Consider the following 57671-nt stretch of genomic DNA (forward strand, 5'->3'; position numbering starts at 1 on the left):
GCCGGGCGGCCACTGAACAGATTGGTCAGTGCCGTCTGCTGGCCTTGGGGTGAGTGAAGGGCGGCTCGATGCAGCACCGAGGTGGTCGCTTCATGGCAGCAGAGAAAGGCGGTGCCCATCTGCACGGCACTCGCCCCCATTGCCAACGCGTTGGCGCTCCCCTTGCCATCGACGATACCGCCAGCGGCAATCACCGGCAGATCGGTCACCGCGAGGATCTGCGCCAGCAGGGTCAAGGTGCTCTGCTGCAAGGCGAGATCATCGGAGAGGAAATGACCGCGATGACCGCCCGCCTCCAATCCCTGGGCGATGATAGCATCGGCACCGTGGTGAGCGAGCCATACGGCCTCCGCCACCGTGGTGGCACTGGCAAATACCTTGGCCCCCGCAGCCTTCACTTGGACAAGCAGCTCGGGCGCGGGCAAGCCGAAGTGAAAGCTGACCACCGCCGGTCTGAACTCGGCCACCATGGCGGCATGATCCTCATTGAAAGGTGCACGGCTTGGCGCCGTCGTAACAGCTGGGGGCTGTACGCCGAACTCGGCGTAGTAGGGAGCAAACCGCTGCTGCCAGCGGGCCAGTGCAACGGGATCCTGTTCCCGTTGCCGATGGCAGAAGAAGTTGATGTTAAATGGCCCAAGACCACTTTGGGCAAGACGCCCCAGTTCGTTGCGTAGCTCCGCTGATGTGAGCATGGCGGCAGGCAAGGAGCCCAAGCCGCCCGCACGGGTCACGGCCAGCGCCAGCTCGCTACCCTGCACACCGGCCATCGGTGCCTGAATAATGGGATAACGCATCCCCAGCTCGGCAAACAGGCTCATCCGTTCACCCCGAGCAGCATTGCCCGCTCTTGCGGGCCAAACCGGTTGTTGCCATCCATCTGTCAGACTCCTTTCCGATAACCGTGGTTAAACATCAGGCCCGCAAGGGGCCTGATGAAGAGAGTGAAGGCTTAACGCACGCTGCGCAGCAGGAAATCCGGCTGACCGCAGGAGCGGCGCTCGCGCTTTTGCATCTCGGCGGAGCAGGTGACCGCATCTGTCCCCTCTTTATTGACGCAGATATAGATCTCCCGCAGGAAGCGGCCACCATCGGCGCAGGCTACCGTGATGTTGTCGGGGGCCAGCCACTGGTTGGCGCTCGCCAGATCGGCCTTGAGCTGGAAACTGGTTTTGCGCAGCGGCTCTTCCGGGGATTGATAAGCCGCCGGGATCTTCACCTTCTGGCGCAAATCGCTCGCCAGCTGATGGAAGGCCTGCTGGCTCAAGCCGGAGCAGGTGCCATGTTTCTCCCACTCATGGCGATAGAGAAAGCGGCTGGGGTAGAGGTCGGCAAACTCGCTCTCCATCTCGGGATCGAGCCGTTCGCGGGTACAGTTGCTGGGATAACCGCGATCGTACTGGGGCCAGAGACCGTGCAGCACAAAGCCCAGCTTGCGGGAACACTGGTCCCGATCCGCCGGTTTGACGGCGCAGTGCTCGGGCGACCAGGAGAGCGCAATGGCGTAATAGTCAAACTCCCCCGCCTCCCCTTTGGCCTGCACGGCCGAGGAGAGCAACAAACCACCCGCCAACAGGGCAATCATCTTCTTCATCTTTATATGTCCACCTTACGCGACTCGGGATGACAGCCATGCTCCCATATTCTGGCTGCGGGAAACAGCCATGCTGAGACGCCGCGCGACAAGGGTCAGACCAGTCAGGGGTTTCACCAGAGGGCGAGCAGGGGTAAGCTGACCGACCGGTAGGCTCCTCGTCCACCACCAGATAATCCCTCTTGGCAACCACAGGATGTAACATGATCCGCAAGAATCCCTCCGGCCATCTGCCTGTCATCGACGAATCCGCCTATATCGACAAGACCGCCATCATCTGCGGCAAGGTGATCATCAAAGAGAATGTCTTTGTCGGCCCCTATGCGGTGATCCGCGCCGACGAAGTGGATGCCAACGGCGAGATGGAACCCATCGTCATCGGCGCCAACTCCAATATTCAGGATGGCGTGGTGATCCACTCCAAATCCGGTGCCGCCGTCACCATCGGCGAGTACACCTCCATCGCCCACCGCTCCATCGTCCACGGGCCATGTGAAGTGGGGAACCGGGTCTTTATCGGCTTCAACAGCGTGCTGTTCAACTGCCATATCGGTGACGGTGCCGTGGTGCGTCACAACTCGGTGATTGATGGCTGCGATCTGCCGCCGGAGTTCTACGTCCCCTCCACCACCCGCATCAACCAGCAGAGCGATCTGACCCATATCCCGCGGGTTTCGGTAGATGCCGCCGAGTTCTCCGAGGACGTGGCCCACACCAATATCGATCTGGTCAAAGGTTACAAGGCGCTCTCCAACGAGTTCTGATCCCTCTGTATTCCCAGAGAACAAAACGGGCGCCGAGGCGCCCGTTTTTCATCTGACTATCTATGAAGGCTAGATGGCCCTGACGCAGGTGGCGGCATGGGCCTCGTCCGCCAGATCCCACAACAGGTCGCCGGAGCTCAGGTCGAGCAGCGGCAGCTCACCATCATCATTGGCAGTCGCATCGCTGCTCCAGTAGCGGTTGTAGAGCGGCCATCCCTGCTGCTGAAGCAACTGATCCGTCGCGCCATCCTTGTTGTAGGCGGCAAACAGCACCTCCAGCTCGGCCCGGGTCGGCAGACGCCAGTCATCATGACCGCGCGCCACCAGCTGCTGGCAGTAATCCCGCGCCCGCGCCTGACTCATGGTCACATACTCCAGCGGGAAGGGATTGTAGTCACCATCGCTGTCACTGCTCACACCGTCATAGGAGATGGACAGACGATCCGCCTCGTCCCTGGTCAACTGGCAGACAAAGGCCAGCTTGCCCGCCACCAGCTCGGGTTGACGACAGCCCCGGGCAAAATCGGGCTGGGCATCGACCACCTGCACCGTCACGGTCAACGTGTGACGAGCCGTGGTCGCCACCAATCGTGCCGTACCGACCGCCACACCACGCACCTCGCCCTGCGGACTCACGGTGGCGAACTCCGGCTGTTCGCTGCGCCACTCAACAGGCCCATCGAGCGGGCCGAGAGAGCCATCGCTCAGTTGCCACTGCAGTTGGAGAGGAAGCGTCCGCCCCACTTCCAGCTGAGGCTGGGCAGGCAGCACGGCCAAGCCGGTGATCACGGCTCCCACCGGAGCCGGGTCATCCACCTCACTCACCCCCAGCTCGGCAACCGTGGCTGGGGTGCGGCGCGGCTCGGCCGAGGCACTGCGCAAAAACTCGCCGATGGCATCCAGCTCGTCATTGCTGAGGCCAAGGGCATGCAGGTGATCGGAGGCTTTGGGGAAGAAGGGATCATATTGATCCGCACCGGTCGGGAAGCCGACCCCGCTGCTCCACTTGGTCACGCCAAAGTTGTACATGGCCACCACCCCCTGCACCGAGCTGCCGATACGCTGGGCCAGGATCGGGAAGATGCCGTTGTGCATATAGGGACCGGTAAAGGCGACGTCCCGCAAGCTGGGGGTCTTGAAGCGACCGATATCTGCCTTGTTGCGGGTCTGCAGGAAGCGCCCGCGATCTTCCAGCTTGCCACGACCGTAATAGGTGAGCCCCACACTCTCGAACCCGTGCTGACTCAACAGCGGGCCGGAGTGGCAGTTCATGCAGCGGCCATCGGTGCGGTAGAGGTGCATCCCCCACAGCGCCTTGTCACTGAGTGCCTGACTATCCCCTTTGACGAAGCGCTCAAAATCGCTGTCTCGGCTGATGATGGTGCGTTCGAAGGTGGCGATCGCCTTGGCGATCCGCTCCAGCGTGATCCCCTGATCGCCAAAAGCGGTGGCAAAAGCAGCCTGATAGTCGGGGCTGGCCTGCAAGCGAGCCAGCAGCTCGTCATGACTCAGCGCCATTTCGATGGGGTTCTGGATCGGGTGAAGTGACTGCTCCTCCAGCGTGGCGACCCGCCCGTCCCAGAACTGGGTCGAGCTGAAGGCACTGTTGAGGATGGAAGGAGCGTTGCGATTGCCCTTCTGGCCCAGATGACCGACCGAGACGCTCAGGCCGTCGCTCCACCCCTTTTGCGGATCGTGGCAACTGGCACAGCTGATATCCCGCCCCTTGGAGAGCTGTTTGTCGAAAAAGAGCTGCTGACCCAGCACCACCTTGGCCCGGCTATAGGGGTTGTCGGCCGGGAAGGGAACCGCCGGCAGCGGCCCCAGCTCCTGCCATTCCACCCCTTCATCCACCCGGGCGGCAGGCCATTGGGCTGGCGCGCCGCTGTATTGAGCGCGCAGGGCCGCCATGTCTGGCTTGCTGCTGTCGCGCACCACAGAGGGACGCACCGGATAGGGTGCCAGCGCATACCAGAGCAGACTCCCCTCTCCCTCATCCAGCCAGGTTCGGGTCGCAAGTTGATAGAGACGGGGTTGACCCGCACCATCCTGCAGCCAGATCTGGGCGGGCAGGCCAACAGCAAAGGTATTGGGATAGCGCCATGCCGACTTGTCACTGCTCAGCACCCGTTCGAACTCGGTGAGGGTCGGCAGGCGCCAGTCGCTGCGGCCGCAAGCTGTCAGCCCCGCAGCCAGTTGTGGCTGGCTGGCAACCTTCAACGCACTGGTGTCACTGCCATACAGCCAGTACTGGCTACCCTTGACCCCGCTGACCGTGCGCACATCGTGCAGGCACTGCCAGGGGCCACGCACCACCAGCAGCCCCTGCTCATCGAGGCGCAGCAGATCTGCCGTCTCCGGCTCGTCCGGCTGGCTCGGATTGGCTGGATAGAGGTGGGTACGGGCAGACTGGATCTGGGCGCTGTTGCTGCGCTGATACCAGCTGCGCGCCTGCTTGTCATCGCGCAGGGCCAGCAGCATCTGCCAGCTGTCGGCATAGTCGAGCACGGCACCCGGCTGGCGCTGGGCCAGCAGGAAGGCAGCGTAATCCTCAATGACCGCCTGTTGCTGCACGCGGACCTCCTCTGCCCTGCCCCACTCGGCCTGACTGAGGGAACCATCCCCGCTCTGATCCGCCAGCAGGAAGAGCGCCGTCTCCTCCTCGTTCAATCCCAGCCGCGGCACGCTGTTGCGGCGTGCCAGCGTGATCCCGGCCGAGAGATCCGCCACCCGCACCGATACCGCGCGCAGCAGATAGCCCTCGTTGCTACCGAGCAGCTCCAGCGGCTGATCCAGTTGCAGACCTGCTGGCAAGGTGATGCTGACAGGTTGGCCCGGTTCGATGGCCTGCTGCACGCGGATCCCGGTGGCGACCTGTCTCACCTCAAGCTGTGCTCCCGCCCCCAGTCGATCGGCCACATTGACCTCAATGGTCAGAGGAACCCGGGTATGAGTTTCCGGCGGCACTATTGGCGGCGTGATGGGCGGTTCGGTCGGCTTGACGACCGGCGGGGTCACCTCGGGTGAGGGGGCCACAGACGTATTGCTGTGATTGTCATTGCATGCGGTCAGAGCCAGAAGGCTGAGCAGTAAAAGGCTGGTTTTCATTCGGTATGGTTGGGTGGTCAGACAAGTGCGCGATTATCCAACCAAATACCAATCATTATCAATTGCATTCAATTAATATGCTTTTTGACAACAACTCCTTATCAGCAACGCCTTACCACCCAATGAGAGAGGGCAGCCTCTTTGGCTGCCCTCTCTTGCTTCAAACCCGCTTGTCGAAAGCCCGACAATCTTCAGTAGCACTTCTTCAGGCTGATATGCCAGTTGGCGCCGGATTGCACCTGATGCTTGGCGGCGAAGCTGTCCATGTTCAGCGCCACCGACACCTGCAGCAGGCTGTTGAGGTAGACCAGCGGCTGACCTTCCGGCACATCGCCGAAGCTGCTGACGTAAGGGGCCTTGCCGTCATATTTGACCACATCCCCTTCGCGGATCTTGATGCAAGCGTTATCCCCCTTGTTGATCCCCGCTTTGGTCAGCAGGGCATCGTCGATATTGGTCCAGACGTTGCCGTACTGCACATCGAGGATCGGGATGGTGCCCTTGAGGGTGCCATCTTTCTCGGCGACCGCAGGCTGATAGGGGATCTTCACCACCTCGGCGGGCAGCAGCGGGCCGACCTGCTCATAGCTGATGGCGCCGGAGGCGAGCCGTGCGCCGGTATAGGCGTACACATCGCGGCCATGGAAGGTGTAGGACTTCTCGGAACCCTTGAGGCGGTTGAGTTTCTCGTCAATCTGGCGCACCGCCTCGATGCCGAAGTGCTCGGCCACCAGGGTCAACGTGCCGTTGTCCGGAGTCACGATGTAGTGGCCGATCCTGGTCTTGAGCACCACTGACTTGCGCTCGGTGCCGACACCGGGATCCACCACGCTGACAAACACAGTGCCCTTGGGCCAATACTGCAGGGTCTGGTAGAGGCGGTAGGAGGCTTCCCAAATGTTGTAAGCCGGGATTTCGTGGGTCAGGTCATAGAGCGGCAGGGTGCGATCCACCCCGAAGGCGACCCCTTTCATGGCCGACACGGCGCCATCTTTGAGGCCAAAGTCGGTCTGGATCACCAGCGCTTCGTTGGCAGCGGCGATGCCGCTTGCCAGCATGAGGGCGAGCGCTATGGCGCGGGGAGCGGTACGAATATCCATATCTGAACTCCTGAATCATCTGAGGATAACGAAACGGCGACAGCCATTTAGACATCTAGACTGCCACCAATGGATTTTTTTGCAAGGGATTTGCAACAAAGTGAGGGACGACTCGCAGAAATTGTGCTCGCCAAACGTCGGCGGCGGGGGTATCAAAGGCAGAACAGAAAAACGTTTACAATACAGGAGCTCAGCACCATGACACAACCCGTACCGGAGATGATGACCCTGCTGCTGGAGATTGGTGAACAGAGCAGTCAGCTCTGGCTGAGCCAGCCAGATGCGGCCCCGTCACACTACCCGCTGGCCTTTGGCACCCACGCCATCCAGCCCGGACCGTTTCGCAATGCGCCACCCACCCCGCTAGAACTGGAGCGGGCCATCATGGTGGTGGAAGATGAGCTGATGCGCATCGCCCCGCAGATCCCGCCCGGCTTGCAGCTGACCCTGCGCAGCCAGCCATCACTGGCCGAAGCGCTGGGGGACAACCAGCTCGACCGGGATCTGGTGGAGCAAGCCTTTGGCCAGCTGGCCGCGATGGCGGAAGGGGATCCCCTCGCCGCCAGCTTGCTGCCACGCGACGAGCACTTTGCCGCCGTGCTGCTGATCGTCAGGGAGTGGCTGCACCATCTGGCCAGCGAGAGCGTGCTGATCGTGGAGTAGGGATAAATAAGTGGTGAGGGCTTCAGCTTCTGGCAAGGTTTGTCGGTGGATCCTGTCGGGATTTCCTTCGCGTATACTTTGCCCGTATGGCGCCCGCGCCCCTATCGGTACTCTAACCAGACACCTATGACCTTATTTTCAGGTAACCTCCCAGCCTTGCGCTGGCCATCGGCGTGTGCTCGCCAGTTTATCGTCAAAGTGGCCGGATTGGCCCTGCTCGCCCTGACCGGGCTGGGCATTGTCTTCTACTACACCTATCTCACTATCCAGCACGACATGGATCTCATCACCGCCAGACAGAAGAACGTGTTCGAGGTCTTCTACCAGCGAGCCAAGATCCTCAAGGTGGAGAACATCACCAGCTATCTGGCACAACACCATCTGCTCGATCAGCCCCCCCCCCCCGAATAGCGTCGGCAGCGACTATCTCTACGGGTATGACCTCAAAAGCAAATACCGCTTTGCCGATATTCCGCTGCAATACCCGGCAGCCAATATCCTCAACACCTTCCGCTATGCCCTCTCCTATCCGGAGGTGATCAACATCTACACCATCTGGAATGACTACCGGCTGATCGGCATGGTGGCCGACAACAATGTGCTGCCCACCAGACTGGCGCCGATCAAGGTGGATCTGATGACACTGCCCGCCTGGTATCACTACTTCGGTTGCGCCAGCTTTGCCCCCGGACGACCCTTGTGCAGCGCCGATGAAGCCTTTGTCTCCGATATCGAAATCGACAGCTTCAGCATGCGCAACACCATAGTGATGTACTTCCCCTTCATTCATCAGTCGGGGCGCGGCGGTTACAAATACGGGCTGCTCGGTATCGATATCGCCGTCGATGAAGCATTTAACGATGTGCTGCGCCCCTTCGACACCATCAACCCGACCCGCACCAACATATCGTTTGAAGCCGCCGAGCCCTGCCGCCCGAGGCATCTCTGCCTGAGCAAACCCTTTATGCGCACCAAGGCGGGGGATGATCTCTATCTGAAGTGGTCCTACAGCTGGTTCGATTTCGTCAAGCTGGCCCTGCAAAGTGCAGCCTTCAAGGTCTATCTCATCGTGCTGTTGCTGGGCATGGTGGCCTGGAAGCAGATCTACCTGCGGCTGCGCGCCCTGGCGCACACCGACCACCTGACCCGACTGCCACGCAGGGATGTGCTCTGCCAGAGTCTGCTCCACGAGCACGACTACCTGATGATCCTCGATATCGACAACTTCAAATCGATCAACGACACCTATGGCCATGGCGTCGGGGATCTGGCACTGGTCGCCTTTGCCCGCCATCTCAGAAGCAATATCCGCAAGGTGGACAGCGCCATCCGTTGGGGCGGCGAGGAGTTTATCGTGCTGTTCAAGGGGATGGAGGATGACGAGATGATGATCCACTCCGCTGGCCGCCTGCTGGATCGCCCATTGGGGATCCCCGAGCTGCCCACCCCCATCACCTTCTCCGCCGGGGTGATCCGCATTCGCGACTACCTCACCGTCACCGAGGCAGTGCATCTCGCCGATGAGCTGCTCTATCACGTCAAACAGCACGGCAAACACAACATCGCCTGCTACGAGGGCAAAAAGATCCGGCTGATCCGCCCGTTGCCGGACGACGCAGAGGCATAGCCGCCTTCTGCCGCTCCCCCTGCTTCTGTTACCATCGCGGCCACGATCACTCATTGCATCGTGGCCGCAGGCCGCGATAACCCCGACTGGTGCCTTCTATGTCCATTGCCTCCTTTGCCGAACTGGCCCTCTCCCCCCGTCTGCAGCAGACCCTGACCGAACTGGGCTATGCCGCCCCCACCCCCATTCAGGCTCGCGCCATCCCGGTCATTCTGGCGGGGCGGGATCTGATGGCGGGGGCCCAGACCGGCACCGGCAAGACCGCCGCCTTTGTGCTGCCGCTGCTGGAGCAGTTGCTGGCACAGCCGCAAATGGCGTCCCCGCGCCCGATCCGCGCACTGGTGCTGGTGCCGACCCGCGAGCTGGCGGTGCAGGTTGCCGAGAGTGTCGCGCGCTACGGGCAGAGCACCGGTCTCACCAGCACGCAAGTCTACGGCGGGGTGAGTATCGCGGCGCAGGTAGAGGCGCTTCAAGCCGGGGTGGATATCCTGATCGCCACCCCGGGCCGTCTGCTCGACCATCTGCGTCAGGGGGCATTGAGCCTGGATAGCCTGTGCCATCTGGTGTTTGACGAGGCGGATCGCATGCTCGACATGGGCTTTATGGACGAGATCAAGGCGCTGCTCAAACAGATCCCGGCGGATCGCCAGACCCTGCTCTTCTCCGCCACCTGCGACGACAACCTGTTTGCCCTCTGCAAGGTGCTGCTGCGCGACCCCGAGCTGATTGAGGTGGCGCCGCGCAACACCACGGCGGCCGAGGTGGAGCAGCGGGTCTACACGGTGGACAGCGATCGCAAGCTGGCGCTGGTCGAACACATGCTGAAAGTGAAAGGCTGGGCACCGGCGCTTATCTTCAGCCGCACCCGTCAGGGGGCTGACAAGCTGGCTCAGCAGCTTGGCAAGGCTGACATCAATGCGCTCGCCTTCCACGGCGATCTGTCGCAGAGCGCGCGTGAAAAAGTGCTGCTGGAGTTTCGCGCTGGCACCCTGCAGGCGCTGGTTGCCACCGACGTGGCGGCCCGCGGCCTCGATATCAGCGATCTCAACTACGTGATTAACCTCGAGTTCCCGTTTGTGGCGGAGGATTACGTCCACCGTATCGGTCGCACCGGCCGCGCCGGCAACAAGGGGCTCGCCATTACCCTGTTCAGCCCGGAAGATGCCCCCCTGCTGGAGAAGGTGGAAGCGGTACTCGACACCCGCTTGCCCCAGCAGTGGTTTCCGGGCTTTGAGCCGGATCTCACCCGCTTCGAGCCCGAGCCGCGCCGCAACAGCAAGGCGGCCCAGAAGCAGCGCGCCAGAAAGCAGGCCCTCGCTGGCAACAAGGGTGGCAAGGGCAAACGCTAAGCCGCCCTGCGCCGCCAATAAAAAACGCCCGCATGGGCGTTTTTTGTTATCTGACAGGTGTCTGCTCTTGGCGCGTGCACCCTAACGGGTCGCCAGCACCAGTGGCAGGGATCGCAAGATCTGCCGCTCCGCCAGGGTCGAGAGGATAAACATCACCATATAGCCGAGGCCCAGCGCCACGATAATCGCCACCACGTTGGCGGTGAACTCGGCCACCAGATAGTAGGCGGCGACCAGCGCCACTATGCCCGCCAGCCGGATCAGCAAACTCTGGGTAAAGTGACCGTGAGCCTTGATATAGGCGAGCTGATAGCCGTTGAGCATCATAAAGATAAAGAAGATGGAGAAGTGGAACAGCACCGGCACCGCCCCCACGTAGTCGGCGGGGAAGAACAACAACACCAGCGGCTTGCCCGCCAGCAACATCAAGCCAAAGAACGCCAGGCTGACGATGGCGGAGAGACGGAAGATCCAGCGGCGAATAAGCCTTATCTGGCGGTGATCGCCATTGCGCAGATTGACCGCCAGCTCAGGCAGCACAAAGCGGTAGATGGGGAAGACGAACAAGGTGGTCATATAGGTGAAGATGGGGCGCACCACCACCTGGAAATCCCCCAGCTCGTCGATGCTGAAGTGACGGATGGTGAGCAGCACAGTGATGTAAATCATCAGAATGCTGGCCCCCGCCTCCAGCGAGGCGGTAAAGCTCTTCTTCACATAGCTCACCATCTCGGGGCCGAGCGCCACCTTGGCGAGCGGCCTGGTGGCGATGGCCCGGCGCCGCGAAACATACATATAACCGGCGATGGCGAGCGACGAGAAAGTCAGCCCGTAGAAGAGCGAAGGGAGCGCATCCATCCCCAGCCCGAAATAACAGGCCATAAACAGCAGGCCATTGGCCAGCGGCTCCAGCCAGGTGACCCGGTTGGAGAGCGCATACATCCGGTACATGGCCACCAGATTGGTGAAGTAGACCTTGAGCCCCAGCCCGAAGATGACCCCCACCAGTTGCAGATACTCCACCCGGATATGGAGCCCGTGCTTGATATAGGGGATCACCGCCCCCCAGGTGAGCAGCACGATGCCGATAAGGAAGTAGCGAAAGATATTGATGATGTCCCGATCGTTTTTGGTCTGGGAGTAACTCACCACCATGGAAGAGCGAAAACCTGTCATCAGGATAAAGGAGAGGGAGATCAAATCGACCACGCTGTTGAACAGCGCCAGCTCCCCCTTGGCGACCCACTGCGCCAGCCACACCTTGAAGGCGAAGCCAATAACGATGCTGACCAGCGAGGCCCACATCCCGGTGATAAAGGCCTGCTTGAGGCGCGCGAGAGAGGCGTATTGCATAACGAAGATGGATAACTTTCAGGGAAAAGAGAGAGGGCCATCTTATGAAAGCCCACCCGCATTGAACAGCCTTAATCCAGCGCATTCACAGCCACCAAAAAAACCGCAAACGCAAAACGCCCGCTTATTTCCTGAAAGCGGGCGTTTTGTGGTGTGCCGTTATGGCTGCTGATTGCAGCGATGGCACGGCTTGCTGCCAGTCTGTCGCGCAACCCTTATGACTGCGGCGCCGCCTTGATCAGCTCCTCGTAGTGATCAATCAGCTCGGGGCCGTGCAGCGGCGAGTCGTGCCCACCGACCACCGTCTTGATCGGCAGCTTCATCGCTTTGAGCCGCTCGATGGTCTGCGGATAGACCTTCACATTGGCAAAGCTCAGGTTGCCCAGCTTCTCCTTGAGGATGCAGTTGCCATAGAGCACCTGCTGGTCGGGGAAGTAGACAAAGATGCCGTCCGGCGTGTGGGCCGGGCCCGCGAAGAAGGCGCGCACCTTGCCCTCTTGCAGCGTGAAGTCGCCATCGTGCACCACGTTCGGCAGTACCAGCGGCAGATCCGGATACTCCGGCAGCCCCTTGCGGGTAAAGGCGACAATCTCGGCCCAATCGCTCTTCATCAGATCCCGGGTCTGGCGCGTCGCCACCACCTTGGCCCCGATGGACTTCCAGTAGGCGTTACCGCCCGCCCGATCGGTGTGGTAGTTGGTGTTGATCACCTCCAGCACCGGCTTGCTGCTGACCCGTTTAATGAGCTTGTGCAGCTCGCGGGCGGTATCCGGCGTCCAGGTCGCCCCCACCACTGTCACCCCCTTGGCCCCGAAATAGACCATGGAGTTCTCTTTGACGTAGTAGTTGTCCTCCACCACATACACCGGGCCGCTCACCTGCTTGAGCTCGATCCCCGCCGCCCGCACGCTACCACCCCAGAAACTCGCCATCAGCACCACGGCCCCGGCCAATGTGCACTTTATCCAACCTTTCATCATCTTGCTCCCTCGAACCAACCGCCCCCTCGCCACCCCTGTGGCAAGCCGGGCCTTTTAAGCAGTGAGCAGAAGATACGGGGGATTTGTGAGGGGAAAATGAGGTTGTGTGAAGTCTGGGTGAAGTCCGGTGGTATTCAGAAAAATCAGGGGGAATCGGCAGCGAGCCACGACCAATATGGCGATTGGCTGTGCGGGGAGTGAAGAGAAGTGAAGGCTCAAAACGAAACGACAACGCAGATAGCGGCCCCTCACCCTAACCCTCTCCCGAGGGAGAGGGGATGGCCTGTGCCAATTCCAAACCCCCACCCGAACCTCGTACGTAAAGCACAATCAGCGGAGCCTATTTGCTCCCTTCTCCCCTTGCGGGAGAAGGGCTGGGGATGAGGGGGAGGTAACAATACGCCCCATCATGTAGGGACGATTAGCGCAGCGTAATCGTCCGCATACCGCCGAGCATCGAGTCATAGCAAAGCCAACAGGAAACTCTGAATATCACCTGCTTATCGGCCACGACCTGTTCGCGATCGTCCGAATACGCTTCGCTATTCGAACCTACGAAACCCTATAACTGATGCAAATACCACTTACTTAATTGATCTGTATCTAATTTATTGCCAATTAACCTTTCTCACAGTAGACAAATAAGTATGATATCCATTTGATTACTACGCGGCGATTATAACTTTACATTTATTTGCCAATAAATAAGGATTGAACATGAGCACGGCAAGCATCAATGATTTTAAACTCCTAAATATAAAATGCAGCAAATATTATGAACTATTTAGAAAATCAAATAATTTATTTTCTGAACCACCTACTGATAAATTGAAAGAAAGATTTGGCTTTTATCTCTATATGCTAGAGAACTTATGCAATGACAAAGATATAGATAAATTAAGCGACTATATAACAGACACTGAATATAACTATTTCCTAACTGGTGAACGATTTGATGACTATGGTGTGGATGCCATATACATAGATGAAGAAAATAAGGAAATCTCACTTCTAAACTTTAAGTTTAGAGAAAAGTTCAATGCCGACAAAATGCAAAGTCAGAATGATGCATTTATATCCACGAAATTAGTGAATTGCATTCTCACTGATAGTTCTGAAGAGCTAGAGGGAAAGACAAAAGACTTTGTTAGAACAATCATCTCACATCTTAATGGTAAAGAGGTGTGGAAGCTCTCATTATATATGATAAGTAATGAAGCAGTCTCGATCGATGTAAATGAAATATCGATAAAACAGTTGAAAGATATCTATGACATGGAGGTAATTCCTTTATGCCTTCCAGATATCAAGAATATGATGTCGATAAGACCGGCACCTATTGCTGCAGAAATGATCATTGATCAAGACGCATTGATGTCATATTCAGAAAGTTCAATATCTACATCTAAGTCATACATCGTAAGAATGTGCGCTTCTGACATTATTAGAATTACATCAAAGAATGCGGTTATAAGACTTAACTACAATTTAGAAGATCTTAATCTACTGGCCAGAGAAAAACTGGAATACGGTGTTCTATTTGATAACGTCCGAGGATTTGTTCAACGGTCTAAGTATAATGCAGCAATAGCAAAAACACTTAAAGACGAGCCTTCTAAGTTCTTTATGTACAACAATGGAATGACCATAGTTGCTAGAACTATAAAAGCCGAAGAAGTAAATGGTGGAAAAAAGGTTAGAATAAGTATAGATGACTTCCAAGTATTGAATGGAGGGCAAACATTAAGAACCCTTCATAACTTTAATGCATTGGATGAACGAAATATTACTGATTATCTTTCTCGAAGTGAGGTTCTAGTCAGAATATTCAATGCTTCAGATAGCGAATCAGTCAATAAGATCGCAGAGTATACCAATAGCCAAAACTCAATATCAAATATAGACCTTAAATCACTTAGCACGCTGCAAATACAAATAGAACAGCTGCTTGAGGAACATGACATAATATATTCAAGGAAAAATGGCGACACTGGTATGGACCAAAATAAAAACTACCAGTACAAAATTAGCATGGAATTGTTTGGGCAAATTTTATTTGCAATTCAAGGGCATCCAGACAAATCATCCAACCAAAAGCAACATATTTTTGGAAAGTATTATGATGATGTTTTCTCCGATAAAAAATTTAACATTTCAGAAGCACCAAATATAATTAGAAACTATTTTTCTGTAAAATCAGAATATAACTCAGCCAATAACAGCATACAAAAAATTGAACAAAAAGTTTTTTATGTAATGTACATGAAGGCATTTCGCCCAGATATGCAATATTCAGACTGCATTAGATTATTAGAAGATGCACTGCTCAGTTTTGAGACTGATAATACCATGACAGACTCAAGAAAATTGATTCATGCCAGATTTAAAGAGCATTTAAACGCTCAATTAGATATCTGATAATAATGCTCTATAACGTTTACCTGAGCAGATGCTTTTGGTAAATCATGGATAAAAAAACCACCCGCATAACGGGTGGTTTTTTCATTATCTTCGGATAAACCAGAGATTTAACTCACCACACAAATCAAGCCAACGGCGGTGTCCGCGGCGGTACCATACGCTTGCTGCCGGTGGACTCGAAGGCCGAGGCAAAGCGCAGCAGGTTGTTATCGTCATAGGCGCGACCGGCGAAGGTCAAGCCCACCGGCATGCCGATATCGGCCATCACCCCCATGGGGACGGTAACGGTCGGCACGCCGAGGTGGCGGATAGCGAGGTTGCCGTTGGCAACCCAGATGCCGTTGCTCCAGGCGATATCGGCGGAGGCCGGATTCACATCCGCATCAGCCGGGGCGACGTCGGCGACGGTGGGGAACAGCACGGCGTCGAGCTTGAGCCCGTCCATCCAGTCTTCCAGATCCAGCTTGCGGGTCTTCTCCAGACCACGCAGGCCGTCCGGCACTGTGGCGATCTCGTCCCAGGATTTCAGGCCGCGCTTGGCCATATTGACGTACTCGTCCATGCCCGCCGCCAGATCGCCCTCGCGGTTCGGCAGGGTGCCCGGATCGTGGGGGAAGATCTTCGGCCCATCGACATCCTCAAGCTTGTTCAACTTGGGATCGCCGTTGGCGCGCAGGAAGTCGTCGAACGCCCAGCCGGAGAGCTCCCACAGTTCGTCGTTGAGAAACTCCGGACTCACGATACCGCGATTGAACACGGTCGGCGTACCGGGTCTGTCCCCTTCGCAGTTGGAGACCAACGGGAAGTCCACTTCGATGACCTCCGCACCAGCGGCTTCCAGCGCCTTGCGTGCATCTTCCCAGAGGGCGATCACGGTCTCGCGGGTATGGATGCGCTGACCGGTCGGGCCGCCGATACCGGGGTTTTCGCTGGTGCCGGCCAGTTCATCCTTGTTGATAAACATGCGCGGCACGCCGAGGCGCTTGCCCTTGAGGGCATCGGCCTTGGCAGCCAGCTCCAGATAGGAAGCCGGACGCACTTCGGAGGCCTTGGGCAGCTGCACCCAGGGCTGCATGCGCCACAGATCGCCACGGGTATCAGCATCGTCGGCCACTACCACATCCAGTACTTCCAAGAGATCGGCCATGGTGCGGGCATAGGGCACCACCACATCCATGGTCGGAGTCAGCGGCCAGTTGCCACGCACCGAGATGACGCCACGGGACGGGGTGTAGGCACACAGGCCGTTGTTGGAGGCAGGGCCACGGCCGCTCGACCAGGTCTCTTCCGCCAGACCGAAGGCAGAGAAGCTGGCGGCGGTGGCGGTACCAGCGCCGTTGGAGGAGCCGGAGGCAAACGGCGCGGTCAGGTAGTCGGCGTTGTAGGGGCTCTCGGCACGGCCATAGACGCCGCGCTGCATGCCGCCATTAGCCATCGGCGGCATATTGGTTTTGCCAAGGCAGATGGCACCGGCGGCGCGCAGGCGCTCAACGGTAAAGGCATCGCGCTGGGCCACCAGATCCTTGAAGGCCGGGCTGCCGGAGGCGGCGGTCAGCCCCTTGACCAGATAGCTGTCTTTGGCGGTGTAGGGGATGCCGTCGAGCGGCCCCAGGGTCTCGCCACGGGCACGGCGGGCATCGGAAGCCTCGGCCTCTTTCAGCGCATCGGGATTGGCGACCACCACGGCGTTGAGTTTGGTGGCAGTCTCTGGGCCGTTGTAAGCCTCGATACGGGCCAGATAGGCCTTGACCAGTTCGACCGCTGTGGTGCGGCCTGATTCGAGCGCGGCACGCAGCTCGGCAATGGAAACCTCGGTCACTTCGATCATTTAGGATCTCCTGTAAAAGGGTGACTGTTTGTCATGATGATCGCCGCATCAGCGCCTGCGACCATCACACCATCAAGAGAGAAAACCCCACGGCGTGGGGTTTTGAATACTCACCGGAACCGGTTCTTATTTGCCGGAGGGGATCTGCTGGGTAATGCAGTGAATATTGCCACCGCCCAGCAGGATCTCGCGGGCCGGCACGCCGACCACGGTGTGTTCCGGGAAGATCTCTTCCAGAATGCGCTGGGCTTCGCCATCGGTGGCGGCATCCAGCAGCGGGTAGACGATGCGATCGTTGGTGATCAGGAAGTTCACGTAGGAACCGGCCAGACGGCCTTCTGCCTCGCGCGGCACACCGCTGCCGCTCTCGACGCCAGCAGACTCCTCTTCAGTGCAGTAGAGCGGGCCCGGCTGGGGCAGCTTCCACACTTTCAGCTTGCGCCCCTTGGCATCGACCGCCGCTTCCAGCACCTTGAGGGCAGCAACAGAGCGGGCGTACTGGGGATCGTTCTGATCGTCAGTCCAGTGCAGGGCCACTTCACCCGGACGCACGAAGCAGCACATGTTGTCGATGTGGCCGTCGGTTTCGTCCATGTAGACGCCTTCGTCCAGCCAGATAAAGCTGGTGACGCCGAGATAGTCGCGTAAGTAAGCTTCGATCTGCTCTTTGGTCAGGTGCGGGTTGCGGTTTTCGTTGAGCAGGCACTCGGCGGTGGTCAGGCAGGTGCCTTCGCCATCGACGTGGATGGAGCCCCCTTCCAGGATCAGCGGCGCATCGTAGCGAGCCATGCCGTGCTGGGCCAGCATCTGGGCTGCGACCTCTTCATCCTGATTCCACGGGTAGTAGAGACCGCCCTTGTGGCCGCCCCAGGCGTTGAAGCCCCAATCCACCCCACGGCACTCGCCGGCAGCGTTGGTAACAATGGTGGGGCCGGTATCGCGAGCCCAGCAGTCATCGCTGTTCATTTCGACCAGAGTGACGTGGGCGGGCATGATGGCGCGGGCCTGCTCCATAAACTGGGCTGGTACACCCATAAAGACCGGGGTGGCACCGCCGATGGCATCCGCCACCTTGGCGAAGGTCTCTTGCGCGAAGCGACCGGCTACGCGCCAGTTGTCCGGGCGAAATGGCCAGATCATCCAGACGGCCTGCTGGTGCGCCCACTCGGCGGGCATGGTGAAGCCGTCGGCGGCCGGCGTGGAGTTAATGGTCTTGATGCTCATCGCAAGGCTCCTTGCATGGATTGAGGCCCCCGTTTACGCCCGATGCGGCGCGGGAACCCGGAAAAATAACAGTGGGTCGCAGAGTAAGACGTTGCGCCCCCATCCATCAAATGAATAGGATGGATTGTCCCATAAACACGGCGAATAATCCTCCCATGAAACTGCACCAGCTCGACCTCAATCTGCTGCTCGCGTTTGACGCCCTGATGACGCAAGGGAGCGTCACTCGCGCCGCCGAAGCGCTCTTTATCAGCCAGCCCGCTATGAGCCACTCCCTTAACCGGCTGCGCACCTTTCTCGGCGACCCGCTTTTGGTGCGCACCCCGCAGGGGATGCTGCCAACCCCGCGCGCCCAGCGGCTGCATCTCGGGGTGCAGCAGGCGCTTCGGCTGCTGGAGCAGCAGCTCACCGAGGAAGAAGAGTTCGAGCCGAGCCAGTCGAAGCGGCGCTTCGTGCTCTGCACCACAGATTACGTGGAGTGCGTGCTGATCCCGCCGCTGATCCAGCGGCTCAGAGGGCTGGCGCCGGGGGTCACCATCGAGATCCGCATCCTGCGCGACACCCTGCCCGAAGCCGAGCTGGCGAGCGGCGAGATCGATTTGGTGCTGGGCTTTGACGAATACATGCAGGTACCGGGGTATCTCGGCAAGGAGACCTGGCTCACCGAGCCGCTGGCCGGGCTGGTGCGCGCCGATCTGCCCATTGCCAAATCGGCCCCCGCCGGGGCCGAGGATGATCCCTCCCAGTGGCAGGAGCGCATCACCCTGCAGCAGCTTATCGCCATGCCCCATGTGTTCCACTCGCCGCTGGGTACCTCGGAGGCGAGCCTCGACCGCTATCTGAAGAGTCAGGGCTTTAGCCGCACCATCTCGGTCAACAGCCAGAGCTATATGTCCGCCGCCGCCATCGTCAGCCAGAGCGATCACCTGCTGGTGCTACCCAGCATGGTGGCAGAGCTGCTCGCCACCCACTGGCCGCTGAAAAGCCTGCCGCTGCCCGAAGACGTGCCGGATTATCATCTCAACTGCGTCTGGCACCCCGTGCACGCGCAGCAACCCGCACTGGTGTGGCTGAAAGATTTGATGAAAGAGCTGGTGGGGCCGAGGTAAGGCCGCGGCGTCTGGCATACCCCATCGGCGCATACGCAACAACCGGCGCAGGTGTGGCTCAAGGATTTGATGAAGGAGCTTGTTGACCGACCATGATGCCCAAACCGAACCTCGATCAATTCCCTCTCCCTCAGGGAGAGGGTTAGGGTGAGGGCGGCTCCCTCCCCCTCATCCCCACCCCTTCTCCCGCAAGGGGAGAAGGGAGCCGTTACGCTACAACTTGCAGCATCGTAGTCAGCCAGGCGATTCCCAATACATTCAAAAAGTTATCGTCATCTTCCTATTACCCAATCCAGTTTCCCCTACTCGAATCCGGCAATGAACACAGTGATGATCAGCCCAATCCCAACCACAACTCGATCTGTTCCCTCTCCCATTGGGAGAGGGCTAGGGTGAGGGGACGCAATACCCAACCGGTAAACAGATGGGAAGCAGGCTATATCTATAGGGCGATACGGAGCAGGGGCAGTTTATGGAGAGCAACCACTTTGCCAAGCGACTGAGACGAGATGCCACACAGGCAGAACAGAAACTGTGGCAACAGTTGCGCAATCGGCGTCTGGCGGGGTTGAAATTTCGCCGCCAAATGTCCATCGGCCCCTATGTGGTGGATTTCATCTGCCTTGAACAGGGATTGGTCATCGAAGTGGATGGTTCGCAACATGGAACACAAGCGAACCAGATGCATGACGAGGCTCGGACAGCCTATCTCAATCAGCAGGGATTTCGGGTGATACGAGTGTGGAATAACGATGTACTGAGTCGGATGGAGGTCGTACTGGCCCATATTTGGCTCTCATTGCGCTGAGCAGAGCCCTCCCCCTCATCCCCAACCCTTCTCCCGCAAGGGGAGAAGGGAGCAAACAACCCGGCGCGTGTGGCATCCCCGGAAACAACCATGGCTCCCGCAGGAGCCATGGTTGTTTCCGGGTGCGCGTTACGCCCGCAGGGCCCGCATCAGCTGGGCGACTACGTCGTCGAGCAGGGGGCGATCGGGGCGGCACTGAGCGAAAGTGACCAGCCCTTGCAGGTTGATCAGCAGCAGTGCGGTGAGGGTGTGGATATTGCTATCCGGGGCCAGTTCACCCTTGGCCTGCGCCTGTGTCAGCAACTCAGCCAGATCCTGCTCCAGCTCGCCATAGATCCCCTTGACCCGCAGGGTCAACTCCTCATCCTGCTCGCTCAGCTCCATCATGGTGCGGGTCACCAGACAGGAGCCGCAGAGCGCCTCCCCCACAATCCGGTCGAGATAGGCAGCAAGGCCCGCCAGCGGGCTCGGGTTGTCGAGCAGGGAGCGGCGCAGGGTGCGTTTGCCCTCGACATAGTGATCCACCGCCGCCAGCAGCAGGCCGCGCTTGTTGCCAAAGGCGCCGTAGATGCTGCCCGGATGGAGGCCGGTGGCGGCCACCAGCTCCTGCATGGTGGTCTTGGCATATCCCTTGGCGCGAAACGCTTCCATGGCATTTCGCAGTACCTCGTCCCGATCAAACTCGGCTATGCGCATGGTTCCTCCCGTGGGAAATGGTTCACCGGCAAGGGGCAACAGAGCCCGCCGATAAAGAGTGGCTGGAAAGGGCGGCAAGTTTACCCCAGCCGCCCGCTCGGGCCAACCATCTTGAACGCTCATTCAAAAAAAAGCTTGCACCCGACGCAAAAAACGTCTTGAATGCACGTTCAAGAATAACCCGTTCAGGACAACCTATCATGAATACCCTGTTTCAGCCGTATCGACTCAATGACACTCTGACCCTGGCCAACCGTTTCATGATGGCCCCGCTCACCCGCTGCATGGCAGGCCCAGGTCTGGTGCCGACCGAGCAGATGGCTGCCTATTACGGCCGCCGCGCCGACATCGGCCTGATTGTTTCCGAGGCCGTCATCATCCGCCCCGATGCGCAGGGCTACCCCAATACCCCGGGCCTCTTCACCCAGGCGCAGATCGATGGCTGGAAGAGAGTGACCAGCGCCGTACATGCCAAAGGCGGCAAGATCTTCGCCCAGCTGTGGCACGTCGGTCGCCTCTCCCACCCCTTCTTCCATCAGGCTGAAGTGTTGGCCCCCTCTGCCGTGGCGCACGAGGGCACGGTGCCCCGCATGCGCGAGCTGACCTATCAGGTGCCGCGCGCCCTGACCGAGGCCGAAATCGCCCAGCTGGTGCTGGATTACGCCCAAGCCGCAGCCAACGCCATCGAGGCGGGCTTTGACGGGGTGGAGATCCACGGTGCCAACGGCTACCTGATCGACCAGTTCCTGCACCACTCCACCAACCTGCGCACCGACAACTACGGCGGCAGCCCGGAAAAGATGAGCCGCTTCGCGCTGGAAGTGGTCGATGCCATCAGCGCCCGCATCGGCGGTGATCGGGTTGGTATTCGCCTCTCCCCGGGTGCCTATGTCCATCTGGCGGGCAGCCCGGAAGATCGCGCAGTGTTCGACTATCTGCTGGGCAAGCTCAACGACCGCCCGCTGGCCTATATCCACCTCGGCATCTTCGATGACAACCTCACCTTCGATTATCTGGGTGGCCGTGCCTCCGACTATCTGCGTGCCCACTACAAGGGCAATCTGGTCGGGGTGGGCAACTACGACGCCGAGCGCGCCGCTGCGGCCATCGAGGCCAACCGCTTCGATCTGGTGGCTATCGGTCGTCCGCTTATCGCCAACCCGGACTACCTCACCAAGGTGAAAAATGGCGAAGCACTGGTGCCCTACGCCGATACCATGCTGGCTGAGCTGGTATAACCACGAAGCCATCGCCAGACAACAGGCAATAAAAAACGAGGGGAGCTGTTGCTCCCCTCGTGCTATCTGGCTGATGCCGCATTCCGTTGGTGCGGGCTTAATTGGTGCGGATGCTTAATTGGTACGAAATAGCGCCTCGATGGAGAGCCCCTGGCTCAGCAGGATCTCCCGCAGACGACGCAGCCCCTCCACCTGGATCTGGCGAACCCGCTCGCGGGTCAGGCCAATCTCGGCTCCCACATCCTCGAGGGTGGCCGGCTCGTAGCCCAGCAGACCAAAACGACGGGCCAGCACTTCCCGCTGCTTGGGATTAAGCTCCTCCAGCCAGTGGACAATGCTGCTGCGCATATCATCTTCCTGTGACTCCAGCTCAGGCCCCATGCCGCGCTCGTCGGAGAGCACATCCAGCAATGCCTTGTCGCGATCGCCACCGATAGGGGTGTCCACCGAGGTGATCTTCTCGTTGAGCTTGAGCATGCGGTTCACGTCATCCACCGAACGATCCAGCGCAAAGGCGATATCCTCGGCGGTCGGTTCATGATCGAGACGGTGAGAGAGTTCGCGCGCGGTGCGCAGGTAAACGTTTAACTCCTTGACCACATGAATGGGCAGACGGATGGTGCGGGTCTGGTTCATGATGGCCCGCTCGATGGTCTGGCGGATCCACCAGGTGGCATAGGTAGAGAAACGGAAGCCGCGCTCGGGGTCGAACTTCTCGACCGCACGGATAAGACCGAGGTTGCCCTCTTCGATAAGATCCAGCAGCACCAGGCCGCGGTTGTTGTAACGACGGGCGATTTTCACCACCAGTCGCAGGTTGGACTCGATCATGCGCTTGCGGGCAGCTTTGTCACCCCGCAAGGCACGACGGGCGTAGTAGACTTCCTCTTCGGCAGTGAGCAGCGGGGAGAAGCCAATCTCCCCCAGATAGAGTTGCGTGGCATCCATCACCTTGTTCAGCTCAGGTGCCAGCAACTCATCGGAGATAGTCTCGTCCGCCTCGGCGGCTACCTCCTGCAACTCTTCTACCTCGTGAGATTCGGGTTCAGCGTCAAACTCTAACTCTGCATCCTGCATTACCAGTTGTTCTTGGCTCATGGTGTGTCTCCCTGACGTTACCAGAGTAAGACGGTCTCTCTGGGGTTAACGCTTTGGCAAATAGCTCATCGGATTGATCGACTTGCCTCTGTACCGGATCTCGAAATGCAATCGCACATCCGGCGCGTCCGTGCTACCCATGTTGGCAATGACCGAGCCCCCCTTGACGCTGTCCCCTTCCTTCACCCGCAACTCGTCGTTGTGTGCGTAAGCGGAGAGATAGTCATCATCATGCTTGAGGATAATCAGCTTGCCGTACCCCCTTAAAGCACTGCCAGCGTATACCACTTTACCGCTGCTGGCGGCGTAGACGGGTTGCCCCTTCTGGCCGGCTATGTCGATCCCCTTGTTACCCTGTTCTGCAACAGAGAACCCCTCGACGATCCGGCCTTTTGCGGGCCAGTGCCAAGCAAGTCTCGACTGGGGGTTGTTTGTTTTTTGTTCTTTGACCTGAGCGTATTCCTTCGGTGCTGCCGGAGCAACGGATTTCTGAGAGATGAACGGCGTGGTCTGACCAGATCCACTCGGCTCGGCCAACGGACGCGGACCGCTGCTCGGACGGCTCACGGCCACCGGCGTCACGGTTGCCGGACGAGTCGCAGCCACCATCTGGGTCGAACCGCCGCCTGCGGTCTGGACATTGAGCACCTGACCCGGTTGCAGCGCATAGGGGGCGCTCAGGTTGTTGCTCTGGGCCAGCGCCTGCGGCGTCATGCCAAACTGGCGGCCGATGCTGCTCAGGGTATCGCCGCGGCGCACCTCATAGGTACCTGCACTGCGGCTGCTGCTCATGCTGGCGCTGGAACCATCGAGTCGCAGTCGCTGCCCCGGATAGATGTTGTAGGGCGGGCTGATGTTGTTGAGGCTGGCCAGCGACGGCACGTCGTTGCCGGAGTTGAAAGCAATGGAGTAGAGGGTATCGCCCCGCTTCACCACATAGCTGCCGCCCTGAATGGGGGCGCTGACCTGGGCACCGCTTTGGCGAGCCGGAATGGTCGAGACAAACTGCCCCTCATCAACACCATCTACCGGAGCTGCATTTTTACTGGAGGAGCAGGCAAGCAGCAGCCATGACAACACCACGACACTGCTTCCTTGCCAAATACGCGAACGCATAATGGATCCTTAACGACTAAACCAGAAATAGGCCACCACGGCCAGACCAATACAGAGCCAACCGAGCACATCTACGTAGTGCATCAGTTTGCGTTCCATCTTCTCGCCACCCCAACGCATCAGGCCCGCAACTAGGAAAAAGCGCATGCCACGACCGATGAGGGAGGTGATGATGAAGGGCAGCAGAGCCATTTGCAACAACCCTGCCGTCACGGTAAACACCTTGTAGGGGATAGGGGTGAAGCTGGCAATGAAAATGACCCAGATCCCCCACTGCTCAAACCAGTTGCGAGCGATTTCGATCTTGTCCTGATAACCCACAGACTCCACCAGTGGCAGCACCACCGGATCCCATAGCGCATAGCCAAGGGCATAGCCAAACAGGGCGCCCAGCACAGAGAAGACGGTAGCCAGCGTGGCGTAGTGCCACGCCTTGTGGGGCTTGGCGAGCGCCATCGGTGCCAACATCACGTCCACCGGGATCGGCCAGAATACCGACTCGATGAAAGCGGTGATGGAGAGATACCAGGGGGCATGCTTGTGGCGAGCCCACTGCATCACCAGTACGTACAAACGGGAAAACAACTTCACTCAACATCTCCGTCAATCAGGGGAACAAAACGTACCGGCTCCAGAATACGGCTGGTCAGCTGGGATCCGGATCGTTCGATCAGCTGCAGGGTCTGCTGGCTGTCACCCACGGGCAACACCAGTCGGCCCCCTTCGGCCAGCTGATCGGTGAGCGCCGTCGGGATCTCGCTCGCCGCGGCTGTCACCAGAATGGCGTCATAAGGCCCCTTGTTGGGCCACCCCAGCCAGCCGTTGCCGTGCTTGGCCGAGACATTGTGCAGATCGAGCTGGCGCAGTCGGCGTCTGGCCTGGAACTGCAGCGACTTGATCCGCTCCACGGTATAAACATGCTCCACCAGATGGGCGAGGATCGCCGTCTGGTAGCCCGAGCCAGTGCCAATCTCCAGCACATGGGCCGGATTGTTTTGCATCAGCAACTCGGTCATTCGCGCCACCATGTAGGGCTGCGAAATGGTCTGGCCGTGGCCAATGGGCAGGGCGGTGTTGTCCCACGCCTTGTGCGCCATGGCCTCGTCCACAAACAGCTGGCGCGGCACTTTCGCGATGGTCGCCAGCACGCGAAAATCGCGAATATCCTGCGCAATGAGCTGATTTAACAGGCGCTGTACTATCACACCACCCTCATCCCTGCAGATCTAACCAGGCCCCCAGACCGGCGAGACTGTCATAGGCAGTCATATCGATGGTCAGGGGGGTAATCGAGACATAGCCCTGCTCGATGGCAGCAAAATCGGTGCCTTCACCGGCATCCTGCTGGCTGCCGGGGGGGCCGATCCAGTAGATGGGCTGGCCACGGGGATCGTCGGTGCAGATCACCGACTCCGCCCGGTGGCGATTGCCAAGGCGGGTGGTCTTGATCCCCTTGATCTGCTCGAGGGGCAAGTCCGGCACGTTGACGTTGAGGATCTGATCGGCAGGCAGGGGGTGTTTCATCAGCCCCTTCACCAGCAGGGCCGCATAGTGGGCCGCCGTGGCGAAGTGGGTCTTGCCCACTAGCGAGATGGCGATGGAGGGATAGCCAAGATGGCGCCCCTCGGTGGCCGCGGCGACCGTGCCCGAGTAGATGACATCATCCCCCAGGTTGGCACCGTGGTTGATGCCGGCCACCACCATGTCGGGTTCAGGACGCACCAGCTCGTTGACCGCCAGATGCACGCAGTCGGTCGGCGTGCCCTTCACCGCATAGCTCTCGCACCCATTAAAGCCGTTTTCTGCAATGCGGGTAACCCGCAGCGGTACTTCCAGCGTCAGGGAGTGACTCGCGCCGCTGCGGTTGCGATCCGGCGCCACCACAATGACCTCGCCGCAGGCGCGCAGCGCCTCGCTGAGGGCACGAATGCCCTCGGCATGCACACCATCATCATTACTGACCAGAATTCGCATCGGTCTGATTCCTGAAACCGTGATCGGCCTCTTCGGCCTGCATTAACTCGCGCACCACGCTGGTGGCAAACGCGCCCGCCGGCAGGAAGAAGGAGAGGATCAGCGCCTCGCCGTCCAGCTGCCAGCTCATCTGCTCCGGCTTGAGCAGCAGGGGGCGGCGATCCTGATCCAGCCCGGCTTTCTCCAGCCCGTCACACCAATCGCTGTAAGGGGCCAGCACGCCCTGTTCGAACTCGGCAGCGGCGCCCTGACTGGCCAAGCGGCCACGGCCCCACTGGGGCGCGGTGAGCTGCACGTCGCCGGAGGCAAGACGCGCTTCCAGCTCGGGGGTCACGCTCTCTTCGCTGAAGATGGAGTGGCTGCCCTTGAGCATCACGCAATCACCGGCCAGCAGCTGATGGGCCAGCCCCTGCTCGATACGGGCGCTGACAATGGCGTTGAACAGCATGCTGCGGGCGGCAGAAAGGTAGAGAGAGCGTTTGTTGCGATCCTTGATCCGCTTGCCGGCAAACATCGCCTTGGCCGCTTCCAGGTTGTTGCCATCGCGGCCAAAACGCTGCTCACCATAGTAATTGGGTACGCCCTGAGTGGCGATGGCCTGCAGGCGCGCTTCCAGCCCGTCGGCTTGTTCCAGACCGGTGAGACGCAGGGTGAAATGGTTGCCCTTGAGGTAGCCGACCCGCAATTTGCGGTTGTGACGCCTGGCTTGCAGGATCTGGATGCTGTCGCTCTCGATGACAGACAAGTCCGGCTCGGCCTTGCCCGGCAGATGAATACCAAACCACTGCTCGGTCACCGCGTGACGATCTTTCAGGCCCGCCCAGGTCACCGCATTGCGGTTGACCCCGGCCGCATCGGCCAGCAGACCCGCCACCCAGGCGGTGTTCTCGCCGGTTTTGCGCACACGGACAAAGATGTGTTCCCCTTCACCGCAAGGCTCAAACCCGAGATCTTCATTGACCACGAAATCGGCGGCCTCGGCCTTGAGGATACCGCGGGCAGTAGGCGCCCCGTGCAGATAGGCAAGTTGTTCCAGCATTATTGTTTCACCAGTAGGACGACGGCTTCGGTGGCGATCCCTTCCTTGCGCCCCGTAAACCCAAGCTGTTCGGTGGTGGTCGCCTTGACGTTCACCCGGTTCAAATCACATTGCAGATCGGCGGCCAGCACGGCGCACATGGCGTCGATATGGGGCGCCATTTTGGGGGCTTGGGCGATGATGGTCACATCCAGGTTGCCGATGGCATACCCCGCCTTCTGTACCCGGGCAAAGACATCACGCAGCAGAATGCGACTGTCGATCCCCTTGAACTCGGCAGCGGTATCGGGGAAGTGGCGACCGATGTCACCGGCACCGATGGCCCCCAGCAGGGCATCGCTCACCGCGTGCAGCACCACATCGCCGTCAGAGTGGGCAACCAGCCCCTGCTCGTAGGGAACCGGCACGCCACCCAGCATGCAGGGGCCAACACCACCAAATTTATGAACATCAAAACCATGACCAATGCGCATCATCAGCGGCAACCTCCCAACATGCTGAAACCAACCCCATCAATTTTGTGTACGTCCACACCATGTCCAATCCGGATCATGCTAACTCCTTGTTCGGGTCTGTTTGTTCGAGACGCTCTACTCTGAACGGTCTGTTCTGACTGAGGGGCTTATGCCTGCTGGCTTAAAAACAGCCCCGCCAGCGACAAGTCTTCCGGCCGAGTCACTTTGATATTGTCGGCGCGCCCCTCCACCATCCGCACCGTGAATCCGGCCCGCTCCATGGCGGAGGCCTCGTCGGTGATGGTGGCGCCCAGCAGCAACCCCTCTTCCAGCGCCCGCTTCAGGGCACGGGTCGGGAACATCTGCGGCGTCAGGGCATGCCAGAGCTCCTCGCGCTCGACGGTAGCGATGATATTGCCCTCCCCATCGGAGCGTTTCATGGTATCGCGCACCCGACTGCCGAGAATGGCACCGCCGCAGTTCATGGCCGCGGCAATCAGCGCATCGAGATCGCCGTGAGTCAGGCAGGGGCGGGCCGCATCGTGCACCAGCACCCACTCCCCTTGCGCCACATGGAGACCATTGAGGACGGAGAAGGCGCGCTCGGCGCCTCCCTCTACCCGCACAATTCGCGGGTCGGCCGCCACGGGTAGGGCCTCGAACCAGTGGTCATGGGGCGCAAGCGCCACGATCACCTGGGCGATGGCCGGGTGGGAGAGCAGCCGCTCCAGGGTATGTTCGAGAATGGTTTTACCCGCCAGTTGCAGGTACTGCTTGGGGCAATCGGCCCCCATTCGGCTGCCGATACCGGCGGCAGGGACGATCGCCGTCAGGCCGGATACCCGGCTGGCATCAGTCATCGTAGGGCTCATCGTCCGGCGCTGTCTCTTTGTCTTTCTCTTTGGGGATGATCCGGTAGAAGGTCTCCCCCTGCTTGATGTAACCCAGATCGTTGCGCGACAACTCCTCGATGGCCTCGAGGCCAGAGGTGAGATCATCTATCTCGCGGTAAATGAGGTCGTTACGATCCTTGAGAGTCTGGTTGTCCCGCTGTTGCTGCGAGATGGCCTCCGACAGGTTCTGATAATCGGATAGCCCGTTCTTCCCCAGCCAGAGGTCATATTGCAGTCCCCCCAGCAGGAGGATCAGGATCAGGGTGAATAGCCGCATGCACTAGGTCTCCTTCAGGCGGCCTAGTGTCCCATATTCGGTGCCAAGACAAAAGAAAGCGAGCACCCGGGAGCCACCGGCCGAACATAAAAAAGTGCCCAAGAGTGAATCAGATAGCACAAAGCCCCGCCAAACCGGTGCAAGGATGGCCAACCAGGGCGCTCCTTGTCCGGGGGCGGGGCTCTCAATCAGAAAGCGGTAAGGGGGATCAGTTCACCGCGACCGGCTCTCCCGCGCTCTCGGCCGGAGTGTTGTACTCCTCCTCGGCATCGCGGAAACGCTCCAGCATCGCTTTTGAGGGCGCTTCGCCCAGCAGACTGCCCACCACGATGGCCAGCAGTGCGAACAGGAAGCCCGGAATAATCTCATACAGTCCCAGCCAGCCGAACTGCTTCCAGACGATGACGGTGATGGCACCGACCAGCATGCCCGCCAGCGCGCCGTTGCGGGTCATTCGCGGCCACAGCACCGAGAGCAGCACCACGGGACCAAAGGCGGCACCGAAACCGGCCCAGGCGTAGCTCACCAGCCCCAGCACCCGGTTTTCCGGATTCATGGCAACAGCGATGGCAATCACCGCGATCAGCAGCACCATCAGGCGACCCACCCACACCAGCTCACGCTGGGAGGCGTTCTTGCGCAGGAAGGGTTTGTAGAGATCCTCTGTGATTGCGCTGGAGCAGACCAGTAATTGACAACTTAGAGTGCTCATCACCGCCGCCAGAATGGCGGAGAGCAGCACACCGGCGATCCAGGGGTTGAACAGGATTTTGGAGAGCTCGATAAAGACCCGCTCCGGGTTGCCGGTCACTCCAGCCGCCACTTCCGGGAAGCGGGCAAAATAGGCCAGACCGAAGAAACCGATGGCCACCGCACCAGCGAGGCAGAACACCATCCATGTCATGCTGATACGGCGGGCATTGGCCATGGAGTGGTGGGAATCCGCCGCCATGAAACGGGCCAGAATGTGGGGCTGACCGAAGTAGCCAAGGCCCCAGGCCATCAGCGAGACAATGGCGATCACATCCAGATTCTTGAACATGTCGAGGTTGGTGGCGCTCTTGGCGGCCACCTCGATCATGGCGCTATCCACCCCGCCGACGGCGATGATGACGAAGACCGGGGTCAGGATCAGGGCGAAGATCATCAGGGTTGCCTGCACCGTATCGGTCCAGCTCACCGCGAGGAAGCCGCCGAAGAAGGTGTAGGTGATGGTGGCGGCGGCACCGACCCAGAGGGCGGTGTTGTAATCCATGCCGAAGGTGCTCTCGAACAAGCGGGCACCGGCCACCACGCCGGAGGCGCAATAGATGGTGAAGAAGAGCAGGATCACCAGCGCCGAGAGGATGCGCAGCACCTTGCTGTGATCTTCAAAGCGATAGGTGAAATAGTCCGGCAGGGTCAGGGCATTGCGGTTCTTCTCGGTATGTACCCGCAGGCGACCCGCTACCCAGCGCCAGTTGAGGTAGGCGCCGATGACCAGACCGATGGCGATCCAGCTCTCGGAGATGCCGCTGACGAAGACGGCGCCGGGCAGGCCCATCAGCAACCAGCCGCTCATGTCGGAAGCGCCGGCAGAGAGAGCGGTCACCCAGCTCCCCATCCGGCGGCCGCCCAGAATGTAGTCATCAAAGTTGCGGGTGGCGCGATAGGCGACGAAGCCGATCAACACCATTCCGAGGATATACACCAGGAAGGTGATTAACATGGGTGTGCTAGCTGTCATGCAAAACTCCGTTTTGTGTCATTTTCTGCCCGCTCTGGTGACGGGCTCATCCCTAAAAAACCGGCCTAGCTTAATCAGCCGTTCGCGCCAGCTCAACCACTTTTAACAAACACAAAACACAATAAAAACCTTTGCGCATCAAATCATCTGCCGCATCAAGAGGATGGCGCCAGATTTCCTGCCGTGGCCGTGACGGCCATATCGTCGCAACGGCAGCTATTGAGCGTTATGTTTTCACATTTTGTTACTATCCATTTTTTTACAAGCCAGCGCCCCGCTCCTACACTCCCCGCCCTGTCTCATCACACCAGTCAGAGGTCGGCACCATGTCATCTCATCTGTCACACCTGCGAACCCTCGCCCGCCGCCTTCACCCGGTGGAGGAGTCGGGTCATCTCATCCGACGGGCCAAGTATGTGGGGCGTCTCTGGCTCAATCCCGGCGCCCGCGCCCTCTATCGCCAGCAGCAGGAGCAACCGCTGCTGGCGCAGGCGATCAGCCGCTTCCCCGATATTCTGGAAAAGCCGATCCACCCCTATCGCCACAAGGGGCTCCGCAAGCGCTTGCGAGCGGGGCTTATCAGCGGCCACTACCAGCAGCTGGCTCGCCAGCTGCCCAAGGCGCAACAACTGGCAATCTACAGCGGGCGCGGCCTGCTGCTGGCCCAGTGGCAGAGCGACAAGCTGACGGCCCCCCTCACTCTGCAACTGGATTACCAAACCCACATGGGCAAAGAGGGAGAGATGAGCCTGACCCTCAAGCTGGGTGACGCTGCGCTCTATTACATGGCCCTCAATCTGCGCCCCGCGCCGAACCCGACCCTCGAGATCTGCTCGCTGCAGGGCGGCAAGGGGCAGAGCGAGGAGATCAAGCAGGTCACCAAGGCGTGCGGCGGGCTGCGCCCCATGTCCCTGCTGGTCTATATGGCCGCCGAGCTTGCCCGGGGGTTGGCGTGCAAAAGCCTGCTCGGGATCCGCACCCAAAGCCACGTCTATCAGAGCAGCAAGCGCACCGCCGATCGGGTCAAGTTCGATCTCGACGGCTTGTGGCAGGAGCATCAGGGCAGCGTGCAGGATGAACTCTGGATGAGCCTGCCGCTGGAGGTGCCCCGCAAGACGCTGGAGGAGATCCCCTCCCGCAAGCGGGCCAGCTACAAGGCGCGCTATCAGCTGCTCGACCAGCTCGGTAGCGAGCTGCAGGCAAATCTGCTACGAAGCTGAGTCAGCACAGCAGAAACACAAAGGGCGAACAGCATGCTGTTCGCCCTTTGTCGTGACGGGGATTTGCCGTTAGCGGTTGATCGCCATCGGCATGCCGTTGCGCTGCTCCAGCGCCTGCTTCACCAGTTGGGAGTCGCTGTCGGCGTGGGCAATGAAGCGGGTCACCGCCGGGGTCATCGGCAGCGGTGCCGGCAGCTTGGAGTTGAACTCCTCTTCGCTGCGCGACAACGGCTGGTGCACTTCCAGATAGCGGACACCGTTGGGCTCGAGAGAGGCCATGATCGGCTGGTTGACGAACTGGACGCGAGTACCGACCGGTACCTGCTTGAACAGGTAGGCGATGTCGTCGTTGCGCAGACGTACGCAACCGTGGCTCACCCGCAGGCCGATACCGAAGTTGGCATTGGTACCGTGGATGGCGTACATCTTGCCGATGTAGAGGGCAAACAGACCCATGGGGTTGTCCGGGCCGGCCGGCCAGACCGCAGGCAGGCTCTCGCCACGGGCGGCATATTCGGCATGCATCTTGGCGGTCGGGGTCCAGGTCGGGCCCGCTTTCTTGCGCTGCACGCTGGTCACCCAGTTTTCCGGGGTGTCGGTGCCGAGCTGGCCGATGCCGATGGGCAGCACTTCCACCACTTTTTTACCCTTGGGGTAGTAGTAGAGGCGCATCTCGGCCACGTTCAGCACGATCCCTTCACGGGGTGCATCCGGCAGGATCAATTGCTGGGGGATCACCAGCTTCTCGCCGGTCTGTACCAGCAGGGGATCCGCATCGGGGTTGGCTTCGGTCATGTTGGTGAGCCCCAGCTGGAATTTGGCCGCAATGGCCTCCAGCGGCTGGCCGTTCTCTTCGGCCGGAACCACGTATTCCAGATTTTCCCCTACCAGACGGCTGTTGGCCGCAGGCAGAGCATATTCAACAGCGAAAACCGGCGCAGCGGTCAGCAGCAGGCTGTAGCAGAGTGTTGCCACACTATTGCGAAGGAGCTTCATAACTTTCCCATGATGATGACTTGAAGTGACGTCTCTGGGCTGGCAGCTGATCAAGAGGGGATCAGGGGCGCGAAGAGAAGGCCGCCATTTTTCTCCTCTGCACGGCAAATTTCAACTGACAAGTGGCGACGGGTCGATGATTAATATGCGGATTTTTCCGCGTCCCCGACCCGCCCGGTTTCCCTGTTTATCCCCGTTGCCAGGCACGCATATCGTAACCTGTGGGAGATTGATGCAACCGCAGATGAAATTGCTCAATGATGGCGAAGATATGGTCGAAAATATCGGCCTGGATCCCTTCGTAATCGGCCCATGCGGTGGTCGCGGTAAAGCAGTAAATTTCCAGCGGCAGACCGTCTGACGTGGGTGCCAGCTGACGCACCATCAGAGTCATGTCCTTGCGAATGCCGGGGTGGGCACGCAGGTAGGCATCCAGATAGGCGCGCAGGGTGCCGAGGTTGGTGAGGTGACGACCGTTGATGGGACAACTCAATGCATCGCTCAGCTGCTGGTTGTAAGCGCTCAGCTCCTGCTCCTTGCGACTGAGATAGGGAGCTAACAGTTGCGCCTGCTTGAGCTGCAACTGCTCCTCGGCCGTCAGAAAGCGCACACTGGTCATGTCGATATTGACGCTGCGCTTGATGCGGCGGCCGCCCGACTCGGTCATCCCCTGCCAGTTCTTGAAAGAGTCGGAGATCAGGGCATAGGTGGGAATGGTGGTGATGGTCTTGTCCCAGTTCGACACCTTGACCGTGGTGAGGCCGATGTCGGTCACCTCGCCATCGGCGCCGTACTTGTCCATCTGCAGCCAGTCACCGACACTCAGCATCCGGTTGGCGGAGAGCTGGATCCCCGCCACCAGCCCGAGGATGGGGTCCTTGAACACCAGCATCAGCACTGCGGTCATGGCACCCAGACCGCTGAACAGGAACAGCGGCGACTTGCCGAGCAGCAGGGCGATCATCAGGATGCCCACCAGAATGCTGCCTACCAGCTTGGCCCCCTGGAAGATGCCGCGCAGGGGCAAATCCCGACCAAGGCGGGTGTAACGGCTCACCGACAACAGGCAGTCGAGCAGGGCGAAGAAGGCCAGCAGCAGGAACAGCAAGATCCAGAGCTGGGCCACCATCTCGATAAGCTTGAGGCTGTCCGATTGACGGGGCAGCCAGATCTCCGCCTGACCGAGCAGCACGGCCCCCTGCAGCACGAAGGCGAGCCGGTTGAAGAGGCGCTGTTGCAGCTGGGGCGGCAGCCACACCTGTTTGGCCTTGCCGAGGATCCCCACCAGCCGGACCAGCAGTACCCGGTGCAGCGCCATGTGCAGCAGCAACGAGGTGATGACGATAAAGCCCAGCGCGATCACCAGCGCCATCATGCTGGTCACTTCCACCCCAAGGCCCGACAACCAGTTAAAAAACGCCTCTTTCATTGCTCTCTCCCGAACCGGGCAGCCCGCTGGCTGCAAAAACAGTGGTGGTCAGGGTACCGCTCCCCTCCCCCATGTCAAATCGGCGTACGCCATAAATGACAACGCCCGGCACAGGCCGGGCGTTGTTTCAAAGCGAGGCTGACTTAGCAGACCAGACTCAGGGCATCGCGGGCGATGACCAGCTCTTCGTTGGTCGGGATCACCATGGCGCAACGGCTGTCGGCGGTGGTGATGCGACCTTCGCCACCCAGTACGGCAGCGTTGTTGGCCTCTTTGTCCACCTTGAAGCCGAACAGGGCCAGACGGTTCAGCACCATCTCGCGCACCATGGCGGCGTTCTCACCGATACCGCCGGTGAAGACCACGGCGTCCAGACGACCGTCCATCGCAGCGGCATAGGCGCCGACATACTTGGCCACACGGTAGGTGAAGACATCCAGCGCACGCTTGGCACCGGCGTCGGTGGCGTAGTTGGTGGTGACGTAGCGGCAGTCGCTGCTCGCTTCGGTCATCCCCAGCAGACCGGACTCTCGGGTCAGGGTGTTGTTGATCTGCTCCACGCTGTAACCGAGCTGGTCGTGCATGAAGAAGACCACGGCCGGATCGATATCACCGGAGCGGGTACCCATCGCCAGACCTTCCAGCGGAGTCAGACCCATGGAGGTGTCAACGGATTCGCCGTTCTTGATGGCGCAGACAGAGGCACCGTTACCCAGGTGGCAGTTGATGATGTTCAGTTCATTCAACGGCTTGCCCAGCTCTTTCGCGGCTTCTTCCGCGATGTAGCGGTGAGAAGTACCGTGGGCACCGTAACGACGGATGCCGTGTTCGCGGTAGAGCTTGTGCGGCAGCGCATAGAGGTAGGCCTCTTGCGGCAGGGTCTGGTGGAAGGCGGTGTCGAAGACGGCCACGTTCTTCTCGGACAGCTGCGGGAACACTTTCAGCGCGGCGCGAATACCGATGAGGTGCGCCGGGTTGTGCAGCGGGGCGAACGGAATAGCGGCTTCGATACCGGCGATCACGCCGTCATCAATACGCACGGAGCGGGAGAACTGCTCGCCACCGTGTACGATTCGGTGACCGATGGCCACCAGTTGCTCGGCAAGAGTCGGATCCTGCGGCAGGATGTGACCCACGATATGGTCGAGGGCCTCCTGGTGAGCGGCACCCGCTCCCAGCATGGCTTCGCCCTTGACCCCGTGGAGTTTCCATTTGATACGTGCATCATCCAGATTGAAGCATTCGGCCAGGCCGGACAGCATGTCCTCACCTGTTTCGGCGTCCATTACGGCAAATTTCAGGGAAGAGCTACCGCAGTTAAGGATCAATACCAACTTGCTCATTTTCTACATCTTCCTGTGCTTCGGCTTTATGCCGACAGTGTCGTGTCATCCAAAAGAGGATGGGATTCCCCTGCCGGGGGCTTATGGTCGCAGGAGGGTGCGTCCAATTTTTCAATTCTTGCTCTTGAAAGAGTGATCGCAGCTTGTGGTGCGTATCACTGGTTTCAATGCTTGCTCTTGAAAGAGTCATCGCAACTTGTGGTGCGTATCACTGGTTTCAATGCTTGCGAGTCTCAACGCATCAGCTGCGCAGGGCTCGCCTCAATGGGAGTGCTCAGGCGATAGCCAGCAGATCCTTGTGTACCTTGACCACCAGCTTCTTCACCTTGGCGGGCTGGTTGAAGGCACAGAGCGGGCGGTGCAGCTCGCCCGGCCAGAAGATGGCGAAATCGCCCGGTTGCAGCGCCAGATAGCTGGTCTGCTCGTCATCGACAAACCAGAGGTCGGGATGGGGATGGTCGGCGCCGTCGCTCACGTAGTCGTGGGGGCCCACACCTATCCACTCTTCACCGCGCAGCAGCAACTGGATATCGAGATACTGCTGATGGAACTCGCCACGGCGATCCGCGGCTGGCTCGGTCAGATCCTCGCTCACCAGACAGAACAGGTTCAGGCCATCGATCTCGGTCTTGCCAAGGGGCGCCTCACGCCAAAGGGCAACGCTTTTGACCACCTCGACCATGATGCGATCCAGCGGGGCAGGCAGCGGCGTACGCTGCAACGTGTTCAGGCTACCGGTGATCATGGTGCGAGCATCTTCCTGTTAGGTATATCTGCGCGGCATCTTTGCCAGCCAACGAAAAAGGACCTGTGACAGGTCCTTCAATAATGCCGTCTGCAATCCGTGCAAACCGGTTTAGAGCTTTTGCTCATGTTCAGCTATATGGGCACTGTTACACACTCGTCAGCACCTTGCCAAGAGACATAATCCCATTTTCATAGTGATCGTACCAGCTGAAACCATATTATTCACCACCCTTTCCCCCTCGACTTTGACCAGACGCAAAAACGGGCGCATCAGCGCCCGTTTTTTTCGCAAAACCGTTTAGCTACCGGTTTCATTCAAGCCTTTTTGGCGTTTTCCACCGGTTTGGCGTACATGGCACGCCAGATCGCCTTGTGCTCTTCCGGCACCTCTGACTGACGGGTCAGGAAGGCAGCCTGTTCGATGGTATTGGCCTTGCCGGAAACATCGGCCGCCAGATAGTTGCTGGGGAAGAGGTGGTAGCTGCTCCAGATCGCCTTGTCGATCAGCGCGGCCAGTTCGTCCGGATCGCTGAAGCCTTCGGTGATCGGCGCGCCGAAGGAGACGTGTACCCGCCCCTTCATGCCGACGATACCGGCGACGATACTCTCGATATCCTCGAACTCGCCTTTCTCGTAGCTGCCGTTGACCGACTTCTCGTAGAGCTCGCGCGCCTTCGCCTTGTCGGTCGGATCCAGCTCGTAGCTGATGCTGACCGGCACGATATTGAGGCTGCGCATGTAGTCGACGAAGTCGATCTTCTGCTTCTTGCCGTCAACGTAAAACATCTTGAGGATGGCGGGATCTGTCTTGTCATCGCCATTCTTGGCGCGCCCTTCCTTCTGGGCGATCCAGATGGAGTGACCTTCGTGAACCGAGTTGCCAATATAGGCAGACAGCTCACCGAGCGCCTTCATCATCTCTCGCGGCCCCTTGGCGGAGCGTTTGACGATAAAGCTCTTGTTGAGCTTCATCAGCTCGGTGGCGCAGGGTTTGCGCAGCAGGTTGTCACCGATGGCGATACGCACGGTATCGAAACCGTGGGTGTGCAGCCCCCAGTTAACAAACGCCGGGTCCATGGCGATGTCTCTGTGGTTGGAGACAAACAGATAGCCCTGCTCTTTTTTCAGATGCTCGATCCCGGAGAAGGTCACCCCCTTGGTGGAGGTGGCGATCATGCGGGACATGTACCGGGTGACCCCCATCTGGACCTGATGCACTGTGGTCACTTTTGACCATTTGCGGCGCAGGAACAGGCGGATCAGCGGGCGAATGGCCCAACCCAGCCAGCTCATCAGGGAACCGAAACGATACTTGGCGATGGCGCCGATAAATTCATCATCCTGGATCAGCCGTTCGATGGCTGCCGGCACTTCTTCATCGCGGTAGGGGCGAATATCCGCGAATCTATCTACTTCAGTCACAATGTCAGCCTTGCATGCTAGGAAACCGCAGCCAACCCGCGTTGGCCGGGGAAAATTCAGGGCGCAATTTTACACGCTTTTATGGCAAGGGGTATGAGACAAGCATGAATAGTGAGATCTGACCAGTTTATTAATCGGATGCCAGTGCCAGCGCGACCGCCGCTTCGGCATGGATGGCAGTGGTGTCGTAGAGCGGCACCGCCGCCCGGGCATCCCCCACCAGCAGGGCAATCTCGGTACAACCGAGGATCACCGCCTCGGCACCCGCGGCCGCCAGCCCCTCGATAATGGCCAAATACTCGGCCCGCGACGATTCGCGGATCTCCCCCAGACAGAGCTCGTCATAGATGATCCTGTGTACCCGCTCCCGCCCGGCCTCATCGGGTACCAGCACCGCCAACCCGAAGCGCTCCTGCAAGCGCCCCTTGTAAAAATCCTGCTCCATGGTGAAGCGGGTGCCGAGCAGGCCGACCCGGGTTATCCCGTCCGCCCGCAATTTGGCCGCAGTGGCATCGGCGATATGGAGCAGCGGGATATTGATGGCCGCCTCAATCTCGGGGGCGACCTTGTGCATGGTGTTGGTGCCGATCAGCAAGAAATCGGCACCGCCATCCTGCAACTTGCGCGCCTCCGCCGCCAGCAGACGGGCGGTAGCGGGCCAGTCACCGGCATGCTGCAACCGCTCGATACCGGCAAAGTCGACGCTATTGAGCAGCACCCGCGCCGAGTGCAAACCGCCAAGCTGCGCACGCACCCCGCGATTGAGCGCCTGATAGTAACTGACGGTGGACTCCCAGCTCATGCCACCCAGCAGACCGATACATTTCATATGAACTCCTTTCACCCCAAGGGAGGGCAGAACCACGCTACCTTGCAGGCAAGGTCACGCGGGCGAGATAAAAAAGGCCCCGCAGGGCCAACAAGACAGCCGGTAAAGGCCCGGGTCAACCTCGGGCTAAATCCAGATCATCCCGACACAGGCGGCCGTCGCCAGCCCCATGCCGAGATTGAAACGCCGCCAGCCCCGGGCGGTGCGAATGATTTGCCGCACCTGGGCACCAAACAACACCCAGAACGCTCCGGTGTAGAGGCCGGTAATAAAGAAGATCACCAACACCCAGAGCGCAGAGGGCCAGTAAGCCTCCCCCGCCAGGGTGAAACCGCTGATGGCAGAGAGCGCCATCATCCACGCCTTGGGGTTGAGCAGTTGCAGCATAGCCCCCTGATGGGCGGGAATGAGCGGCCGGTTGCCCTCGGCTGGGCCGCTGGCCGTCGCCACCTTCCACGCCAGCCAGAGCAGATACGCCGAGCCGATAAGCTTGAGGCCGTCGTGCAGCAGCGGCACCTTCTCGAACACCACGCCAAGCCCCAGCGCGGTAGCGAGGATCATCAGATTGATCCCCCCGACCACCCCAACCAGCAGGGGAATCGTGCGGCGAAAACCCTGCGCCGCCCCGGCGCTGGTGAGCAACATATTGTTGGGCCCCGGCGTGCCGCAGGTAACCAGGGCAAACCCCGCCAGGGGCAGTAACCAGTTCAGATCCATCTCAACCTCTTGTCGATGCAACGCCCCCGTTATGGGGAAAGCCTTCTAATATGCAGAGCCGACCCCGTGGCGACAAGTCAGAAATGCCTCTTTCTCGGCTACCTCCCCCATCAGCGCAACACGGCTCAATACCAGAGCATCACCACGCAGAGCGCCGTCAGCAGACCGAGGGAGCCGTTGAGTCGCCGCCAGCCCCGATCCGAGCTTATCCAGTTGCTCAGCTGATGGCCGAACAGTACCCAGACAAAGCAGACCGGCAGGGCCACCAGCACAAACATGACCATCACCGCCAGCTGACTCGGCCAGTAACTGGCGCCGGGCAGGCTGAACAGACTGATGGCGGAGATCCCCATCATCCACGCCTTGGGATTGAGGAACTGAAAGCCCAGCCCCTCCAGCATGGTTAGCGGACGGGCCCTCCGGGCCGGATCCCCCGGCGCCCCGGCCACCGCGATACGCCACGCCAGCCACAGCAGATAGAGGCTGCCGAAGATCTGCAAACCGAGCCGTAGCAGGGGCCAGCGCTCGAACAGCGGATAGAGCCCCAGCGCCAGCACCAGTTGCAACACCGGCTGCCCCAGCCCCACCCCGAGCAGATGTGGCAGGGTGCGACGCACCCCGAAGTTGGCACCGGAGGCCGTCAACATCAGGTTGTTGGGCCCCGGCGTACCGCAGGTGAGTACGGCAAAACCGAACAGGGTGACATACCACTCCATCGTCATATTGTGACTCCTTGCTCGCCACATTGTATCGATACAATGCGTGCTATTTGGTTGTTATCAGGTTGAAATTCACGCTATATTGACAACAAATTTTGATCAATGGATTTATTGTCACCATGACAATCTGGACACCCGACCTTACGGCCTTCGATGGCCCCCTCTACCTCAAGCTGGTCAAAGCGATCGAACAGGGGATCGCGAATGGCGAGCTGCCAACGCAGACCCGATTGCCTACCCACCGATCCCTGGCGGATCGTCTGGGTGTCACCGTCGGCACCGTCACCCGCGCCTACAGCGAGGCGGAGCGGCGCGGCCTGCTGGCCGCCCGGGTGGGGCACGGCACCTGGGTCAAGGGAGCGAACACGGATCCCGCCAATGAGTGGGTGATCCGCCAGGAGGAGGGGCACCGCATCGAGCTGTGGCAAAACCTGCCGGTGCAGCTGGATCGGGCGGCCGTCATTCGCCCCATGTTGGGGGAAGTGGCGGACGGGGATCTCAACGCCCTGCTCGGCTACGACAAGGAGGCGGGACGACCGGATCAGCGCCAGCAGTTCGTCAACTGGCTGGCGGAGCAAGGGGTGGCCTGCTGTGAGGAGCGCCTGCTGTTCAGCCACGGCGCCCAGCACGGCATCATGCTGGCGCTGCTGGCGACCGGCTGCGTGGGGGAGACCATCCTGTGCGAGGGGCTGAGCTACCCCGGTATGCTGGGTAACGCTCGCCAGCTGAAGAATCAGGTGGTGGGGCTGGCGATGGACGAGGAGGGGCTGCTGCCCGAGGCGCTGGACGCCGCCTGCCGCACCCGCCGGGCCAAGCTGCTATACCTCACCCCGACCCTGCAAAACCCCACCACCGCTATCATGAGTCTGGCGCGGCGGGAGGCCATCGTCGCCATCGCCCGTCGCCACGATCTGCTGATCATCGAGGATGACGTCAACGGCCTGCTGCCCCAGCAACCTGTGATCCCTCTGGTCAATCTGGCGCCGGAGCGGGTCATCTATCTGGGCAGTCTGGCCAAGATCGCCTGCGGCGGCCTGCGGGTCGGCTTCGTGCTGACGCCCCCTGCCCTGCGCAGCGCCTTCGCCCAGACCATGCGGCTGTCGAGCTGGATGGTGAGCCCGCTGCTGATCGAACTGGCCTGCAAAATGGTCAGTCAGCGCCAGATCATGCCGCTGGTCGAGCAGCAGCGAGAGATCCTCAAACGCCGTGGCGAACTGCTGCGCCACCTGCTGCCCGCCGCCCGCTGGCAGCCGGGCAGCATGCACGCCTGGCTGCCGCTGCCGGAGCCCTGGCGCAGCCAGCAGTTTGCTGCCGCCGCCGACGCCCTTGACGTTGGCGTGGCGAGCGGGGAACACTTCGCCGCCGGTCAGTTTGCCGCTCCGCAAGGGGTGCGCCTGAGCCTGAGCCAACCCGCCACCGACGCCCGGGTCGGCGAAGGGCTGGCCCGTCTGGCCCAACTGCTGCAGGGGACGCCCCCCAGCAATCCCCTGCTATAGTCAGGGCCAGCCGACCTGACCTTCACGCTTCATCGTCATAGCCAAGGAGATGCCGTGCCCCCCATCAGAGCCGCCCTGTTGCTTGCCACCCTGTTGTTGGGTGGCTGCGCCTCGTCAACGACCCACCAGCAGCTGGGGGCCGCGCTCAATGGACTGGAAGGGGAGTTGCAACGACTGGAAGAGGAACTGGCGGCCATGAACGGCTTGCACTATCAAAAGGCGATCGATGCGCCGCTCAGTTTGCGCCGCGCACTCGGGGCGCCGCAGCCCACCCCAGAGGGGCTGGTGCCGGTGGCCAGCAAGCTGGAAGATGGGCCACTCCTTCACTATCAATACCGACTGCCAGCGGGGATGGCGAGCCTGCCCCAGGACAACCTCTGCCAGCGCTACGAGTTCGAGCTGCGTCATCTGGGCCGCCTCGGCAAGCTGGAATTAAACTGGCTGGGGGAACAGGGCAAGGGGTCGCGGCTGATCCGCCAGAGCGACTGCCCCTTCGGGGCACAGGCCCGCCCTCGGCAATAACAGGTTGCAGCACTGAGAGATGGCATAACCGATTGAAATAACAGCCCATAGTGCGTCCTCCAGCCCCCTGCTGGCTACTGTCAGCTTTTCACTCAGCGAGTGCTGTGCCTATGTTCCTCTTGGGTCTACCATAATCAACCTAATGGTTTGCTCACAGGAAGTACCTGCATGACGATACTGCTGCTCGAAGAGGATCCCCTGCTCCGTAGCGCCATCACCCGGGAACTGACCGAACAGGGGGTGCCCGCCGACCGGATCCACTACCACAGCCATCCAAACCACGAGCGCAGTGGCCTGCTGGCCCTACTGCAACAGCACGCCTTCGACGCCATCATCTGTCAGCAGGACAAGCAGCAGGATCTTGACGGAGCCCGGCTGCTGCACGAAGCGCACTATCTCGGCCTGCTGCAACCCGGTTGCGTATTGCTGCTACTCGATGCCGATCAGAGCGAGCAGGAGTTTCTCCCCTCGGATCTCTACTTCTCCCTCTATCTGGCTCTTCCCTTCATGACCCAGCAGCTCACCGCGGTGCTCGGCCAGCTGGTGAAGTTAAGCAACCTGACCCGCACGCTGGCCGCCCCCATTCTGCTGCGGGAGTGGCAACTGGCTACCGCCCTCTGTGAAGACTTGCTGTTTCAACGGGAGAATCGCTCGCTGACCCCTTGGCTGGATCGGCTCAAGGGCTACCTGCTGCTGCAATCGACCGAGCGGATCACTGCCGCCCAGCACTATGCCCTCTGTGCCAACGAGTATCAGGCGAGCTGGCCAAGGGCCGGGCTCTTCTACGCCATGCTGGGGCTCGGCAAATTACAAAGCGCCCAGACCGACTTGCAGCGCCATCATGCCAGCGTCTCGATGGCCACCCGGCTGGAGCTGCAACTCGCCAGCCAGCTGCATCAGCATCACTGGCTGGCGGCGTGGGAGACCATGGGAGAGCTGCTGCAGATCCGCCCCCATCAGCCACGCTGGCACCAGCTGGCGATGTTGCTCGGGCTGGTGCTGCAAGATGAGGAGAAGGTGCTGGAACAGGCCAACAGCCTGACCCTGCGCCACTTCGGCGAGCAGCGCGTCCGGCTCGCCATCGACAGCTTCATGCTCAATGCCAGTCTGGCGGTGCTGTGGCACGCCCCCTCCGGCAACCGGATCCGCTCCCTGCAACAGGAGTGGGAGCACCTCAAGCGCACCGTCCACCTGCAACCCCACGAATATGAGCTGCTGCAGGCGTTGATGCTGGGGCTGGATTACCGCTTTGACGAGGCGCTGATCCTGATTGCCCACCACCAGCCGGATGAGGGGAGCGACAACCACCTCACCCTGCTGCTCGGCTTTGCGGTCAGCCAGTTCTGCGGTTTGCCCCACCACGCCCAGCGCTACCTGACCCAGCTGACCCACTACCGCGTCAGGGTGGCGCCCCACCCGCTGACCCGCCAGCTGTTCCACCATCTGGTGGCCGAGCTGGGCCAGCGCCTGACGGCGAGAGAGCAGCGGCTGGGCGAACTGCGCCAGCTACGCCACAAGGCGATGCAGGCCAGCCAGTATCAGACAGCCCTGCAAGCGGGCTTGCAGCTGCTGGAGGAGTTCCCCGCCCTGCCGGGCGATGCCTGGCAACTGCTGGAGCTGCTGCAACACTGCTGGCCTGCGGGTATGGCCGCTCCCAGGGTGGCGCTGCTGGTCGATACCCTGGAGCGGCGCCTCAAGCACAGCCCCGCGTTTCTCGATCAACATGCCCAGCAGTACCAGCGCACCCTGCAGGAGATCCGCACTCATCTTCAGCCGCACCTCTCCGGCAGCGGCCCCTCCTGTCTTGTCGCAGGGCAGCCAGAGCCATGATGATGCTGGCGGCGTGCAAACCGGCATTGTCGGCAAAGCCAATATAGAGAGAGGGGAGCCTTGGCTCCCCTCTCTCTATATTGGTTCTCTGTCAGCTGATGGCGATGAGCGTCGGCTCAAACCAGCGCGTCACTCTCCAGCGCCGCCTTGAGAAAATCTTTCCAGCTGATGATGCCGACCAGGGCGCCATTCTCCAGCACCGGCAGGCAGGAGACCCCCTTCTCCAGCATCAGCTTGACGCCGTCGCGCACGGTGAGATGGGGGGCGATGGTGACGGGGTGGCGGCTCATGATCTGATGAGCCCGCTTGGTGAGGGTTTCGGTATCACGGCTCATCTCGGCTTCGGAGTCGAGATAGGGGCTGATGGCACGGAACAGATCCCGATCCGAGATGACCCCCACCAGCTCACCCTCCTCCAGTACCAGCAGGTGGCGAAAGTGAGCCTGCTCGAAGATATCCTTGATGACACTGAGTCGATCATCCATTGAAACGGTGGCGACCCGGGTCGTCATAATATCCCTGATATGCATGCTAACCTCCCGTAACCAAACTGGTTTCTCTGTTATGGCATGTTTTTGCAGCGCCAGCCAGTGGCCAGCCCTTCGCTACAGTGCAAATCAGCGTCATTTCACGTAAGATCCGCGCCAGTTTTTCTCCTCCATTTTGAGCAAGCAGATCCCACCCATGATAGTTGCCAGTCAAATCGAACTGATCCGCGGCGGCCGCAAGCTGCTGGACAACGCCTCCGCCACCATTCACCCCGGCCACAAAGTGGGTCTGGTGGGCAAAAACGGCTGTGGCAAGTCCACCTTTTTTGCACTGGTACGGGGCGAGCTGGCCATCGACAGCGGCACCTTCAGCCTGCCCGCTGGCTGGCAGATTGCAGGCGTCGCGCAGGAGACCCCGGCGCTCGACTGCTCCGCGCTTGAGTATGTGATCGACGGCGACAAGGAGTTCCGCTCGCTGGAAGCCCAGCTGGCGCAAGCCGAGCAGGATGACAATGGCCTGTTGGTAGCCGAGCTTCACGGTCGCCTCGATACCATAGGCGCCTACAGCATTCGCGCCCGCGCCGCCGAACTGCTGCACGGCCTCGGTTTCAGCGACGAGCAACTCAGCTCGCCGGTGCGCAGCTTCTCCGGTGGCTGGCGCATGCGCCTCAACCTCGCCCAGGCGCTGCTCTGCCGCTCCGATCTGCTGCTGCTCGATGAACCGACCAACCACCTGGATCTCGATGCGGTGATCTGGCTGGAGAAGTGGCTCAAGGGCTATCAGGGCACGCTGGTGCTCATCTCTCACGACCGCGATTTCCTCGATTCGGTCATCAGCCGCATCATCCATATCGAGAACGGCAAGCTCAACGAATACACCGGCGGCTACTCCGATTTCGAACTGCAGCGCGCCGAACAGCTGGCCCAGCAGCAGTCCATGTACGAGAAACAGCAGCGGGAGATGTCCCACATGCAGGCGTATGTGGACCGCTTCCGCTACAAGGCCTCCAAGGCCCGTCAGGCCCAGAGCCGCCTGAAAGCGATGGAGCGGATGGAGAAGATCCTGCCCGCCCACGCCGACTCCGAATTCAGCTTCGAGTTTCGCGAGCCGTCTGCCCTGCCGACCCCGCTGATCGCCATGGAGAACCTCTCTGCCGGTTACGGTGACAAGGTGATCCTGGAGAAGATCAAACTCAATCTGGTACCGGGTTCGCGCATCGGTCTGCTCGGTCGCAACGGCGCCGGCAAGTCCACCTTTATCAAGATGCTGTCGGGCTCCAACCCGCCGCTCTCCGGCAAGCTCGAAGTGAGCGCCGGGGTGAGCATCGGCTACTTCGCCCAGCATCAGCTGGAGACCCTGCGTCTCGATGATTCCCCGCTCGATCATCTGGCCCGCCTCGCGCCGGACAAGACCGAGCAGGAGCTGCGCAACTATCTGGGCAGCTTCGGCTTCCACGGTGACAAGGCGCTCGACAAGGTGGCCCCCTTCTCCGGCGGCGAAAAAGCGCGGCTGGTGCTGGCGCTGATCACCTGGCAAAAGCCGAACCTCCTGCTGCTCGATGAACCGACCAACCACCTGGATCTGGAGATGCGCCACGCCCTCACCATGGCGCTGCAAGGCTTCGAAGGGGCCATGGTAGTGGTCTCCCACGACCGTCACCTGCTGCGTACCACCACAGATGACTTCTATCTGGTGCACGGTGGCCGGGTCGAGCCGTTCGACGGCGATCTCGACGACTACCACAAGTGGCTCGGCGAGCAGGAGAAAGAGGCCAACGCCAAACCGGCCGATGGCCCGGTCTCCGCCAACTCGGCGGTAGCGCGCAAGGATCAGAAACGGCGCGAGGCGGAGTTTCGGCAAGCGACCCGTCCCCTGCGCCAGAAGCTGGAAAAGCTCGAAGCGAGCATGGAGAAGCTACAGGGCAAGCTGGCCGACATCGAGAATCAGCTGGCCGACCCCGCCATCTACGAAGAGAGCGCTAAAACCAAGCTCTCCGAACTGCTCAAATCCCAGGGCCCCCTCAAGGAGCAGCTGGAAGAGGTGGAGCTGGAGTGGATGAGCCTCTCCGAAGAGCTGGAAACCATGGAGCAAGCCTTCTTTGCGTGACGAACAGCTGATGGCCAGCGAGCGGGTCGCGGTCCACGAATTGCCGACGCCGATCGGCTTCTGGCACTGGAGCGGCAAGGTCTATGGTGAGCGCAGCCAGGATTGGCTCACCGTGCAGGAGCAGGGGGGCAACGTCAATCTGGCGCTGCTGCTGCACCGGCTCGATCAACTCGGCATCGTGGTCGATCTGACCGACCTGCAACCGGCGCTGGTGCAGACCGAAGCGGTGCTGACCCCGTGGCGCGCCCTGCGCCAGAGCGCCAAGACGCGACTCGACGAGCAGCAGTATCAGTCGATGCTGGCCCACGAACTGGAGCTGGAGCGGCTGCAACAGGGCGTCCTGTTGCAGACCCTGCGCAGCCTCTCCCTGTTTCGCGGCAACAGCCGCAATTTGTTGAACTATCTATCGTTACTGGGTGCCCAGCAGGGCCCCCTCAGAGATCTAATATGCTGAGCTACCGCCACGCCTTTCACGCCGGCAACCATGCCGACGTGCTGAAACACGCCGTTCAGGCCCTGATCATCGAGTCCCTCAAGAAGAAGGAGAAACCCTTCATCGTGCTGGACACCCATGCCGGTGGCGGTCTCTACGACCTGCGCGGCGACTGGTCCCAGAAGAAGGCCGAGTATGCCGATGGCATCGGCCGCCTGTGGGACGAGCGGGCCCAATGGTCTGCCATGGCCCCCTATCTCGGCGTCATCGAAGAGATGAACAGCGATGGCGAGCTGCACTACTACCCCGGCTCGCCGGAGCTCTCCCGTCGCCTCACCCGCGAGCAGGACAAGCTGGCGCTGATGGAGCTGCACAACAACGAAGTGGACGATCTGCGAGCCAATATGGGTTACGACCCCCGCGTTGCCGTGCACCACCGTGACGGCTTCGAGGGGCTGATCGCCCTGCTGCCACCGACCCCGCGCCGCGGGCTGGTGCTGATCGACCCGCCCTATGAGCTCAAAGAAGATTACTTCGCGGTGGTCGATACCCTGAAAAAGGCGCAGAAACGCTGGGCGACCGGCATCTACGCCCTCTGGTATCCGATCCTCGGGCAAGAGGCAGACAAATCCCGCGACATGCTGCGCGCCATCAAGCGAGAGAACTTCGGCAACGTCCTGGTGGCCGAGCTGGAAGTGGCCGGTCAGACTGCCGACTGGGGCATGAACGGTTCAGGCATGCTGATCATCAGCCCGCCCTGGATGCTGGACGAGCAGATCGAAGCCTTCCTCAAACCGCTGTGCGCCAAGCTGGCGCAGGGTGCCGGCGCCCAGTACAAGGTGGAGTGGCTCAACAAGGCCGAGGGTTGATCCCCCGCCCCTACGGCGCTCACCGAGTTCAAAAGCAAAAGCCCCATCACGGGGCTTTTTCTATTGGTGCGGCCGGTGTGTGCGGCAGCCTGAACCTGCGCGCCCTATGAGCGGGCGGGCAGATCCTGTTTCAGCGCAACCAGCAACAGGGCCAGCAGGCCAAAGGGCGGAAACAGACAAAGCAGGGAGCAGATAAGGGTGATCAGCGCCGGATGCTCGCTCTTGCGGCGCGCCAGTCGCCAGGCGATGAGGCCGACGATGACCATCAGCAACGCAATGAACTGGCCAAGCAGGGTGGCATTGATATTCATGAAAGATCCTTTTTCATGGGCAAGTGTGAAGAACCTGTACTTTATCGCCTTGGTTGCGATTGGCAACCGCTGAACCGCACCGGCCACTCTCCCGTTGATAGGTTCTCTCTATTCTGGCAATAGATGAGAATAGTTTTCATTTAATCTCATTTCGGCGGATACTCTCATCATCAACAGAGGGAGCCGCCATCATGAAAAAGACCATCAGCTTTGCCATCCTGCACTTCGGTGTCGCCTTTACCGTGGCCTACTTGCTGACCGGTGAACTGCTGACCGCCAGCCTGATCGCCCTGATCGAGCCCGCCGTCAACACGGTCGCTTTCTACTTTCATGACCTTGGCTGGCACAAGCTCAAACCAAATCACAGCCTGCAGGCCAAGACCAGCAGCTTCGCGATGGTCCACTTCTCGGTGGCCTTCGGGGTTGCCTTCCTGCTGAGCGGCGAGCTGCTCACCGGCGGCGTGATGGCGATGATCGAACCGGCCATCAACACCGTGGTGTTCTTCTTCCACGAGCGGCTGTGGCGCGCCCGCAGTCAGCAACTGGCGCTGGCCTGATCAACCGGGCAACCCGCCTCCCCCTTTATCGCGGCCACAAAAAAACCGACATTCCGGCCAGGAGTGTCGGGTTTTTCCGTTTGGCAGCCATTCAGCAGTGCAAGTGCGCTCGCCCCCACAGCTGCATTGCCCTGTAGAGTGTGCTGTAGTAGGCAGATATGCCCTCCTCAGTGCTGGAATCTATCGATGAACAAGACCTTGCTTGCCACCCTGCTGTTTGCCCCTCTGCTGGCCAGCGCCGCAACCCCCTCCTTTGACTGCACCAAAGCCTCCGGGTCGGTCGAAACCCTGATCTGCAAGGATGCCGGACTGGCCGCCCTTGATAATGAACTGGCGGCCCTCTACCCCAAGGCGATTGCCGCGCTCTCTCCCGAACAGCTCAAGACCGAGCGCGCCATGCAGCGCGGCTGGATCAAAGGTCGCAACGACTGCTGGAAGGGGCAGGATCTGCGCCAGTGTGTGGAGGATAACTACCTGCTGCGGATCACCGAACTGCAGATCAGCGGCGGCCAGCTGATGGTGCCGGCACCGGTCAACTACCAGTGCGGCAAGAGCGTCACTCTCTCTACCTACTTCTATAACGATGCCAAGCTGCCCGCCGCGGTGATCAACCTGAGCGAGGGCGACAAGCAGCAACAAGTGCTCGCCTATGAAGCCCCCAGCGCCAGCGGCGCCCGTTATGAAGGGCAAAATCTCACCTTCTTCACCAAGGGGGACGACGCCACGCTGGAGCGTTACGGCCAGCCAACCCTCACCTGCATGGAAAATCCAACCAAGGGCTGAAGCTCATAGGGGCGGCTCATCTTGCCGCCCCCGCCTTGACTAGATGGCGATATCCAGCGGTTTTCCTTCCCGCACAATCCGCAACTTGAGCGACCCCGGCTGGCTAGTGCTGAGCAGTTCACGCACCTTGTCGATCTCGAGGGGACGATAAGCCACCCCGTTGATCTGCTCCAGAATGTCGCCGTTGGCCAGACCATAGGGGGCAAGATCCCGTTCATCGCTGTAGTAGACCTGCAGATGCTTGCCATCAAAGCGCACCCCGATATTGCGCAGGATTGGCGGCACTTTGCGCGCCAGGCTATCGGCGTCGTAGCAGAGCATCATCCGCCCGGGCATGATCGCAAAGCGATTGAAGCGGTTAACAAAATCCAGCCCCAGACCATACTGCTCATTGCTGTTTTCCGACACGCGCAGCTCACCGAGCTGGCGCTCATCAAAATGCAGGCCGGTGAGGATATGGTCACGCCCCTCCACCATACCGCTGGCGTCCACCCCTTTGCGTGGCGAGGCATCTTCGCCAGAGATCGCCTTCTGACTGGCCATAAAGTCGATAAAGGCATGGTCGGCATAGCTCTGATCGGCCCCGGTATCCAGATACATGCGCACGCTGCTCTCGCCGTGGGTCAGATACACTGCCGGGGAGCGGTTGTAGCTATCTTCATAGCCGATGCAACGCTCGAAGGTGGCTGCCGACGGTGCCGTCAGCAAAGCCGTGAGCTGATGTTTGTCGCGATCAAACACCCAGTTGAAACGGCGGATGGTGTCGATCCCGAGGATGCCATCGATACGGCTGCCAAGAGACTGGGAGAAAAGATCGAAATCAACGGTTGCCCACAGATCGCTGTCATCAATGGTGACCGACCCCAGCGAGAAGGGCTGCGGCTCAACAAAGCCAAGCTGCTCGCTGCCCAGTTGACTCGAAACGCTGCTTACACTGGCAAAATCAGCCTGATAGGCCCTGGGCAACTCGCTTAAGGTCAGCGCCTTGAAGCGACTGGCCAGACGACGATCGATAAAGGTGATACTGGCCCCGGTATCCAGCAAAAACTGGTACTGCTCACCGGCGATGGTGACGGGGATCAGGGGGGCACTTTCGTAATGCACCGTCAGCACTGGGCCGGGTGCATTGCGCTTGGTGGATGAATCCGGGGCTGTGCAGCCTTGGACGACGAACAGGGCCAACATGGCCAGCGCCACTTTGAACTGCGACTTCATAACTCTCCTTCCCGATAGCAGATGCCCCCGCGACGCCACCGCATAATGCTATCTTGTTGATTTATAGATAAATAAGCTATTTCAGCGGGGGATGCGGACAATAACAAAGAGTTTTATGCTGGTTCAAGCCAGATATTACCATGAATATTCTATGGTGATAGCTCAAGAATGGTTGTTCACGCTATCTCGGCGCGTCATCAATCGTGGGTGAGATTTGATTAATTTATTGATCTTGAACAGAAATCCTCAATATTGAGCTTTCTATCCACAGTGCCATGGTTAATATTGCCATTTGGCAACAATTGCCTCGTCGGAGTCTCCCATGAGCCATGCCAACCCCATCCCGTTGGTGAACCGCAGCAGACTGGAGGCTGAAATTCAGGGGCGGTAGCCATGCCAATTCCCCTGCCTGCCAAGCCGGTGACTCACCCACAACATGCAAATCAAGGTGGTGTATGGAAACACAAACCCTGTATCGAGGTCGCTTAATCGACCATATCCAGCTGGTGGTCAAAGATTTGGCTGCCAGCCAGCGCTTTTACACCGCAACCCTGGCCAGCCTCGATATTCCGCTGGGCGGCACAGGTGAGGGCTACTTCTGGGCAGACGAACTGTTTGTCACCGCTGTCGATAGCCCCGCCGCACTGGGGGTGTTGACCGGTCGCCACCACCTCGCCTTTCAGGCAAAAGATCGCGCCATGGTGGATCGCTTTTATCAGGCCGCACTGGCCAATGGCGGCAAAGATAACGGCGCCCCCGGTGAGCGAAATTATCACCGCGGCTATTACGCAGCCTTTGTCCTCGATCCGGATGGCAATAATATCGAAGCGGTTTATCACGGCGAGGCAAAACGCAGTGTGGATTCGGTGGCAATTCGGTTTTAGGAAAAGAACAGAGCATAAATGATATCAGCATCGCCATGCTATAACGAGGCAACTACGCCTCACTAAAAATAATGATGCCCTAGCTTTCCCATAGTTCTAGTCTCACAATTAAAATAATAGTTGGTGAAAATGAAAATAAAATCTTTGAAAGTAATCAGTTTTAGAAACATTAATGGTGAGAATAATGTGTTGGAGTTTAATGACTCTGATATTATTTTTATTTTTGGCCAAAACAATGTAGGTAAGTCCACATTTTTACGAGCCTATGAATACTTTGTAACACCTAAGAAAAAGAGTGTTTTATCAGATTTTCACAGATTTAATGAGGAAAACACTATTAGGATGGAAATGGTGTTTACAAAAGAAGTCGGTGATGAGGAGGTATTCGAGCGTAAAGGTCTTAATCGATGGGTATCTGCTCAAAACGAAATCCGATTTAGAAAAACATGGGTTAGTGCAGGAGTAGAAGGACAAAAAGAGACATTCGACCCCGTTGAAGGAGAATTTGTTAATAATGGTTTTGGTGGCTTCGATTCTCATTTGGCAAAAGAGGCTCCAACTCCAATCGTAATACCTGCTATGCCAACGCCAGAGGATTTAAGCAAATGGATTACTGATACAATTAAAAAACAAGTATTAAATACTCTATCAACGGAGCATGCTGATATTTATCAAGAGGCTCTTGATAAACTGAATGAACTTCAGACTCAAATTGAAGAAACTGATCTAATTAGAGGCTTTGCTAACAAAGCCAATTCTAACTTTCAAAAAGTTTTCCCTGAACTATCTCTATCTATCTCTCCTCTAATCGGTCAAAGCGTTGACGTAACTAAAGCATTAGATAAAGAATTTTGTGTTGCTATTAACCATGAAGGACAAGATGGTAAAAGTGATTTTAACTCACACGGGCATGGTGTAATTCGTCAAGCAATGTTTAATTTCTTGGGTCTATCTAAAAATGATTATAACCCAGAAGATGAAAATGAGGGAGTGAAGAAAGAATTCATTATATTGTTTGAAGAGCCTGAGTTATATCTTCATCCTAAACGGATCAGATTATTAAGAGATACCTTATATTCTCTTTGTCGAGCATCAAAATTTCAAATTTTATGTGCATCGCACAACCCTCAGCTCATTGATTTATCAAAACCTCATACTACCTTAGCTCGTTTGAATTCAAATGATGATGGAACAACCATCATACATCAAGTTGGTGATGATGTTTTCGATTCTCAGGGAGAGAATAGAGACCGCATATTAATGTTAAACCGCTTTAACCCACACATCTGCGAAACATTTTTTGCTGATGAAGTTATATTGGTTGAAGGGGATACTGAAGCAATAGTCGTAAGGCAACTCTTGCATGATCACTATCCTGAAAAAGATATTTTCGTTTTAAATACTGGCACGAAAAATAACATTCCATTTTTTGTTAAAGTCCTATCGCACTTTAAAATAAAGCAACATGTAATCCATGATAGCGATTGTAGATATCAGTATGATATACAAGGAAATGTTTTGTTGAAAAACGACCAAACACCAAAAGCAAATAGTGCATGGACTCTTAACCAAATCATTTGGGCTCAAATGGAGAGTAGTAATGCAAGATTCCCTGGAATTGTAAGACGTTACGTTTCAGTTCAAAACTTTGAAGATTCACACAATTACACTCATGATGTTAAAAAAGGAAAACCTTTATCAGCATGGGAGTTTTCACAACGCCTTGATATAGCTGGAAATGAATCCATAATTCGTTTTATTCGACAAATAGTGGGTATTGATCCTTATGTAACTGAGTTTACTCAGGCAGATCTAGAAAACATTGTTATTGAACGACATCATTTAGCTCCTAGGCTCGAGTAGCGCAGCCTATTCTGACAATCCTGAATCCCCCGCCACAAACTAAACAAGGATCGGAAGACCCCCTTGCGGGGTTGATATCGGCAGCCTTGGGGCAACCCAAGGCACATCGGAGTCAATATAAGCTGGATTTATGGATTTTCCGATAATGACCCAACTTTTGCTTATGCCAGCCTGAAAGAGGCTTCTTACCGGCCACAGGGCGCTTGTCATATACTCTTGTGCTCTTATGACACGCCGGGGAGGCGTTGATATGCAATCACAGACTCACACCTTTATCGTCAATGACAGCCCGCTGCCCTGCCTGCAGGCCGGTTCGGGCGAGCCGTTGCTGCTGATCCATGGCGCGCTGGCCAACCATACCCTCTGGCTCGAACATATCGAGCAGCTCTCACGTCACTACACCGTCTATGCTCCCACCCTGCGCCACTTTGGCGAGGCGGGCAAAAACGGGCCATTTGGTCTGGAGACCCACGCCATCGATCTGCTTGCTCTGCTGGAACAATTGCCGTGCGGGCCAGTGCATCTGGCGGGCTGGTCATACGGGGCGGATGTTGCCCTGACCGCGGCCCTGATGGCTCCGGAGCAATTCATAAGCCTATATCTGGTTGAGCCAGGCTGCCCGGGTGCCCTCGATGAACAGGGGATCGCTGCCTTTATGGCCGATGCCGGAGCCATGTTTGGCCCCGTGTTTGGCCAGGTTGGGGAAGGCTTGCTGCAAGAGGCCGTAGCGATCCTGATCGATGGTTCGGGTGGTTATGCAGGCTATTTTGCTGCACAACCGCTCAAGTGGCAGCAGGCACAGTTGGCAGAAGCCGACAGCCTGCCCAAGCAGTTGAGCCAGAGCGAGCGACCAGATTGGTCACCCGGGCGCCTTGCCATGCTCAACATGCCCACCTGCATCGTGCAGGGCGCAGATACCAGAGCGCTGTTTGCGCTGGTCTGTGAGGCTATTGGCAACGCCATTCCCGCCTGCGATCGCTTGCAGGTGCCGCACGCTGGGCACCTCTACCCCATCGAGCAGCCCGCGCTGTTTGTGCAGCATCTGCAACGCTGGCTCGAACAGCAGCCATAAAAAAACCGGAACCCAAGGGTTCCGGTTTTTTTCATTCCAGCCGAAGCTGGCAAACCAGCAAATTAAGCCTGGTTTTTAACTTCTTTCAGACCACGGAAAGGAGCTTTCGCACCCAGAGCTTCTTCGATACGGATCAGCTGGTTGTACTTGGCAACACGGTCAGAACGGCTCATAGAACCGGTCTTGATCTGGCCAGCAGCGGTACCAACAGCCAGGTCGGCGATGGTCGCGTCTTCGGTCTCACCGGAGCGGTGGGAGATGACGGCAGTGTAGCCAGCGTCTTTGGCCATCTTGATGGCAGCCAGAGTTTCGGTCAGGGAACCGATCTGGTTGAACTTGATCAGGATGGAGTTGGCGATGCCGTTGTCGATACCGCGCTTCAGGATCTTGGTGTTGGTTACGAACAGGTCGTCACCCACGATCTGGATTTTCTTGCCCAGTTCAGCAGTCTGGTAGGCGAAACCTTCCCAGTCAGATTCGTCCAGGCCATCTTCGATGGAGACGATCGGGAACTTGGTGGTCAGGTCAGCCAGGAAGTCGGAGAAACCGTTGGAGGTGAAGACACGACCTTCGCCTTTCAGGTTGTACTCTTTCTTCTCTGCGTCGTAGAACTCGGAAGCAGCGCAGTCCATAGCCAGGGTGATGTCGGTGCCCAGTTTGTAACCGGCAGCGGCAACGGCTTCAGCGATAACTTCCAGCGCTTCGGCGTTGGATTTCAGGTTCGGAGCGAAACCACCTTCGTCACCAACTGCAGTGTTGTAGCCCTTGGACTTCAGCACTTTGGCCAGGTTGTGGAACACTTCTGCGCCCATGCGAACGGCTTCTTTCAGGGTCTTGGCGCCAACCGGCTGGATCATGAACTCCTGGATGTCGACGTTGTTGTCGGCGTGCTCACCACCGTTGATGATGTTCATCATCGGCAGCGGCATGGAGTAAACACCCGGGGTGCCGTTCAGCTCGGCGATGTGGGCGTACAGCGGCATGCCTTTGGCAGCAGCGGCAGCTTTGGCGTTAGCCAGGGAAACAGCCAGGATGGCGTTGGCGCCGAACTTGGATTTGTTCTCGGTACCGTCGAGGTCGATCATGATCTGGTCGACAGTGGCCTGGTCCTTGGCATCTTTACCCAGCAGAGCTTGAGCGATCGGGCCGTTTACGGCTTCGATGGCTTTCAGCACGCCTTTACCCAGGAAACGGCTCTTGTCGCCGTCACGCAGTTCCAGCGCTTCGCGGGAACCGGTGGACGCGCCAGACGGAGCGGCTGCCATACCAACAAAACCACCTTCCAGGTGAACTTCGGCCTCAACGGTCGGGTTACCACGGGAGTCGATGATTTCACGACCGATCACTTTAACGATCTTGGACATGTGTATTTCCTCAGGTTTCGTAAAAAAACAACAAAAATATGCCAAAAAAAGCGGCTGTGGCACAGTGCCCCAACCGCATTTATTTTCAATTACTTCAAATTACGCTTCTGATACTCGCCTGCCGCCTTCACAAAACCGGCGAACAGAGCGTGGCCATCACGGGGAGTAGAGGTGAACTCCGGGTGGAACTGCGCAGCCACGAACCAGGGGTGATCCGGGATCTCGATGATTTCCACCAACTTCTTGTCGGCGGAGAGACCGGTCACTTTCAGACCTGCCGCTTCAATCTGCGGCAGCAGCTTGTTGTTTACTTCGTAACGGTGACGGTGACGCTCGTAAATGGTCGGGCTGCCGTACATCTGACGCACTTTGGAATCTTCGACCAGGTGGCAGAGCTGGGAACCCAGACGCATGGTACCGCCCAGATCGGACTTCTCGGTACGGGTCTCGATGTTGCCCTCTTCATCCACCCACTCGGTGATGAGGCCGACGACCGGGTACGCGCAATCTTTCTTGAATTCGGAGGAGTGAGCCCCTTCCATGCCCGCCACGTTGCGAGCGAATTCGATCATGGCAACCTGCATGCCGAGGCAGATACCCAGGTAGGGGATCTTGTTCTCGCGGGCATACTGGGCAGCCAGAATTTTGCCTTCCACACCGCGTTCACCGAAGCCACCCGGCACCAGGATAGCGTCCAGACCTTCCAGCAGCTCGGCGCCACGGGTCTCGATATCCTGAGAGTCGATGTACTTGATGTTGACGGAGTGACGGGTCTTGAGACCACCGTGCTTGAGCGCCTCGTTGACGGACTTGTAAGCGTCCGGCAGGGAGACGTACTTGCCGACCATACCGATGGTTACTTCACCAGTCGGGTTGGCCTCTTCGTAGATAACCTGTTCCCACTCGGACAAATCAGCTTCTTTGCACTCCAGACCGAAACGCTCGGTGAAGTAGGAGTCCAGATTCTGGGACTTGAGCAGTGCCGGGATCTTGTAGATGGAGTCGACGTCTTTCATGGAGATGACGGCGCGCTCGGGCACGTTGCAGAACAGGGCGATCTTGGCGCGCTCGTTGGCCGGAATGGCACGGTCTGAGCGGCAGATCAGCACATCCGGCTGGATACCGATGGAGAGCAGCTCTTTGACGGAGTGCTGGGTCGGCTTGGTCTTCACTTCACCGGCAGCAGCCAGGTAAGGAACCAGCGTCAGGTGCATGAACATGGCGTTGTTGCGGCCCACTTCGGCAGCCAGCTGACGAATGGCTTCGAGGAACGGCAGGGACTCGATGTCACCTACGGTACCGCCCACTTCGACGATGGCAACCTGATGGCCTTCGGCACCGGCAATCACCCGCTCCTTGATGGCGTTGGTGATGTGCGGGATAACCTGAATGGTGGCGCCCAGATAGTCACCACGACGCTCTTTACGCAGTACGTCGGCGTAGATACGGCCGGTGGTAAAGTTGTTGCGACGGGTCATCTTGGTGCGGATGAAACGCTCGTAGTGGCCCAAATCCAGATCGGTTTCGGCCCCGTCCTCGGTTACGAACACTTCACCATGCTGGGTCGGGCTCATGGTGCCCGGATCCACGTTGATGTACGGGTCCAGTTTCATGATGGTCACATCCAGACCACGGGCTTCCAGAATGGCTGCCAGAGAAGCTGCGGCAATGCCTTTGCCGAGGGATGAAACAACGCCACCAGTAACAAAAATATATTTGGTCGTCATGCTGAACCTGAAAGAAGTTTAGGGAATTTTAAGGGGTGCTTCGGGGATGAAGCAGGACGGGGAAACAGTATACCAAAAACCCCTCTCCCAAACAATGAGCAAAAATCTATCAGGCTCACCGCCCCCCCATCTTGCGCCAAATCAACTTTGCTCGGTTTCCTTCGCCTTATCCCAGGCGGCATCGAGCTTTTCGAGGGTGCAATCGGTCATTTTCAAGCCTTCTGCGGCGATTATCTGCTCAACCTGACGAAAACGACGTTCGAACTTGGCGTTGGCGCCTCGCAGTAC

At 58.9% G+C, this 57671-nt stretch carries 54 protein-coding genes (2 of these 54 only partly in view); 21 read left to right on the plus strand and 33 right to left on the minus strand.

Translation table 11 applies throughout. The features are described from left to right. Together I6L47_RS09820 and I6L47_RS09825 are read right to left on the minus strand one after the other, a co-directional pair. Positions 1 to 821, minus strand: partial view of a nitronate monooxygenase family protein gene (locus tag I6L47_RS09820; RefSeq protein ID WP_216949225.1) — the 5' portion only. The gene continues 226 nt to the left of window position 1, outside the view; the window shows 821 of its 1047 coding nt (coding positions 1-821); the start codon lies at positions 819 to 821; the stop codon falls past the left edge of the window. A 131-nt stretch (positions 822 to 952) separates the two neighbouring features. Then, positions 953 to 1594, minus strand: a complete 642-nt coding sequence (locus I6L47_RS09825) for a ribonuclease (protein WP_139406945.1) — start codon at positions 1592 to 1594, stop codon at positions 953 to 955. A gap of 203 nt (positions 1595 to 1797) precedes the next feature. On the opposite strand from I6L47_RS09825, the gene I6L47_RS09830 reads away from it, so the two are divergent. Beyond that, positions 1798 to 2358, plus strand: a complete 561-nt coding sequence (locus I6L47_RS09830) for a carbonate dehydratase (protein ID WP_005343397.1) — start codon at positions 1798 to 1800, stop codon at positions 2356 to 2358. A gap of 69 nt (positions 2359 to 2427) precedes the next feature. On the opposite strand, the gene I6L47_RS09835 is transcribed toward I6L47_RS09830, so the two are convergent. Beyond that, on the minus strand, positions 2428 to 5466 hold the full coding sequence (locus tag I6L47_RS09835) for a cytochrome c peroxidase (RefSeq protein ID WP_216949226.1): 3039 nt from the start codon (positions 5464 to 5466) through the stop codon (positions 2428 to 2430). 191 nt (positions 5467 to 5657) lie between these two features. Next, positions 5658 to 6566 carry an S-adenosyl-l-methionine hydroxide adenosyltransferase family protein gene (locus I6L47_RS09840; RefSeq protein WP_216949227.1) on the minus strand — a complete coding sequence of 303 codons (909 nt, stop codon included), beginning with the start codon at positions 6564 to 6566 and terminating at the stop codon, positions 5658 to 5660. 198 nt (positions 6567 to 6764) lie between these two features. Here I6L47_RS09840 and I6L47_RS09845 point away from each other — a divergent pair, with 198 nt between their 5' ends. From I6L47_RS09845 to I6L47_RS09855, 4 genes are all read left to right on the plus strand, one after another. Beyond that, positions 6765 to 7229, plus strand: coding sequence for a hypothetical protein (locus tag I6L47_RS09845; RefSeq protein WP_042081467.1), 465 nt, complete (start codon positions 6765 to 6767; stop codon positions 7227 to 7229). A 126-nt stretch (positions 7230 to 7355) separates the two neighbouring features. Then, complete coding sequence (locus I6L47_RS22500; RefSeq protein WP_254204842.1) at positions 7356 to 7640, plus strand: hypothetical protein; 285 nt, start codon at positions 7356 to 7358, stop codon at positions 7638 to 7640. A 124-nt stretch (positions 7641 to 7764) separates the two neighbouring features. Beyond that, positions 7765 to 8856, plus strand: coding sequence for a GGDEF domain-containing protein (locus I6L47_RS09850; RefSeq protein ID WP_254204843.1), 1092 nt, complete (start codon positions 7765 to 7767; stop codon positions 8854 to 8856). 98 nt (positions 8857 to 8954) lie between these two features. Further along, the gene (locus I6L47_RS09855; RefSeq protein WP_216949228.1) at positions 8955 to 10205 is read left to right on the plus strand and encodes a DEAD/DEAH box helicase; all 1251 of its coding nucleotides are present in this window, start codon (positions 8955 to 8957) and stop codon (positions 10203 to 10205) included. Positions 10206 to 10286: 81 nt separating this feature from the next. Here the strand turns inward: I6L47_RS09855 and I6L47_RS09860 are convergent, their stop codons facing one another. Continuing rightward, a complete protein-coding gene (locus I6L47_RS09860; protein WP_216949229.1) occupies positions 10287 to 11558 on the minus strand; it encodes a hypothetical protein in 1272 nt (423 codons plus the stop codon). 215 nt (positions 11559 to 11773) lie between these two features. Next, a complete protein-coding gene (locus I6L47_RS09865) occupies positions 11774 to 12538 on the minus strand; it encodes a CphA family subclass B2 metallo-beta-lactamase (protein WP_216949230.1) in 765 nt (254 codons plus the stop codon). 717 nt (positions 12539 to 13255) lie between these two features. On the opposite strand from I6L47_RS09865, the gene I6L47_RS09870 reads away from it, so the two are divergent. Further along, entirely contained in the window at positions 13256 to 14956 is a 1701-nt protein-coding gene (locus I6L47_RS09870; protein ID WP_216949231.1) for an AIPR family protein, read from the plus strand. A gap of 127 nt (positions 14957 to 15083) precedes the next feature. Here I6L47_RS09870 and I6L47_RS09875 read toward each other — a convergent pair whose 3' ends face one another. After that, positions 15084 to 16787 (minus strand): amidase, encoded by a 1704-nt coding sequence (locus I6L47_RS09875; protein ID WP_216949232.1) that lies wholly within the window; start codon positions 16785 to 16787, stop codon positions 15084 to 15086. Between the two features lie 126 nt (positions 16788 to 16913). Further along, on the minus strand, positions 16914 to 18011 hold the full coding sequence (gene aguA, locus I6L47_RS09880) for an agmatine deiminase (protein ID WP_216949233.1): 1098 nt from the start codon (positions 18009 to 18011) through the stop codon (positions 16914 to 16916). Positions 18012 to 18166: 155 nt separating this feature from the next. Between aguA and I6L47_RS09885 the strand changes: the two genes are divergently transcribed. Continuing rightward, entirely contained in the window at positions 18167 to 19120 is a 954-nt protein-coding gene (locus I6L47_RS09885; protein WP_005354497.1) for a LysR family transcriptional regulator, read from the plus strand. Between the two features lie 472 nt (positions 19121 to 19592). After that, the gene (locus I6L47_RS09890; RefSeq protein ID WP_216949234.1) at positions 19593 to 19928 is read left to right on the plus strand and encodes an endonuclease domain-containing protein; all 336 of its coding nucleotides are present in this window, start codon (positions 19593 to 19595) and stop codon (positions 19926 to 19928) included. A gap of 129 nt (positions 19929 to 20057) precedes the next feature. Here I6L47_RS09890 and I6L47_RS09895 read toward each other — a convergent pair whose 3' ends face one another. Then, positions 20058 to 20624, minus strand: a complete 567-nt coding sequence (locus I6L47_RS09895; protein ID WP_216949235.1) for a TetR/AcrR family transcriptional regulator — start codon at positions 20622 to 20624, stop codon at positions 20058 to 20060. A 200-nt stretch (positions 20625 to 20824) separates the two neighbouring features. On the opposite strand from I6L47_RS09895, the gene I6L47_RS09900 reads away from it, so the two are divergent. After that, the gene (locus I6L47_RS09900; RefSeq protein WP_216949236.1) at positions 20825 to 21862 is read left to right on the plus strand and encodes an alkene reductase; all 1038 of its coding nucleotides are present in this window, start codon (positions 20825 to 20827) and stop codon (positions 21860 to 21862) included. Between the two features lie 114 nt (positions 21863 to 21976). Here I6L47_RS09900 and rpoS read toward each other — a convergent pair whose 3' ends face one another. The 10 genes from rpoS to putP form a co-directional block, all read right to left on the minus strand. Further along, positions 21977 to 22960: an RNA polymerase sigma factor RpoS gene (rpoS, locus tag I6L47_RS09905; RefSeq protein ID WP_005335504.1), complete on the minus strand. Its 984-nt coding sequence runs from the start codon at positions 22958 to 22960 to the stop codon at positions 21977 to 21979. A gap of 45 nt (positions 22961 to 23005) precedes the next feature. Beyond that, complete coding sequence (locus I6L47_RS09910) at positions 23006 to 24076, minus strand: LysM peptidoglycan-binding domain-containing protein (protein ID WP_216949237.1); 1071 nt, start codon at positions 24074 to 24076, stop codon at positions 23006 to 23008. A gap of 9 nt (positions 24077 to 24085) precedes the next feature. Continuing rightward, on the minus strand, positions 24086 to 24667 hold the full coding sequence (locus I6L47_RS09915; RefSeq protein ID WP_005354505.1) for a YqaA family protein: 582 nt from the start codon (positions 24665 to 24667) through the stop codon (positions 24086 to 24088). After that, complete coding sequence (locus I6L47_RS09920) at positions 24664 to 25281, minus strand: protein-L-isoaspartate(D-aspartate) O-methyltransferase (RefSeq protein ID WP_005335507.1); 618 nt, start codon at positions 25279 to 25281, stop codon at positions 24664 to 24666. Before I6L47_RS09920 ends, I6L47_RS09915 begins: the two co-directional genes overlap by 4 nt. A gap of 7 nt (positions 25282 to 25288) precedes the next feature. Further along, positions 25289 to 26050 carry a 5'/3'-nucleotidase SurE gene (gene surE / locus I6L47_RS09925; RefSeq protein ID WP_216949238.1) on the minus strand — a complete coding sequence of 254 codons (762 nt, stop codon included), beginning with the start codon at positions 26048 to 26050 and terminating at the stop codon, positions 25289 to 25291. Beyond that, complete coding sequence (gene truD / locus I6L47_RS09930; RefSeq protein ID WP_216949239.1) at positions 26031 to 27089, minus strand: tRNA pseudouridine(13) synthase TruD; 1059 nt, start codon at positions 27087 to 27089, stop codon at positions 26031 to 26033. Before truD ends, surE begins: the two co-directional genes overlap by 20 nt. Next, positions 27089 to 27565, minus strand: coding sequence for a 2-C-methyl-D-erythritol 2,4-cyclodiphosphate synthase (gene ispF, locus I6L47_RS09935; RefSeq protein WP_005335518.1), 477 nt, complete (start codon positions 27563 to 27565; stop codon positions 27089 to 27091). Before ispF ends, truD begins: the two co-directional genes overlap by 1 nt. A gap of 146 nt (positions 27566 to 27711) precedes the next feature. Continuing rightward, on the minus strand, positions 27712 to 28404 hold the full coding sequence (gene ispD, locus I6L47_RS09940; protein ID WP_216949240.1) for a 2-C-methyl-D-erythritol 4-phosphate cytidylyltransferase: 693 nt from the start codon (positions 28402 to 28404) through the stop codon (positions 27712 to 27714). After that, positions 28397 to 28714 (minus strand): cell division protein FtsB, encoded by a 318-nt coding sequence (gene ftsB, locus I6L47_RS09945; RefSeq protein WP_005335520.1) that lies wholly within the window; start codon positions 28712 to 28714, stop codon positions 28397 to 28399. The genes ispD and ftsB overlap by 8 nt, the downstream gene beginning before the upstream one ends. Positions 28715 to 28922: 208 nt before the next feature. After that, positions 28923 to 30440, minus strand: coding sequence for a sodium/proline symporter PutP (gene putP / locus I6L47_RS09950; RefSeq protein ID WP_005354514.1), 1518 nt, complete (start codon positions 30438 to 30440; stop codon positions 28923 to 28925). A 326-nt stretch (positions 30441 to 30766) separates the two neighbouring features. On the opposite strand from putP, the gene I6L47_RS09955 reads away from it, so the two are divergent. Then, complete coding sequence (locus I6L47_RS09955) at positions 30767 to 31660, plus strand: DUF535 family protein (protein WP_100652902.1); 894 nt, start codon at positions 30767 to 30769, stop codon at positions 31658 to 31660. Positions 31661 to 31729: 69 nt separating this feature from the next. On the opposite strand, the gene I6L47_RS09960 is transcribed toward I6L47_RS09955, so the two are convergent. The 8 genes from I6L47_RS09960 to I6L47_RS09995 form a co-directional block, all read right to left on the minus strand. Continuing rightward, positions 31730 to 32656, minus strand: a complete 927-nt coding sequence (locus I6L47_RS09960; RefSeq protein ID WP_216949241.1) for a L,D-transpeptidase family protein — start codon at positions 32654 to 32656, stop codon at positions 31730 to 31732. Positions 32657 to 32843: 187 nt separating this feature from the next. Beyond that, positions 32844 to 34085: a mechanosensitive ion channel family protein gene (locus tag I6L47_RS09965; RefSeq protein WP_101529604.1), complete on the minus strand. Its 1242-nt coding sequence runs from the start codon at positions 34083 to 34085 to the stop codon at positions 32844 to 32846. Positions 34086 to 34228: 143 nt separating this feature from the next. Beyond that, complete coding sequence (locus tag I6L47_RS09970) at positions 34229 to 35428, minus strand: acetate kinase (protein ID WP_216949242.1); 1200 nt, start codon at positions 35426 to 35428, stop codon at positions 34229 to 34231. 274 nt (positions 35429 to 35702) lie between these two features. Continuing rightward, complete coding sequence (locus I6L47_RS09975) at positions 35703 to 36173, minus strand: YhcH/YjgK/YiaL family protein (protein ID WP_216949243.1); 471 nt, start codon at positions 36171 to 36173, stop codon at positions 35703 to 35705. A gap of 317 nt (positions 36174 to 36490) precedes the next feature. Beyond that, positions 36491 to 37597 carry a 1-acyl-sn-glycerol-3-phosphate acyltransferase gene (locus tag I6L47_RS09980; RefSeq protein ID WP_005335527.1) on the minus strand — a complete coding sequence of 369 codons (1107 nt, stop codon included), beginning with the start codon at positions 37595 to 37597 and terminating at the stop codon, positions 36491 to 36493. A 130-nt stretch (positions 37598 to 37727) separates the two neighbouring features. After that, complete coding sequence (locus I6L47_RS09985; protein ID WP_216949244.1) at positions 37728 to 38426, minus strand: aspartate/glutamate racemase family protein; 699 nt, start codon at positions 38424 to 38426, stop codon at positions 37728 to 37730. Positions 38427 to 38552: 126 nt separating this feature from the next. Next, a complete protein-coding gene (locus tag I6L47_RS09990; RefSeq protein WP_005335534.1) occupies positions 38553 to 39143 on the minus strand; it encodes a LysE family translocator in 591 nt (196 codons plus the stop codon). Positions 39144 to 39268: 125 nt separating this feature from the next. Then, positions 39269 to 39865, minus strand: coding sequence for a LysE family translocator (locus I6L47_RS09995; protein WP_100645168.1), 597 nt, complete (start codon positions 39863 to 39865; stop codon positions 39269 to 39271). Between the two features lie 116 nt (positions 39866 to 39981). On the opposite strand from I6L47_RS09995, the gene I6L47_RS10000 reads away from it, so the two are divergent. From I6L47_RS10000 to I6L47_RS10010, 3 genes are all read left to right on the plus strand, one after another. Next, positions 39982 to 41358, plus strand: coding sequence for a PLP-dependent aminotransferase family protein (locus I6L47_RS10000; RefSeq protein ID WP_216949245.1), 1377 nt, complete (start codon positions 39982 to 39984; stop codon positions 41356 to 41358). A gap of 54 nt (positions 41359 to 41412) precedes the next feature. Next, entirely contained in the window at positions 41413 to 41880 is a 468-nt protein-coding gene (locus I6L47_RS10005; RefSeq protein WP_216949246.1) for a hypothetical protein, read from the plus strand. A gap of 168 nt (positions 41881 to 42048) precedes the next feature. Next, positions 42049 to 43710: a hypothetical protein gene (locus I6L47_RS10010; RefSeq protein WP_216949247.1), complete on the plus strand. Its 1662-nt coding sequence runs from the start codon at positions 42049 to 42051 to the stop codon at positions 43708 to 43710. A 116-nt stretch (positions 43711 to 43826) separates the two neighbouring features. On the opposite strand, the gene I6L47_RS10015 is transcribed toward I6L47_RS10010, so the two are convergent. Beyond that, positions 43827 to 44240 (minus strand): CBS domain-containing protein, encoded by a 414-nt coding sequence (locus tag I6L47_RS10015; protein ID WP_021229522.1) that lies wholly within the window; start codon positions 44238 to 44240, stop codon positions 43827 to 43829. A gap of 154 nt (positions 44241 to 44394) precedes the next feature. On the opposite strand from I6L47_RS10015, the gene I6L47_RS10020 reads away from it, so the two are divergent. From I6L47_RS10020 to I6L47_RS10030, 3 genes are read left to right on the plus strand one after another with little or no spacing between them, the layout of a single operon-like run. Next, a complete protein-coding gene (locus I6L47_RS10020) occupies positions 44395 to 46305 on the plus strand; it encodes an ABC transporter ATP-binding protein (RefSeq protein ID WP_216949248.1) in 1911 nt (636 codons plus the stop codon). Then, positions 46298 to 46759, plus strand: coding sequence for a DUF2390 domain-containing protein (locus I6L47_RS10025; protein WP_005343337.1), 462 nt, complete (start codon positions 46298 to 46300; stop codon positions 46757 to 46759). The genes I6L47_RS10020 and I6L47_RS10025 overlap by 8 nt, the downstream gene beginning before the upstream one ends. Further along, positions 46753 to 47607, plus strand: a complete 855-nt coding sequence (locus tag I6L47_RS10030) for a 23S rRNA (adenine(2030)-N(6))-methyltransferase RlmJ (protein WP_216949249.1) — start codon at positions 46753 to 46755, stop codon at positions 47605 to 47607. Before I6L47_RS10025 ends, I6L47_RS10030 begins: the two co-directional genes overlap by 7 nt. Positions 47608 to 47711: 104 nt before the next feature. Here I6L47_RS10030 and I6L47_RS10035 read toward each other — a convergent pair whose 3' ends face one another. Next, a complete protein-coding gene (locus tag I6L47_RS10035) occupies positions 47712 to 47918 on the minus strand; it encodes a hypothetical protein (protein WP_043821654.1) in 207 nt (68 codons plus the stop codon). Positions 47919 to 48109: 191 nt separating this feature from the next. Between I6L47_RS10035 and I6L47_RS10040 the strand changes: the two genes are divergently transcribed. Both I6L47_RS10040 and I6L47_RS10045 read left to right on the plus strand, forming a co-directional pair. Further along, positions 48110 to 48475, plus strand: a complete 366-nt coding sequence (locus tag I6L47_RS10040; RefSeq protein ID WP_139443349.1) for a DUF2061 domain-containing protein — start codon at positions 48110 to 48112, stop codon at positions 48473 to 48475. A 186-nt stretch (positions 48476 to 48661) separates the two neighbouring features. Further along, positions 48662 to 49258, plus strand: coding sequence for an MliC family protein (locus I6L47_RS10045; protein ID WP_047439463.1), 597 nt, complete (start codon positions 48662 to 48664; stop codon positions 49256 to 49258). Between the two features lie 39 nt (positions 49259 to 49297). Here the strand turns inward: I6L47_RS10045 and I6L47_RS10050 are convergent, their stop codons facing one another. Then, on the minus strand, positions 49298 to 50473 hold the full coding sequence (locus I6L47_RS10050; protein WP_216949250.1) for a retropepsin-like aspartic protease: 1176 nt from the start codon (positions 50471 to 50473) through the stop codon (positions 49298 to 49300). 455 nt (positions 50474 to 50928) lie between these two features. On the opposite strand from I6L47_RS10050, the gene I6L47_RS10055 reads away from it, so the two are divergent. The 3 genes from I6L47_RS10055 (at position 50929) to I6L47_RS10065 (ending at position 54292) form a co-directional block, all read left to right on the plus strand. Next, positions 50929 to 51357 carry a VOC family protein gene (locus tag I6L47_RS10055; RefSeq protein WP_216949251.1) on the plus strand — a complete coding sequence of 143 codons (429 nt, stop codon included), beginning with the start codon at positions 50929 to 50931 and terminating at the stop codon, positions 51355 to 51357. Positions 51358 to 51486: 129 nt separating this feature from the next. Further along, positions 51487 to 53220 (plus strand): ATP-dependent endonuclease, encoded by a 1734-nt coding sequence (locus I6L47_RS10060; RefSeq protein WP_216949252.1) that lies wholly within the window; start codon positions 51487 to 51489, stop codon positions 53218 to 53220. Positions 53221 to 53470: 250 nt separating this feature from the next. After that, complete coding sequence (locus I6L47_RS10065; RefSeq protein WP_216949253.1) at positions 53471 to 54292, plus strand: alpha/beta fold hydrolase; 822 nt, start codon at positions 53471 to 53473, stop codon at positions 54290 to 54292. A gap of 62 nt (positions 54293 to 54354) precedes the next feature. Here the strand turns inward: I6L47_RS10065 and eno are convergent, their stop codons facing one another. The 3 genes from eno to mazG all read right to left on the minus strand — a co-directional run. Beyond that, complete coding sequence (gene eno / locus I6L47_RS10070; RefSeq protein WP_005335583.1) at positions 54355 to 55656, minus strand: phosphopyruvate hydratase; 1302 nt, start codon at positions 55654 to 55656, stop codon at positions 54355 to 54357. A gap of 89 nt (positions 55657 to 55745) precedes the next feature. After that, complete coding sequence (gene pyrG, locus I6L47_RS10075) at positions 55746 to 57383, minus strand: glutamine hydrolyzing CTP synthase (protein ID WP_005343329.1); 1638 nt, start codon at positions 57381 to 57383, stop codon at positions 55746 to 55748. A gap of 141 nt (positions 57384 to 57524) precedes the next feature. Continuing rightward, on the minus strand, positions 57525 to 57671 hold the 3' end of the coding sequence (gene mazG / locus I6L47_RS10080; RefSeq protein ID WP_216949254.1) for a nucleoside triphosphate pyrophosphohydrolase. Its footprint extends 651 nt past the window's final position; only the last 147 of its 798 coding nucleotides appear in the window; its start codon lies off the right edge, out of view; the stop codon is at positions 57525 to 57527.

The sequence above is a fragment of the Aeromonas sp. FDAARGOS 1417 genome (assembly GCF_019046985.1).
In the GTDB taxonomy this organism is placed as follows: Bacteria; Pseudomonadota; Gammaproteobacteria; order Enterobacterales; family Aeromonadaceae; genus Aeromonas; species Aeromonas veronii.

Bases quoted from the DNA above. Each gene is read 5' to 3' on its own strand.
- ispF (WP_005335518.1), bottom strand. From the start codon at position 27,565: ATGATGCGCATTGGTCATGGTTTTGATGTTCATAAATTTGGTGGTGTT.
- I6L47_RS09865 (WP_216949230.1), bottom strand. From the start codon at position 12,538: ATGATGAAAGGTTGGATAAAGTGCACATTGGCCGGGGCCGTGGTGCTG.
- rpoS (WP_005335504.1), bottom strand. From the start codon at position 22,960: ATGAGCCAAGAACAACTGGTAATGCAGGATGCAGAGTTAGAGTTTGAC.
- I6L47_RS09825 (WP_139406945.1), bottom strand. From the start codon at position 1,594: ATGAAGAAGATGATTGCCCTGTTGGCGGGTGGTTTGTTGCTCTCCTCG.
- I6L47_RS10045 (WP_047439463.1), top strand. From the start codon at position 48,662: ATGAACAAGACCTTGCTTGCCACCCTGCTGTTTGCCCCTCTGCTGGCC.
- pyrG (WP_005343329.1), bottom strand. From the start codon at position 57,383: ATGACGACCAAATATATTTTTGTTACTGGTGGCGTTGTTTCATCCCTC.
- I6L47_RS10035 (WP_043821654.1), bottom strand. From the start codon at position 47,918: ATGAATATCAATGCCACCCTGCTTGGCCAGTTCATTGCGTTGCTGATG.
- ftsB (WP_005335520.1), bottom strand. From the start codon at position 28,714: ATGCGGCTATTCACCCTGATCCTGATCCTCCTGCTGGGGGGACTGCAA.
- I6L47_RS10020 (WP_216949248.1), top strand. From the start codon at position 44,395: ATGATAGTTGCCAGTCAAATCGAACTGATCCGCGGCGGCCGCAAGCTG.
- I6L47_RS09900 (WP_216949236.1), top strand. From the start codon at position 20,825: ATGAATACCCTGTTTCAGCCGTATCGACTCAATGACACTCTGACCCTG.
- I6L47_RS10065 (WP_216949253.1), top strand. From the start codon at position 53,471: ATGCAATCACAGACTCACACCTTTATCGTCAATGACAGCCCGCTGCCC.
- I6L47_RS09870 (WP_216949231.1), top strand. From the start codon at position 13,256: ATGAGCACGGCAAGCATCAATGATTTTAAACTCCTAAATATAAAATGC.
- I6L47_RS09960 (WP_216949241.1), bottom strand. From the start codon at position 32,656: ATGAAGCTCCTTCGCAATAGTGTGGCAACACTCTGCTACAGCCTGCTG.
- I6L47_RS09855 (WP_216949228.1), top strand. From the start codon at position 8,955: ATGTCCATTGCCTCCTTTGCCGAACTGGCCCTCTCCCCCCGTCTGCAG.
- aguA (WP_216949233.1), bottom strand. From the start codon at position 18,011: ATGAGCATCAAGACCATTAACTCCACGCCGGCCGCCGACGGCTTCACC.
- I6L47_RS09965 (WP_101529604.1), bottom strand. From the start codon at position 34,085: ATGAAAGAGGCGTTTTTTAACTGGTTGTCGGGCCTTGGGGTGGAAGTG.
- I6L47_RS09990 (WP_005335534.1), bottom strand. From the start codon at position 39,143: ATGGATCTGAACTGGTTACTGCCCCTGGCGGGGTTTGCCCTGGTTACC.
- I6L47_RS10000 (WP_216949245.1), top strand. From the start codon at position 39,982: ATGACAATCTGGACACCCGACCTTACGGCCTTCGATGGCCCCCTCTAC.
- I6L47_RS09885 (WP_005354497.1), top strand. From the start codon at position 18,167: ATGAAACTGCACCAGCTCGACCTCAATCTGCTGCTCGCGTTTGACGCC.
- I6L47_RS09975 (WP_216949243.1), bottom strand. From the start codon at position 36,173: ATGATCACCGGTAGCCTGAACACGTTGCAGCGTACGCCGCTGCCTGCC.
- eno (WP_005335583.1), bottom strand. From the start codon at position 55,656: ATGTCCAAGATCGTTAAAGTGATCGGTCGTGAAATCATCGACTCCCGT.
- surE (WP_216949238.1), bottom strand. From the start codon at position 26,050: ATGCGAATTCTGGTCAGTAATGATGATGGTGTGCATGCCGAGGGCATT.
- truD (WP_216949239.1), bottom strand. From the start codon at position 27,089: ATGCTGGAACAACTTGCCTATCTGCACGGGGCGCCTACTGCCCGCGGT.
- I6L47_RS10055 (WP_216949251.1), top strand. From the start codon at position 50,929: ATGGAAACACAAACCCTGTATCGAGGTCGCTTAATCGACCATATCCAG.
- I6L47_RS09955 (WP_100652902.1), top strand. From the start codon at position 30,767: ATGTCATCTCATCTGTCACACCTGCGAACCCTCGCCCGCCGCCTTCAC.
- I6L47_RS09860 (WP_216949229.1), bottom strand. From the start codon at position 11,558: ATGCAATACGCCTCTCTCGCGCGCCTCAAGCAGGCCTTTATCACCGGG.
- I6L47_RS09895 (WP_216949235.1), bottom strand. From the start codon at position 20,624: ATGCGCATAGCCGAGTTTGATCGGGACGAGGTACTGCGAAATGCCATG.
- I6L47_RS10040 (WP_139443349.1), top strand. From the start codon at position 48,110: ATGAAAAAGACCATCAGCTTTGCCATCCTGCACTTCGGTGTCGCCTTT.
- I6L47_RS10060 (WP_216949252.1), top strand. From the start codon at position 51,487: ATGAAAATAAAATCTTTGAAAGTAATCAGTTTTAGAAACATTAATGGT.
- I6L47_RS09985 (WP_216949244.1), bottom strand. From the start codon at position 38,426: ATGAAATGTATCGGTCTGCTGGGTGGCATGAGCTGGGAGTCCACCGTC.
- I6L47_RS22500 (WP_254204842.1), top strand. From the start codon at position 7,356: ATGACCTTATTTTCAGGTAACCTCCCAGCCTTGCGCTGGCCATCGGCG.
- putP (WP_005354514.1), bottom strand. From the start codon at position 30,440: ATGACAGCTAGCACACCCATGTTAATCACCTTCCTGGTGTATATCCTC.
- I6L47_RS09995 (WP_100645168.1), bottom strand. From the start codon at position 39,865: ATGACGATGGAGTGGTATGTCACCCTGTTCGGTTTTGCCGTACTCACC.
- ispD (WP_216949240.1), bottom strand. From the start codon at position 28,404: ATGACTGATGCCAGCCGGGTATCCGGCCTGACGGCGATCGTCCCTGCC.
- I6L47_RS09910 (WP_216949237.1), bottom strand. From the start codon at position 24,076: ATGCGTTCGCGTATTTGGCAAGGAAGCAGTGTCGTGGTGTTGTCATGG.
- I6L47_RS09830 (WP_005343397.1), top strand. From the start codon at position 1,798: ATGATCCGCAAGAATCCCTCCGGCCATCTGCCTGTCATCGACGAATCC.
- I6L47_RS09970 (WP_216949242.1), bottom strand. From the start codon at position 35,428: ATGAGCAAGTTGGTATTGATCCTTAACTGCGGTAGCTCTTCCCTGAAA.
- I6L47_RS10050 (WP_216949250.1), bottom strand. From the start codon at position 50,473: ATGAAGTCGCAGTTCAAAGTGGCGCTGGCCATGTTGGCCCTGTTCGTC.
- I6L47_RS09875 (WP_216949232.1), bottom strand. From the start codon at position 16,787: ATGATCGAAGTGACCGAGGTTTCCATTGCCGAGCTGCGTGCCGCGCTC.
- I6L47_RS09835 (WP_216949226.1), bottom strand. From the start codon at position 5,466: ATGAAAACCAGCCTTTTACTGCTCAGCCTTCTGGCTCTGACCGCATGC.
- I6L47_RS10015 (WP_021229522.1), bottom strand. From the start codon at position 44,240: ATGCATATCAGGGATATTATGACGACCCGGGTCGCCACCGTTTCAATG.
- I6L47_RS09845 (WP_042081467.1), top strand. From the start codon at position 6,765: ATGACACAACCCGTACCGGAGATGATGACCCTGCTGCTGGAGATTGGT.
- I6L47_RS10010 (WP_216949247.1), top strand. From the start codon at position 42,049: ATGACGATACTGCTGCTCGAAGAGGATCCCCTGCTCCGTAGCGCCATC.
- I6L47_RS09840 (WP_216949227.1), bottom strand. From the start codon at position 6,566: ATGGATATTCGTACCGCTCCCCGCGCCATAGCGCTCGCCCTCATGCTG.
- I6L47_RS10030 (WP_216949249.1), top strand. From the start codon at position 46,753: ATGCTGAGCTACCGCCACGCCTTTCACGCCGGCAACCATGCCGACGTG.
- I6L47_RS09890 (WP_216949234.1), top strand. From the start codon at position 19,593: ATGGAGAGCAACCACTTTGCCAAGCGACTGAGACGAGATGCCACACAG.